Raw genomic sequence first — 46,269 nt, forward strand, 5'->3', positions numbered from 1 at the left:
AAGTTCCCTTATCTTCTGACTGAGCTTCACTTTATTCCTCCTAATCCAGTCGAATGCACCCAGTTTTCAGACGGATTTTTCTTTTTTATTACCTTAGTCCTAATACCACCTGCATTAAAACTGAACCACGCTCTTTGCCTAAAACAATTTTAATCTATTTGTAGATTCTACTAAGAAACAAACTATTAAATTCATATTTCTCAAGACCTTATCATTTTCTAGAAGGAAGGATTTTAGAAGCTACTTTGTGCCCGATTAACACGACTATAATCGTCAACAAGCCGTATGGAGCATTGGTAAAGATATCCCTAAAACCAATAACTCGTGCTTGTAAAAGCCGATAAAATAGATATAGAGTATACGGAATGATTATTAAGACAGCCGTTCCTACACCTAATGCATAGGTTCGAAAATAAAGGGACTGCCCAATGTGAGTGAAGACATGCAAAAATAAGATAACATTGAATCCAACTAAGAAAGCAAATGTTTGCTGTTCAACTGCTAAATAGGCTGCAATGATATACATTATTAGTTGCATGACAACAGGGATAGAGAATTTAGCTGCAGTTGTATGCGAAAATTCTTCAAAAAAGCCTCTAGCCCTTCTTGGTACTCGACCAAATACTTTTACATATTTTTTCTCAAACCATGCTTCTACAAAGATGATTTCTTCAAAATCATGCAGTAGGAAGGCTAGAGGAAATAACCATATAACGGTCGCTATACTTAGATTCGTATTCAACCACTCCAACATAACTCTCATCCCCACTTTGCATCATTAAAACTATCGTTTCTTAATATATTCGATAACCTGTTGAATATCCCCTTTTGTTCCCACTGGTCCATGTCCAGGTATGGCTGTTGCTATATCCATCTCCTCAATCTGTCTTAAAATCTGGATCCAGTTCTCAGGATTCGATTCATCAAAAAAAGTAGGGGGTGTCCCCACGAATAATAGATCCCCCATGAAAGCGACTTTGTCCTCTGGAATATACAAAACGGCATCACAGTAGGAATGCCCGCCACCCAATGTAAATAGTTGCGCGCTCCTTTTGCTCCCTTGAAACATCATTTCATTTGAAAAGGTTTGTTGAGGTAATACTAACTCTAATGTTGGCAGAGAAAGTTCCATTTCGCTCAAGAAATGAATCTGCTGTTGCACCTTTTCATCATATCTCTCGCTGATTTTCTGCTTTAGTGACTCGATGTAATTATTCAACCCTTGGACATCGCCCTTCTGCTTTTCAATCCGGGCAGGATGGAATTCCTTCATTTTTTCAAAGGTGGTTTGACTTGAAACGATCGTACTTTCCTTGAAAACCTGATTCCCTCGGATATGGTCTCCATGCCAATGACTATTAACTACCCATCTGACGGGCCGCTTCGTTACTTGAATAGCCATCCTGTTTAAGTCTTCCGCCGCTTGTTGGGTATTAAAGGTATCAAACACAAGGGTCTGACTTCCTAAATCTACGAACCCAGCGTTACCGACTGCACCGCCGCCCTCTTTTGCGATGGCCGCATATATTCCGTCACGGACTTTTTCGAGTGTAAAGTGTTTGCTATGAAATTTTTCTATCATATCTTTCTTACTTCTCCTTCATTAAGTTATTGTTAACCTATAAGCTTTTCTTACATTATTTTTTAATATTGGTGAAAAATAATGGAGGAAAGTGTATTTTAATAAGTATGTAAATATTCTGTCGCAGACAATTAATAGGGAAGTGTAATAGTGCAGTCTTTGAATCATCTCATTGAACATTATGGATATTTTGGTATCATTATTGCCTTAATTGGTGGGATTGTAGGACTACCCATACCGGATGAAGTTCTGCTTACTTACGTTGGCTATAATGTTTTTCAGGAGAAAATGTCTTATTTCCCCTCCCTTTTATGTGCTTTTATCGGTGCATTCGGCGGGATTACGCTAAGTTATCTTTTAGGGATTAAATTAGGTCTCCCATTCTTACAAAGGTTTGGACCAAAGTTTCATATAACGGAAGAAAGAGTGAATAAAACAAGGAAATTATTTATGAAGTTTGGACCCTTTCTGCTGATCATCGGCTACTTTATTCCTGGTGTAAGGCATGTGACGGCCTATCTTGCTGGAATAAATAATTATTCTTATAAGAAGTTTGCCCTATTTGCCTATTTCGGTGCCATGACCTGGTGTTTTACCTTTATTACACTTGGAAGAGTGCTAGGAGAAAATTGGATTCATGTCGGCTCGTACTTTTCTAGATATAGTCTCTATTTACTCTTTGTACTCCTTCTTGGTTGCATTTTATTTTTTACCTTCCGAAGAAAAAAAAGAGTTCTGAGCTAAATCGACCCTATTTGTTTTTTTTAAAAATGGTCCTCCTGTATAGACAACTTTTAATCAAACGTTTGATTAGTTTTTCAAATGTCTTTCTTCTGTATAGACAATCTTTAATCAAACGTTTGATTAGTTTTTCAAATGTCTTTCTTCTGTATAGACATCTTTAATCAAACGTTTGATTAGTTTTTCAAAAGTCGGCCTTTTGTATAGACAAGTTTTAATCAAACGTTTGATTAGTTTTTCAAAAGTCGGCCTTTTGTATAGACAAGTTTTAATCAAACGTTTGATTAGTTTTTTAAATGTCGCCTTTTGTATAGACAAGTTTCAATCAAACGTTTGATTAGTTTTCAAAATTCAATCCTAAATTGCCTTTCACTTTCCTCTCCATTAGAAAAAACTCTTTCCACGTATTCCAAGTCCTCTTCGGACATTAACAATACCGTTGAACTCCTAGTTCCATAATGATCACTTTCAATAAACAGAGGTGAAAGCATTCTTTCCCACTCTAACGAAACACCCGTTGTAGGAAGCTGCTCGTCCGGGGCAGGGTCCGTATTTTGCAACAGAATCATTAGCTTTTCTACAAGATTCTCCGATTCCCCATGGATGATTTGCGACAAGCCATCCTTTCCACTCTTCACCTTTGGCCATTCAGTATTTAATAAATGATTGCTAACACCATAGATACCAGGCTCCAATTTTTGGAGCTGCTGTCCAATATTCGAATAATAATAGAGCTCTTTCGTATCACCCGCTAATAAATTATAGCCTGGATACTGCTGATTCCGACTAACCAACCCCTGCATGTACTTCTTCATATCCCCTTCGAAATTTAAAGCATCTTCCACTAACTCCCCACGGGATTGCTTACCTGTGGTTACTTCCTTTGGGTTGCGATAATTGGTTAACGCCGCAAACCTTCCTGCCGAGGTAACCCCCATCCACGTACCCATCTTCTCCAAATCACGACCTGCAAGGATAGCCGGATTATCCTCCCAATAATGAATCGGAGCTGTGGGACGTTGATAAAATTCATCACGGTTGGCAGCTACGATGAGTTTATATTTTGGATGGACTTTGTAGGCGAATAATATTAAACACATAGACTTTCACAGCCTTTTTATAAAGTATTGGAGTCCCGCGAATGGCTAGTCTTGGGCCACTTCTAGATCATTGATTCTTTTTGCTTACGAATCATTTTTTTAATCAAGCGTATTTGACCTCTATGGCTCAACTCATCTTCAAACACATGAAACCATTTAAAGTAATTATTAGCGGGACGGTCCCACCAAAACGGAGCTTGCTCAAATAACCATTCGTCTGGCAGCGTTTTAAACGTTTCAATCGTCTCCCTTCTTACTAGGTCTAATTTCTCTTTATAATATTCAAGTGTGTTCCCTTTAATCTGCTCTCTTGCGTTCTTTCCTAAATCTAAAGCAGGATTTAGTGCTTTCTCCTCTTCATCTGTTAGGTCACGATTTTCAAAAGTTACTATTTGATACGTTTTTTCAACCGAAGCCATGTGTGCTAATAGCATCCCAATTGAATTAGCTTCTTCGTCAAAGAGAAAATCTAAGTCTTCTACCGTTAAGTCTTTTACTTCATCTAAAGTGGTTTGCCTTGTGTATTCCATCATCGAAACCAATTTGCTGAATTCTAATCCCAATCCTTCTTTCTGATCTATTACATATAATGTTTGATTATTAGTTTTCAATTCTACACCCCTTTACTTGGAAAAATAATACAGTATTACTATTCAACATTTTCTCAATAAACCCTTTAATTACAGTGTAATTATGTATTCACAGAGAATTGTGTTAAACTAACCCACGACTTGTATTTAATTTTATAAAATAATGGAGTGGTTTATATATGAGTAAAGCAAAAGCAAAAAGTGGAACGGGAAGAGGCACCGGTAAGAAAGGCTGGAACCGTTGGCAGGCTGGCGCGAATAAAGCAAAAAGTGCGAAGCCCTATGTAAGCAAAGGGGTTAAACGAGCAGCTGATACAAAAAATGCAGATCAATCTTCCGATAAGTAGTCTCTTTCCTTATGTGTGGATTCAAACTAATTATTTTCTTTAGAATTGTTGATGATTACTCACTATGTTGGAAAAGATAATGAACGACACGACCAACATAGGAGGTATATGTAATGTCACAACTAGAGCCATTGGAATACGAAACAGGAACCGCCATTCGTGATTATGACATTATTGATATTACATCAACGGCAGCGGGTTATGAGGTACTGCTCGATATTAACTTAGATAGTGGGTATTCTTTATCGAGAACCAAATTAGAAATTACTCATGAGGATTTACAAGGATACGAAACAAACGAAGTTGAGGAAGGCATTAAATATGCCTTAGGCTTTTTTGAACAATAGTTTTGTTTCCGGCACATAAACTATTCATACGTGACCGATTCGGCTTACTTTTTACCGGTTCGGTCACGTAGACCCCTTCTACGTTACCGGTTACCCTTTCTTTTTACCAGTTGGGGCACGTAGACCCTTTCTACGTTACCTTTTTCCCTTTCTTTTATCCGGTTCGGTCACTTAGACCCTTCCTACGTTACAGGTTCCCCTTTCCTTTTACCAGTTGGGGCACGTAGACCCTTTCTACGAACCGTTCACAACATTACTCTTTAACCGAATTTTTTTTTTGTAAATCTTTACACGCTCTTAACATGAGGTTAAGAAAACCCCTCTTTATTTTTAATACAATAAAGTAAAAGGGGGCGGAAAAATGACTAGAGAACTACTGGAATTCTTTTATGGCTTTGATTGTCGAGTGCTGCAGAAGGTTAATAACCATTTTGATAAAAAGCTATTAAATCTCTTTTTTCGCTTGATTACACGTTTAGGAGGAGCAGATCTTACAATTGCTTCAACGTTAATTCTCATTCTCTTATCTTCAGGGGCGGCTAAACTAACCGCTATTAGCAGCGCACTCGCTTTATCAGCAAGTCATATACCTGTCCATATTTTGAAAGAGGTGCTTCCTCGTAGAAGACCCTATGTAAAGATTGAAAAAACAAAAACTCATGAAAATCCATTACGAGATCCTTCTTTTCCTTCGGGGCATACAACAGCCATCTTTTCCGTTGTAATTCCCTACATCCTATATGTTCCGCACCTGTCGTTTTTCTTAATACCTCTAGCGATCTCCGTAGGCCTATCAAGAATTTACCTAGGCCTGCACTACCCATCAGACGTACTAGCTGGTGCCCTCCTCGGAACACTAACTGGAGTTATCACCTTTTGCATTCTATGTATCTGAGAAATACAATTTACGGTGTCAGGCACCAAGAAAGTACATTTGTCCTCACACAACGGACACTTGTGGTGCCTGACACCTTCTTATTTTTATGCTTCTACGATGTTTGGTTGTTGGTAGGTTTCTTGGTCAAATTCGCCTGTTGCTTTGCTTGTTAGTACGCCTGCGGTCATGGCTCCGCTCACGTTAAGTGCTGTCCGGCCCATGTCAATAAGTGGCTCTACTGAGATGAGCAAACCGACAATAGCAATTGGCAGGTTCATAATAGAAAGGACGATGAGGGCTGCAAAGGTAGCACCGCCGCCTACACCAGCAACACCAAAGGAGCTAATTGCTACGACCAAAATGAGCGTAAGAATAAAGGAGAGACTGGTTGGATCTACCCCTGCTGCAGGGGCAACCATAACGGCTAGCATAGCTGGGTAAATCCCCGCACAGCCGTTTTGACCAATGGAAAGTCCGAATGACCCTGCAAAGTTCGCTATCCCCTCAGAAACTCCAAAGTCTTTTGTCTGTGTTTTGATCGTCATTGGTAACGTTCCCGCACTTGTACGTGAGGTAAAGGCAAAGGTTAAGGTAGGAAGTCCCTTTTTTACATAATTCCTCGGGTTTAGTTTAACAAACGATAACAGTAATAAATGGACAATAAACATAACGATTAGCGCCACATAGGAAGCAACGACAAACTTTCCTAATTTAGCAATAGCTTCATAATCACTTGTGGCGGTTACCCTTGTAATAATTGCTAAAATGCCATACGGTGTGAGTCGAAGAATCAATGTTACTACCCTCATGACAATTGAATACGCCGTATCTATGATCCGAGCGAAAAACTCGCCGTGCTCAGATTCCTTCCGTTTGACTCCAAGATAAGCAATCCCAATAAAGACAGAGAAGATAACAACGGCAATCGTAGAAGTTGGTCGTGCTCCTGTTAAATCCTGAAATGGATTACTCGGAATTAACTCGATAATTTGCTGAGGAAGTGTCATGTTTTCCACTCCGGCTACTCTTTCCTCAAGCTGAGAATTCCTAGCTTTCTCCGCATCACCCTCGTTTAACTGAATCCCGTCAAGGCCAAACCCTAAGGCAGATCCAATACCAACGGCTGCAGAAATAGCTGTCGTACCAAGCAAAATTCCAATCACAAGAAAGCTAATCTTCCCAATATTTTTGGTTAATTTCAACCTAGTAAAAGCGGCAACGATACTAATGAAAACCAGGGGCATAACTACCATTTGTAATAGTTTTACATAACCATACCCGACAATGTTGAACCAATCAATCGAACCTGTCGTCACCTCATGTGTGGTGCCATAAATCAGATGGATGATAAAACCAAAAATAATACCTAAGCCTAATGCTGTAAAAACACGTTTAGAAAAAGAGACATGTTTTTTTTGCATCATGAACAAACCAAACATAAGCGCAAATAAAACGAGGATATTAACGATGATAAGAAGGGCGTTCATTTTACTCCTCCTTTATATTTGTAAATTTTTCCAACACATACATTCCAATGAGTCAAGTCGGAATTACAAATGAACGAACCACAAAAATTTAATGCTATCAAACGTTTGATATTACATACATATGTAAAGTCGGAACATTAAATACCATCTACGAAAAAAAGGTGTCAGGCACCGTCCGTGGACATTTGTCCACTAGCGGTGCCTGACACCCAACTATTTTATCTCGTATGTTTTGCATTTTTCGTAGAAGCTGGTTTTCCCTATTTCCAGGAGTTTGGCGGCTTCTTGCTTATTTCCGTTGGTTACATCGAGCGCATTTAGAATGGCTTTCTTTTCTGCCTGAGCTAGTGTTTCTTTTAAAGGAACAACCGGTATGGGATTTTCCCCCAAAGGCTGATTGCTTTCCGTACAGCCTCCAATTTCAGAGGGGTTCTCCGGTTCCAAATCACGTAAATATAATGGCAGGTGAACCAATTCAATAGTTTTCCCATCTAGAACATTGATTGTTCGCTCCAACACATTCTCAAGCTCGCGAATGTTTCCCGGCCAAAAATGCTGCATCAATCTTTCTTTTACCTCAGTGGAAAACTCTATCCCTTTACGATAAAATTTCTTCTCCAGTTTTTTCAATAAATTGATGGAGATTGGTGGGATATCCTCTTTTCTTTTTCTAAGAGGGGGTATTTCAATTTTTATGACATTCAATCGGTAATATAAGTCCTGACGAAATTTCCCTTCCTCCACCAGCTTCTCTAAATCCCGATGGGTTGCCGCAATGATTCGAACATCAACAAGAATGGAATTTTGAGCTCCTACACGCTGCACCTCTTTTTCCTGTAAGACTCGCAAAAGCTTGCTTTGCATCGAGAGGGGCATGTCCCCAATTTCATCTAGAAAAAGGGTCCCATTATTGGCAATTTCAAACTGTCCCTTCTTCCCCCCTTTTTTTGCTCCTGTAAAGGCACCTTCTTCATACCCAAACAACTCAGATTCCAGTAAATGCTCAGGGATTGAAGCGCAGTTGATAGCAACAAAAGGCAATGATTCTCGCATACTATTATTATGTATAGCGTGGGCAAATAGCTCTTTACCCGTCCCAGATTCCCCTATCAATAAGACCGATGAGTTGCTCTCAGATATTCTTTCTGCTAGTTTTTTCGCTGCTAAAAAAGCCGGGCTATCCCCAATTAAATCGGAGAATTGGTACTTACTTTTCAATTCTTTTTCAACTTTTGTTTTATAATATTTCAGTTCTTCTACAAGTCTTTGTATTTTCGTTTTATACATCCGCCATTCCTCTGGTGTACGGAACATGACGGTCCCCAGGGCTCCAACTCTTTCTCCATCCACGATGAGAGGGTACCGGTTAGCAATCATTTCACTACCATTGATGGGGTGTAGAGAAGCAAGCTCTTTTTGTCCTGTATTGGCAACGATATGCATGCGGGTATTTTCAATTACCTCTTCCACATGCCGGTTAATGGCGTCCTCCACTGTCGTTCCCAAAAACTCGCAATAAGCCTCATTAATATAAAGAATAATACCCTCTCGATCGACCACTACAATTCGTTCCGCTAATAGATTAATAATTTGCTCATGCCAATTATAGGGGATATTCTCAAATCCTCGGTACATTCTTTTCCCACCCTTACCACACTAGATATATTAATTATACCAAATATACTGACAAAGGGGTCAGACCCCACAAACATGTGGTTCCTGACCCCTTTAATACCTTATTGGGCTGTATAGCCACCATCCAGGATGACTGCCTGACCGGTAATTCCTCTTCCTTTATCACTTGCTAAAAAGACAGCATAATCAGCAATTTCCGAAACAGACAGAAGTCTTCTTTGCGGAACAAGCGGGTAAATTACATCTTCTAGCACACGATCTAAGCTGACATTCCTAGTTTTCGCCAAATCCCCCAGTTGGTTTCTCACTAGTGGGGTATCTACGTAGCCAGGACATAATGCATTTACTGTAATCCCATCCGCTGCGCCTTCTAGTGCTGCCACCTTCGTTAAACCAATGACCCCGTGTTTCGCACTGTTGTAGGCAGCCTTCCCGGCAAAGCCGATGACACCATTAATGGAGGCCATATTGATGACTCTTCCGAAACCTTGTTTTTTCATGAGTGGAAAAACATGTTTGATGCCAACAAATGGCGCCGTTAACATGATTTTGACAAGTAATTCGAATTTTTCAGTTGGGAACTCTTCTATTGGAGACACATACTGCATTCCGGCATTATTGACTAAAATATCAAGGCTTCCAAATGTCTGGTAGGCTAGCTCTAGGCTATTTTTAAAAGCTTCTTCATCTGTTACATCACAGGGAGCAGCTAGTGCTTCAAATCCTTGCTCTCTTAACTCAGCGGCCACTTCTTCGCTCTTGACCGCGTTTAAGTCTGAAATAACTACCTTTGCGCCTTCCTGGGCAAAAGTCTTTGCGAGTTCTAATCCAATTCCACTTGCAGATCCAGTAATAAATGCTGTTTTTCCTTCTAATGACTGTTTCATACGAGATCCTCCTTTAAATCTAGTACACTATGAATCATTAAATGATGTTAAACATAGAGTAAATCGCAATGACAAAGAATACGGCTACTGTCTTAATCACTGTTACAGCGAAAATGTCACGGTATGACTGCTTGTGAGTCAAGCCCGTAACTGCAAGCAGAGTAATAACCGCTCCATTGTGCGGCAGTGTATCCATACCACCGGATGCCATCGCTACCACACGGTGCATAACTTCAGGCGGGATATTCGCTGCAGCAATGGCTTGATTGTATTTATCTGCCATGGCGCCTAGCGCAATTCCCATTCCTCCAGATGCCGATCCTGTAATACCAGCAAGGGAACTTGTTGTTACAGCACCATTAACAAGCGGGTTGGTAAACGTACTAGAAATCGCATCACTGATTTTCGTAAACCCTGGAAGAGATGAAATAACCCCTCCAAAACCGTATTCTGCACCGGTATTCATGGTCGCAAGCAACGCTCCAGCAATACTTAGGTTTAAACCTTCTTTAAAGTTCACGGTTACACGTTTCCAATCAAAGGCAAGCGACGTGACAATCCCGACTACCAACGCCAGCTCAACCGCCCAAATAGCAGCAACTGCTGGTACATCTACCGTATATGCTTTTAAGCCGATAGCAGTAAAATCAAACCCATTTGGATACCATTTTGGTATATAGGTAATGAATAATTTATTTGTCACTCCAACAAGCACTAGAGGCACAAACGCCATGATTTGTCTTAAAACAGAATGTTGAGACGTTAAATCAGGCACCATTTCTTTTTCCTCTGATTTGGCCAGTTCCAAAGCGGATGCATTTTCTGCGCCGAAGCCATAGTAGCCTTCGCCAGCTTTTTCGGCTTTTTTTCTTCTAGTTTCTAGATAGAGAAGACCAAGTCCTAAGACAAAGATAGCACCTATAATCCCCAATGTTGGTGCAGCGTAGATATCTGTTTTAAAGAAGTTTATTGGGATAACGTTTTGGATTTGTGGTGTACCTGGTAATGCATCCATTGTGAAGGTAAAAGCACCGAGAGCGATGGTTCCAGGAATCAAACGTTTTGGAATGTTTGCTTCTCTAAACATCTGAGCGGCAAATGGATAAATGGCAAATACAGCTACGAATAAGCTTACGCCGCTATAGGTTAAAATAGCACCTAGCAAAATGATAGTGAGCATGGCACGTTTCGCACCGACCCAACGGACAATTGTTTTTGCAATTGATTCTGCGATGCCAGACATTTCAACTACTTTTCCAAAAATTGCTCCTAATAAAAAGACGGGAAAGTAAGATTTAATGAATCCGACCATTTTTTCCATAAATACACCGGAGAAAAACGGTAAAACATGGCTTGGATCAACAAGTAAAACGGCTAATAGTGCGCATAGAGGAGCAAATAAAATGACAGAGAAACCACGGTACGCAACGAACATTAATAGCCCAAGCGACAAAAGAATAATAAATAATTGCATGTAAATCCCCCTTTGGATAATTTAGATAAGCTTCTGTCTCTTGTTAGGTAAGCGTTTTCAATTTGAAGCTCGTTTATATATTTGCAAGTTTTGTGCCAAAATTATAAATTTTTAAATAATTTAATTTATTTCCTTTGGTTTCTCACTTTATCATGTTATTAATAACATAAAAGAACCCTTTCTCTCAAACTGATTTCCGGGATTACGGAATATTTACTAGATTAAGATTCCGTAATTGCGGAATTTTCCGTTTTTACGGAATCTTGTCCGTTGAATCTTTTGAAAAATTACTATAAAATCACTTATATTTATCGAATTTAATAATTAATAGTGGATCCAATTCCTTTATCAGCGAATTTTGTATACTTATCAGCGAATATACAAATATATCAGCGGATTTGCGAGTTTATCAGCGAATCGGGGGCATTTATCAACGCATTGCTTTTTCATTAAATGGCAAAGGCGTTAGCGACTCGGACTAGTCGCCCCAAGCAAAAAAAAGGTGTCAGGCACCGTCCGTGGACATTTGTCCACGAGTGGTGCCTGACACCAAAAGATGACCCCACAAAAAGAGCAGTCCCCAAAAGGACCGCCCTTTAAATCTCTCTTATTTCTTCTTCGCGTGCTTTCTCATGTCAAAGGCAACCGCTACGACGATGATTAGGCCTTTAACGATGAACTGGATGTATGGGCTAACTCCAAGGAAAGCTAGGCCGTAGTTGATGATTTGGAATATAAGAACACCAGTCACTACGCCTGGTACCGTTCCAATACCACCTGATAAAGATACTCCACCGACCACGCAGGCTGCGATGGCATCTAATTCGTACATATTACCTGTGTTGTTTGTCGCACTCCCTACACGACCCGCTTCAAGAGTACCAGAGAATCCATATAAAAGACCTGCGATCATGTAGATGATAATTAGATTTCTTGCTACGTTAACACCGGAAACCTTTGCTGCTTCCGGATTTCCCCCGATAGCATACATATTCTTACCAAGCTGAGTCTTATTCCAAATCACCCAAATAACGACAGTAGCAATAATGGCATAAATAACAAGATACGGAATTTCATAAGAACCAACTGGAATTCCACGTTGAGCAAAAGTGGTAAACTTTTCGCTTAATCCACCAATTGGCTGTGCGCCATATGGAGGACGGTCAAAATAGATGGAAGTAATACCATAAACACCGATCATCATCCCTAACGTCGCGATGAAAGGAGGAACATGTAATTTTGCAACAATCACACCATTTAATGTAGCAATAAAGCCTGTTGCAAGCATGGCGATTATAATAGGAACAATCAGAGGTAACTCCGGTAAATTAGGATACATTTTATAAGCATAATCCCCTGCTTGCAGCATGGATGCAGAGACAACCGCTGCAAGTCCAACCATTCGTCCAGCGGACAAGTCTGTACCAGCTGTAATCAGGATTCCTGCCATCCCAAGTGCAATGATAATACGGGAGGAGGATTGACTTAAAATATTAATTAAGTTTGTAACTGAAAGGAAGTCAGGAGAAGCGACCACGATTCCAATAACAAGTAAGATTAAGAAAACATAAATCACATTATCAAATAGCAGTTTGGTAATACTGCTTTTTTGTGTAGCTGAATTTTTCATTTGCATCTCCTCCTAATACAAAGCTGCTAATCGCATGATTTCTTCCTGCGACGTTTTAGCTGTTTCAACGATTCCTGCTGCTTTACCATTACTCATAACTAAAATTCGATCGGTCACACCTAAAAGCTCTGGCATTTCAGAAGAAATCATAATAATTCCCTTGCCTTCAGCTGCTAATTCATTAATTAACTGGTAGATTTCAAACTTTGCCCCTACGTCGATTCCTCTCGTCGGTTCATCCAGTAATAAGATATCAGGTTTGGTCAATAGCCAACGTCCGATAATAACCTTTTGCTGGTTACCGCCTGAAAGACTGCCAATGGATGTTTTTTGTGACGGCGTTTTTACCTTCATTGAATCAATCACCCATTGGGTATCGTCTGTGACTTTGCGGTCAGACAGGAACCCGCTTTTCGTTTTATATTGCTTCATGTTAGAAATGATAGAGTTAAAGCTAATACTTAATTCAGGGAAAATCCCCGTTGATCTTCTTTCTTCCGTTACGAGTGCAAAGCCGTTTTTGATGGCGTGCTGCGGTGAATGGTTTTGAACCACCTTGCCGTGTAACTCTATCGTCCCAGAAGAGATTCCGCGAATTCCAAATAAAGCCTCAACAACCTCTGTCCGCTTTGACCCTACTAATCCAGCAATCCCTAAGATTTCACCCTTACGAAGCTCGAAGTTAATATTTGAAAAAGAAGGCTGTGTTTCTGCTGTAAAATCAGAAACCTTTAAAATCTTCTCTCCCGGCTGGTTCACTTTAGCCGGAAACCGCTGTGATAAGTCACGTCCAACCATCAGCTTGATGATTTCATCTGTTGTTAATTCTTTCGCGCTCTTTGTCGCAATGTACTGACCGTCACGCATGATTGTCACTTCATCGGAAATCTTCAAGATTTCCTCCATTTTGTGAGAAATATAGATGATTGCTACATTCTCACTCTGGAGCTTCCGGATAATTCTGAAGAGATGATTTACCTCTGTCTCTGTTAAAGAGGAGGTCGGTTCGTCCATTACAATGATTTTTGAATGGTAAGAAACGGCTTTCGCAATTTCCACCATTTGCATTTCCGAAACGGATAACGTGCTCACCTTGCTACGCGGGTCGATATTTATATCCAGACTTTTGAAAATAGCTGCTGTATCCTCGTACATTTTCTTTTCATCCACGAAAATACCTTTTTTCGGATAACGGCCCAGCCATAAATTATCCATAACATTTTGCTGGCGTACCTGGTTTAGTTCTTGATGCACCATGGAAACGCCGTTTTCAAGTGCCTGCTTTGAATTGGCAAAGGAAACCTCTTTTCCATCAAACAGAATTTTACCTTCATCCATCGAGTAAATGCCGAATAGGCATTTCATTAATGTGGATTTTCCTGCACCATTTTCGCCCATCAAGGCATGTACGGAGCCAGTCTTCACTTTCAAGGAAACGTTGTCCAGTGCAAGTACCCCAGGGAATCTTTTTGTTATATTAAGCATTTCTAGTAGATTGGTAGTACTGGATTCTGACATGAGCGAACCTCCTTACTAACTATTTAAAAATAAGAGAAGCACCTGCGTTGTGCGTCCCATTTTTGATAAAAAATTTAGATCCTACGGTGTCCCGCTCCAAATCGTTAAAGCAATACCCCGAACGAAAGAAAAGAAGATTCCTTTCCTTCGTTCGAAGAGCGCCGGGGCTGACCTACGTCAGCCCTGGACAGGCGCTTCGACTTCATTCTAATTCTTACTTATAAGCATCCTTACCAACTTGGATGTTGTCTTTTGTTACTTCAACGTAAGGAACACGAACCGCTTTCTTGTCGTCAAGCTTCCACTCTGTTCCGTCTAAAACGTCTTTACCGTTTGCTGCATTTGTAGCAAGTTCAATGGTTGCTTTACCTTGGTTTTTCGCGTCATTTAAAACAGTACCAACCATCTTGCCTTTTTCAATCATTTCTAATGCTTCAGGAATCGCGTCCACACCTACAACTGGCATAAACTTGTCACCAGAGAAGTATCCACCCTTTTCAAGTGATGCAATTGCACCTAATGCCATACCATCGTTGTTAGCGATGACGAATTCAATTTTGTCATTGTATTTAGCTAACCAAGCATCCATTTTTTCCGTTGCTTTTGTTGCATCCCACATAGCTGTATCCATTGCTAATTCTTCTACTTGGATGCCTTTTTCTTTTAAAGTATCAACTGCAAACTTTGTACGTGCTTCAGCATCTGGGTGTCCTGGCTCACCTTTTAATAGAACGTATTGAAGTTTGCCGTCTCCATTTTTGTCCCACTTATCTTTGTTCGCTTCCCAAGCCTTCGCAATCAATTCACCCTGAATTACACCTGATTCAGAAGAAGTTGTTCCAACATAGTAAGCTTTATCATAGCCTGCAAGTACACCTGCATCTGGCTCTTTGTTGAAGAAGATAACTGGAATATTTTTTGGTTTTGCTTTATCGATAATTGTTTGAGCTGCTTTTGGATCTACTAGGTTAATAGCTAGAGATTTTGCACCCTTTGCAATCAATGTATCTACTTGCTCAATTTGTTTTGCTTGGTCGTTTTGGGAGTCATTCAACATAAGCTTTACTTTTCCTTTTGCTGCATCTTCCATTGAACGACGTACATAGGACATGAAGTTATCATCAAATTTGTAGATAGTTGCACCAACAGCTGGAAGACCGCCGTCCTTACCTTTGCCAGAATCAGAACCGCTTGTTGAGCTGCTGCATCCTGCTGCTAATAGAATACTAGATGCAATTGTTAAAGATAGAACCAACCCTTTTTTCTTCTTAAGCATGTGATCATTCTCCTTTTTCCTTTTGATAAAGACTAACGGTGCTTAACTAGCCTGCGTGTAAGCCCTTACACATATGTTAGCATCAGGAGAATCACGGCAATAGTTCCAATCTATAGCACATTTTTGTGAATACCTAGACATTTTTGCAAACGATTCCAATTGTCTGATAATAATCTCCTATTCTTTTAAAAAATGGCTCTCTAAACTTGCCTGTTGATTCAACAGTATTCTTTAACACAGACTAAAAAAATGAGAGGCGGACTCCTTTGCTTGGAGTCCGCCTCTCATTCAAATTTTATTGACTTACAGTTGCTTTTCGGAACTCGGATGGGGATAAACCTGTTTGCTTTTTGAAGACACGGCTGAAGTAATTAGGGTCTTTATAGCCGACGGAGTAGCATATTTCCTTTAAGCTTTTTCCCGGATCGACAATCGCCGTTTTCGCATGCTGGATTCTTATTTCTGTTAAATAATCAATAAATGTCATCCCAAAGCGGTCTTTAAATAGCTTGCTTAAATAGTACGGACTTAGCTCCACAAATTCGGCCACAGATTCTAATGTAATCGAATCGGCATAATTCTGTTCGATATATTCCTTTGCCTTATGCAACATACCCTTAGCATGATTATTTCTCCAGACCTGAACTTGATGGACCACTGCTAATAAATGTGACTTCCCTTTTTCAAAAATCACCTTACTATCTTCAGACTCATCGATTGCCGGGGTTCGTTCATAGCTTATTCCTAAATCATGAAGCATTCGTGAGATGAGAATAAACAATTCCTCGAAGGACTTTTTCACCAGTGCTGTCTTAACGTTCTTATTGTCTGCATGCTTGGCTACAAATGTATCAAAAATGTATAAAACCTGATTCACGTCCCCCTGACGAACCGCCTCTAGTAATTTTTTCTCCACCTCTAGCACACCAGATTCCATGGATTCTGGGGATGACCCTTGTTTGACACCAATAATGTATCTGCGATTCGGTGTTTTTAACAGTTGCTTTAGGGCTAATACTGCTTCATGATAGGATTGATTTAGCTCATGAGCTTGATTGTAGGGAAGGCCCACCCCCATTCGCAACTCGGCAGAAAAAGTCTCTCTTTGAAAAAGACTGTGCACCGTGTCAATGATTACCTGTGCACTCGTTTTAAAGTTGGTTTTTTCCTCTGTCTTTTTACATAAAAATAAAACCGGCACTTGGGAATCCGTTAGAGGACCAATGATCATCTCTTCATTTTTTACTACTACTTTCTGAATCTCCTTCAACCAACGATACCAATTCTGTTTGTCGCTGGCTGACAGTTCGGCATGTCCCTTTGGTTGCAGAGAGAGAAGCATAATATATCCAGAGGTAATTTCCACCCCTAATAATTGTCCCCATTCATCAAAGGTAATATCTTGAACAGAATTAACTAATAGAGAAGATACCCACTCTTTTTGTGCGATAGATACCGCTCGCTCTAGGTTTTCTCTTAAGCTCTGCTGCTCTTCTTTAAGTATCCGTTCCGCTAAAATTTCACTGGAGACACGTTCCACTGCTTCCAGGATATCTTGTTTACTGCTTGGTTTTAGGATGTATTCTTTCACACCCTGCTGCATTACTTCTTTGGCGTATTCAAAGGTATTAAAAGCAGACACCATGATAAAGCGAATCCCAGGGTCCGTTTTTCTAATCTCTTTTACCGCTTGAACTCCATCCACACCAGGCATTTTAATATCCATAAAAATGATATCAGGCCTAAGCTCCTTTGCCATTTCTATCGCTTTCCTGCCATTAGGAGCCTCCCCAATTACCACGACGTTCTTCAAGGAGCTATTAATGATTTTCGTTAAGGCCTTGCGCTCAATGACTTCATCATCCACTATAAGAATGTTCAACAAGCTCGCTTCCCCCTTTCGCCGCTATAGGAATGATCAGTCTAAAATTGGTGCCCTTCATAGGTTCTGATTCAATTTCAACCACGTCATTTCTCTGATAAAAAAGCTGTAGTCTTCTTATGACGTTTTTTACACCAATTCCATTTGAGTACTCTTTTGGCTTTTCATGCAGTTCTTCTGACGCCACAGCCCCATCCACAAATTGGAGCAATCTTTTTTTGACGGTCGCGTCCATCCCATCCCCGTTATCAATCACCTCTACGTGAACTTGATCATGATGACGATAAATATGTAGACGAATTTCACCATTTGCTTCATAGGCTTCTACACCATGGTTAAAGGCATTTTCGATGATTGGCTGGAGGATTAAGCTTGGAATTTCAATATTTAAGCAAGCTTCATCAATCTCTGTGACAAATTGAATCCGTTCTCCAAATCTTGTTTGTTGAATATAGAAGTACTCTTTTACAATTCGTACTTCATCTCTTAAAGTTGAGGCTTTATCGAAATCACTTAAGTTGTAGCGAAGAATAGCAGCAACGGCCTCTATCAAGCGTGAAGTATGCTCTGCCTCCTCTAAATAGGCCATCTTTGAAACCGTATTCAAAGTATTGAATAAGAAGTGAGGATTGATCTGGTTTTGAAGACTCCTTAACTCCAATTCTTTTAACAGCTTATCTAATTCACCCTTCTGTTTAATTTCTGTTACTAGTTGTCTTAGGTTCGCCCGCATCTGGTTGAACGTTTCAGTTAACAGCTTTAACTCATCATTGGTTTTGATTTTAATATCTTCTCCGTACAAATTTCCTTTTGAAATTTGCTTAGCCGCTTGCGATAACAAACTAATCGGTTTGGTGATCCCGCCCGATATCCATAACGCTAACAAGGTGCTTAGGAAAAATGCTGCCGCGAAAAGAGAAAGCGACATTAACTTATAATAATGGTTTTGCCTTTCCATCTGACTATAGAATTCTTGATAATCAGTGAGTTTATTGTTCAACAACCCGAGTGTACTTTCTTGTAAAAAGGATGCAATTTTCATGACTTCATTAAAATGATAGGAGTACTGGTTAATATCGTCCTTTTGGAAGGCTATAATAGTCGCATCACTTTCTTCCAAAAAACTATCAATCATATTTTTATAGTTAATGAGTTTGATATCATTTGTATCTAGTTCTTCATAAAGAATACCTTGATCCTTGAGAAGCTTGGTCTTTTCTCTCTGATAGTCTTTTAAATAAGATACTTCCTTATCTAAAATATACGCATGCAGTTTTTCTGCCACTAAGTTCGTCCTTTTGGAGATATCATTGAGAAGAAGAAAACGTTCAAAGCTATCATCGTATTCGACAACGAGATTTTCGCTGCTTTTATAAAAAAAGAAGCCGACTGACGATAGCAAAACGACCAATACGATAAAATAAAGAAGCAATTTGGACCGAATTCGAAATAACATTAGTGGTTGTCCTCCTTGTTGCGCATACCGCTTACGGGTAAATCTCCTATTCTCATAATTCTTGTTTCTGTATGGACAACCTGTGAGACTGTTTTTCCTTCGATTATGTCAATCATCATTTTCACTGCTCTGTAACCCATTTCGTAGGGCTGTTGGACAACGGTTGCCTTGATCGTTCCTCTTCGAATATAGTCCAGGGTTTCGGGCAGTGTATCAAATCCAATCACGTACACTTCTCTTTGTTTTTTATATTTCTCAATGACCTGTGCAATTCCTATCCCATCGAGGGCACTGGTTCCATAAAATGCATTGATTTCGGGATGATCTTTTAGGAGTTGATTGGCTTTTTCTGCCGCTTTTACTGTGCTGATTTCGGATTGCTGGATGTCGATAATATGGATTCCAGGTTCGTCTTTTACCGCGTCCTGAAAACCCTTCACGCGTTGCTGCTGATGGTTTGCATAAAAGGTTCCGGTAATAATGGCGACATTAGCTCTACCGTTTGTATCAGTAATCAATGCTTTTCCGGCCAAAAATCCTGAGTAATAGTTGTCTGTCCCAATATAGGCTAATCGGAGGCTGTTTGCGGCATCTGTATCTACTGTAATCACGGGAATTCCGTCTGCGATGACTCGGTTAATTAACGGCGTAAATTGTTCGTCACTTAATCCCTGTGTTAAAATTCCATCTACTTTAGAAGCTGCGGACATTTCAATGGTCTTTAAATGGTCGTCAATATTTGCCTGCTTCGGCCCTGAGTATTCCAGCAGCACACCATATTTTTTGGCAGCCGCCTTTGCTCCGCTTTCTACGAGTCTCCAATACTCGTTATCTAGCTCTTCTGGAACCAGGACAAAGTGATATTTATAAGGTTCAGGCACCTTCTTCTCGACTGGCAAATGATGGGTAACCACCTTATAGCCATAAAAAACCGCCATTGAGCAACTCACAATAAAAAACAAAATACCAAATGTATACGCTACCACAGAAAACCGGCTCATCCAATCTCCCCACTCTCGATGCCACTCTCGATGCCACTCTCGATGCCACTCTAACTAACGCTATTATACGGAACATTCCAAAAATCGACAATGGAAAGAATATGGTGTCAGGCCCCACTATAAGAGACTCTACGAATTTAGACAACTCTTTGCTCTTTCACGATTGGTCTGTCCGAGTTTCCTTGCCTTCTGACTATGTTACTGACTTTTTCGCTGACTCTGTCAGAAGTTTGCTTGCCTTCTGACAGTGTTGCTCGCTTTTCCTTCGACTCTGTCAGAAGTTGCCTTACCTTCTGACTATGTTGCTCGCTTTTCTTCTGACTCTGTCCGAAGTTGCCTTACCTTCTGACTGTGTTGCTGACTTTTCCTACAACTCTGTCAGAAGTTGCTTTACCTTCTGACTATGTTGTTGGCTTTTCTGCCGACTCTGTCAGAAGTTCCCTTACCTTCTGACTATGTTGCTCGCTTTTCCTTCGACTCTGTCAGAAGTTCCCTTGCCTTCTGACTATGTTGCTCGTTTTTCCTCCGACTCTGTCAGAAGTTCCCTTATCTTCTGACAGTGTTGCTGGGTTTTCCTTCGACTCTGTCAGAAGTTCCCTTATCTTCTGACTATGTTGCTGACTTTTCCTTCGACTCTGTCAGAAGTTCCCTTGCCTTCTGACTATGTTGCTGGCTTTTCCGCTAACTCTGTCAGAAGTTGCCTTACCTTCTGACAATGTTTCGTCTTTTCCTTCCTACTCTGTCAGAAGTTGCCCACGCTCGGACTAGTCTTTTTTATTATTATCTCAATCTGTCCATAAGCCCGATGGATTCCGGCCATTAATAACCTATAAACATCATCATAAAAACAAAAAACCCACCACTACCATGGTGAGTTTCATTTAGAAGCTGCTATTACGTAGGATGAGCTTAGTCCCAATGTAAATTTTTTTAGCAATTTTTCTACCTTCAATTCTTTCAAGCAGCGTGTCAACAGCTGTTTCACCCATGAGCTCCGTGTATACCTTCACCGTGCTTAAAGAAGGAAACACATACTTCGAGACGCTGATATCGTTGACCCCAATAATGTTCACTCGCTCCGGGACAGCAATTCCTTCCTCTAACAACGCTCGCAATGCACCAACAGCAATCGAATCATTCGCTGCAAAAAAGGCAGTTGGCAGTCGGTCCCCATGTTCCTCAATCGCCTTCCTCATCAGCCTATTGCCATCTTCGACCGAAAAAGAGCCATTGTACATGAACTCTTCCTTTAATAATCCTATTGCCACCAAGTACTGCTTGAACGTCTTTTCCCTTGCATCTTCAATTGCGGAAGTCTTATCCTTAAACACTTCTCTTCCGCCAATATAGCCAATCTCTCTATGCCCTTTATCAATTAAATGATCCAGCACCTTTTTAGTCGCCTTTTCAAAATCAATCACAACCGAATCAAAGCGTTCCTCATCAGGAGATGTATCTACAAAAACAAGATTCTTTGTTCGTTTTTCCAATTCACTCACTTGCTTGCTACTGAACTTTCCAATCGCAATAAGCCCTTGCATGTCCTCTGCTTCCGTTAAATCCTCAATATTGTCCTGGAAGTACTTTTCCACCTTAATCCCGTGATGGATGCAGCGGTTTTCGACGCCCAGACGAATGGACATATAATACAGGTCTTCGAGTTCCTCTTTTTCCGTGTACCATTGCAGAAGCGCAATTTTCCCTGACTCCTGTTTTCGAATGGTCTTCTTTTTATAGGAAAGCTCCTCTGCTACTTCAAAAATTCGCTTCTTCGTTTCATCACTGACAGAAAGCGAGGTGTCGTAATTCAGTACTCGTGACACGGTAGCAATCGAAACCCCCGCCAGTTGTGCTATATCTTTAATGGTTGCCATAATCAAACTCCTAATGTATTAGCAAAAAATCGATACGTCGTTGTAGAATAGTATAAATCCTTCGGCTCCAAGATGACAGTTGGAAATGCTGGATGATGAATGGCATCAGGAAATCCTTGTGTCTCTAGGCAAACGCCTAAATAATTTCTAGCACGGACACCTGATATGGAATACGGTCCCTCTAAATGGTTTGCTGTGTAAACAACGACACACGGCTGATTCGTCGTCACAAGCAATGAGCGTCCACTTTCCTCATCACTTAACATAATCGTATTCTCGCCCTCTTTTGTAAAAACAAGCGGATGGTCGTAGCCTTTTCCAACAAGGACATTTTGTGGATGAGAGGATTGGATCCCCGAACTCAATCTCCGGCCATGCTGAAAGTCAAATGGTGTATTTCGAGAAGCGAGTAAGCTCCCGGTCGGAATCAAATCAACCCCTAACTCCAAGAAGCGGTCACTTTCTAACTGGAGAATGTGCTCAGAACAATCCCTTTTCAGATTTCCGCTTAAATTAAAATAGGTATGATTGTTTAAATTAACTAACGTTTTTTGGTCCGTTTTCCCTTCGAAAATCATACTCAGCTCATTTTTATTATTTAGAAGATAAGTAACTGTTGTTTCGAGGTTTCCGGGGTACCCCTCATCTCCATCAGGACTTAAATAGAAAAATCTCAGACCAATTGCATGTTCTTCCACGATTTTTTCCGCTTTCCAAATTACAGAATTAAAGCCCTTCTTCCCCCCATGTAAATGGTTAGGGGGCTGATTTTCTGCCAGCTGGTATTCATGGCCATCCAGTTCAAACCGAGCCCCTTGAATACGCCCCGCAACTCGGCCGACAACCGCCCCAAAGTACGGCGATAAGTCCAAATAATCCTCAAATTCCTCAAAACCGAGCACTACATTCTCTAACTTCCCCTTACGGTCATGAACCATGATTTTCGTAATCACACATCCAAAATCCAAGCAGGAGACCGTCATGCCTGAATCGTTCATAAGGGTATACTCCCTAACCATATCATCCTCATATTGCCCAAACCATCTTTCTAGTATTTCCATTGCCTCTCACTCACCACTCTATAAAGATTGGATAAATCGCTTGAATCCTTCCGTTCCCTCTTCATCTCGCTTAAAGACGCCTGCATCTTCTAATGCTTTTAAAAACTTCTTCCCTACTGCTTCTTTAACCAGAGATTCCACATTGTCTTCACTCGCTACTCCTTCATAACGCTCCTTTAATTCTTCCGCCCAGCTTTGATGGTATTCCGCAACCTCGCCGTCTTTACCGAGAATAAATCGTTCGACTTCTACAAGCTCATCTTTTAATCGTGCTGGTAAAACCGCGAGCCCCATGACTTCAATCAGACCAATGTTTTCTTTCTTAATATGGTGGACATCTGCATGTGGATGGAAAATCCCCATTGGATGCTCGTCATTCGTCCGATTGTTTCGAAGGACCAAATCGAGTTCATAGATATCACCTTTTTTACGAGCAATCGGCGTAATGGTATTGTGCGAAGTTTCACCCGTCCATGCCAAAATTCCGACCTGCTCATCACTGTACTTTTTCCATTTGGCTAAAACATAAGCTCCTGCCTCTACAAGCTCGCAAATTTGTGCAGACCGCAGACGGATGACCGACATGGGCCATTTCACAATGGAGCCCGCCACTTGTGGAAACCCAGCCATCTCAAATGCCCAATCATCTTCTGCCTTTGCCATCGCAAATTCATAATAACCGCCTTGATAGTGATCATGCGACAAAATGGAACCACCAACAATGGGAATATCTGCATTGGAACCGACAAAATAATGCGGAAATTGCTCAACAAAGGCTAATAAACGTAAAAAGGTCTCCCGACTGATTTTCATATCTGTATGGGTTTCAGATAGCACGATACAATGTTCGTTGTAATACACATACGGTGAATACTGTAAATACCAGGTCTTGTCGAGAAGCTTTAAGCGGATCATGCGATGATTCGAGCGTGCCGGATGGCCAATCCTGCCCGCATAGCCTTCGTTTTCCACACAAAGCAGGCATTTCGGATAGTCCGCTTTTTTCACTGTTCTCTCAAGCTCGATGCTGCGCGGGTCCTTTTCCGGCTTGGATAAATTGATTGTAATATCAATTTCACCGTAATCCGTTGCGGCCTTATACTCCACGTTGTTTCGAATTCGCTTCATTTGGATGTAGTTACTATTCTTACTTAACTCATAAAAATACTCTGTTGCATCCTTTGGGTCTTGTTTATATTTTTCAAAAAAGATCTGATTAACGGTTGATGGACGGTCGGTCAAGCAATTCATGACTTTACTCGAGAAAATTTCCTTCGCATCAAACATATCTTCTATGATTTCTTGTTGGCAGGCATAATCCACGATTGCATCGAGTAAATCTGGAATTGCCAAGCTGTTTTCATCTGCAAAATCCTCTATTTTAAATTCCGTTAAACCTAACAAGGAAAGAATTTGATTTCGTGCATAGATTTCGTCTTCCCGCTCGATTAATTGGACTGCCAGCGCTTGGTCGATTAAATGTTGAACTAGTTGATAAATCATTTTTTTCACCTCTATTTTTGATAGCATTTAGGTCGCCGAAAATGTTCCCCCTAACACAAAAATGCTCACTTAAATCGACTCCTCCATTTCAATTTCCTTTGCCCCATCGCCGATACTAGCTACATAGAAATCTGCCTGATAGCCGACTTTGTCCGCATAGGCTGCACCAACATTTGCAATAAAGTTGTCAACCTCTTCATTAGCAACAATCGCTATGGCACAGCCACCAAAGCCAGCACCTGTCATTCGTGCGCCAAGGACTCCGGGTTGCTTCCAAGCAGCTTCTACTAAACGATCAAGCTCCATACCTGTCACTTCATATTCATCCCGTAATGACACATGCGATTGGTTCATCAACTGCCCAAATGCTTCCAGGTTTCCGCTCTTTAACTCCTCCAGCGCCCTCAAAGTTCTACGATTCTCATAGACCGCATGTTTCGCACGTTTGCGAACGATCTCATTAGTAATTAAGAATTGATTCTCATCAAACTCCGCTTCTGAAAGCTGTCCAAGTGCCTCTATTGGGAGTCTTTCCTGAAGCTGTGCCAACGCCTCTTCACATTCTCCTCTACGCTCGTTATACTTCGAGTCCGCTAATTCTCGGCGCTTGTTTGTATTCATGATAATAATTTTCTGATTTTCAAGCTGTATAGGCGCGTACTCATATTGAAGTGTCTGACAATCTAGCAAAATTCCAGCATTCGCCTTGCCCATTCCAATCGCAAATTGATCCATAATTCCGCTGTTCACACCAATAAATTCGTTCTCCACCCGCTTGCCAAGCTTAATTAATTCGAGACGAGAGATTTCTAATCCGAACAGTCCATTCACTAATACGCCTGTTAACAATTCAATGGATGCGGAGGATGATAGCCCAGCTCCATTAGGAATATTTCCATTAATCGCACACTCGAATCCTGATGGGATTTCGTACCCTGCTTCCACGATGTATCGAATCATCCCTTTTGGATAGTTCGCCCAGTTATGTTGTTTATCGTAATCTAGTTGTTTCAAATCAAATTCAATGATTCCTTTATCAGGAAAATTAGCCGAGTACAGGCGTATCAATTGGTCTTCACGCTTTCTTGCCACAGCATAGGTCCCGTATGTGATTGCACATGGAAAAACATGACCGCCATTATAGTCCGTGTGTTCGCCAATTAAATTGATCCTGCCAGGAGCAAAAAATGCCTGTCTAGGCAAGCCATGAAATAAGTCTAAGAATGTTTTATTCAGCGTTGTGACGTTCATTTTAAAAGTCCCTCCAACTATGTTTGCAAATTCCGTCTTTGTAACCCTTTTCATCTCTATGATAATTTTACTCTTTTTAGTAAAATTCTTCAAATTTTTTTACTAAAAATTTTACTAAAAATAAATAAAAAGGACGAATGTACATCCATTCGTCCTTTTCACTCTTATAATCTTTGAATTTTAAACTCGAATTCCAGCTCCTGATTTGCAGGTATAAGATGCTCCTCTTGAACAGGTGCACCCCAACTGTCATCACCGCCAACACCCATCTGCTGGCCAGCTACAGTTACCACCGTATAGTGAACCTTCGGCAGCGCATAATGATGATTGGCATTCTCCAGTTCAAATGCCGTATATGGTGAAACATTGCATTCAACCGGCTCGGATGTAGATGATATTCTGATTCCCTGACCACGGTCATTCATTACATCTAGACGGCGTACTCCTGTACGGTTCCCCGATTCTTGCGGAACGACATAGCCCGATACATTATCGGACACTTGGTTTCTAAATACACCCAGTCTTGCGCCCATTTTCCTGTCAGAGTAGTTCTCTTCCGGTCCCATGGCGTACCATTCGAGTTGGTCGTAATCCGCTGGAACCTTAAAGGATACGGCAAATATCGGCAGTTGCGGTAGATTTTCTGCTCCATGATAGGCAGACTTCACCATCAAACTACCATCCGCCAAAACTGTAAATCTATTACTTACTTCTACATCGTTATGAATCGATAGTTTATAGGTAAAACCGACCGTTACTTGGTCTGTTTCTTCTACAAGGTCAACTGCCACACATTTTCGTGCTAGGCTTGCTACATACCAAAGCCCGGAGTAGAAGCCCTGAGCAAAGCCTCTATCATTATCCGTTGTGGCTCTCCAAAACAGTGGTGCAGGTGGCAGCTCAATCATTTCTTTCCCTGCGTAGTTCAACGACACCAAGCTTCCTACCGCTTTTGAAAAAATGACTTTGAAATCCTGTCCGTGGACACCAATATTGACATCCCCATTCACAACTCGTAGATTACCTCTCATACCTTTTGATTCCTCAGCGCCTTCTACCTTAAACACATATTGTCCAAATGCCATCTCATAACCAGCATCTGCCCAACGATTACTTTCCTTCAGCTTAAAAGAGGTATGAATACAATACTCACCGGCCTCTTCCTCCATTCCAGGAGGCCACTCAAATTCAACTCGCCCCTCGCTTTGAGGAGCTACAACCACATAATGCTGCTCCCGATGCAGTTCCTTACCCTCCAGGTGCAGAATACATTCCAAAACATAATCGGAAGTATCTGAGAAAAGACTTTCGTTTTTAATGGTTACACCATTCTCATCAGGAAGAAGCTTAAAGTTTTGATATAAAAATTTGACTTCTTGCATCTTTGGTGACAGTTCTCGATTGGCATACACAATTCCATTCGTACAGAAACCGTAATCCGTCGGACGGTCGCCGAAATCACCGCCGTATGCTAAAAACTCTTCTCCATACCTGTTCTTTTTTATAAGGGCCTGATCAATGTAATCCCAAATAAAGCCCCCCTGATACATTGGGTATTTCTGCTCTAAATCTGTATATTTGTACATGCCGCCAAGCGAATTTCCCATGGCATGCATATATTCACAGCTAATATATGGTTTCTCTGGATTTTCACTCAAATACTTTTCAATATCAGCCGGCTTTGCGTACATCCGGCTTTCCATATCGCTCGTGTCATTATACTCCCTGTTATGGAAAACCCCTTCGTAATGCACGAGTCGGCTCGGGTCGACTTTCTTAAAATATTTTGAAACATTCAGTATGACTTCACCAGCATAGGATTCATTTCCGCAGGACCAAATCAGAATTGACGGATGATTCTTGTCACGCTCATACATGGACACCGCCCGGTCCATGACAATTTTTTCCCATTCCGGTTTATTCCCTGGAATGTTCCAAGAAGGATCAACCGTCATCATTTTTTGCCACGATCCATGTGTTTCCAAATTCATTTCATCAATCAAATAGATCCCGTATTCATCACAAAGCTCATACCAATAGCTTTGATTCGGGTAATGCGAGGTACGGACGGCATTCATGTTATTTCGCTTTAAGGTTTGAATATCCCACAGCATGTCTTCCTTTGTAATCGCACGGCCTGTCCGGCAGTTAAATTCATGGCGGTTGACACCCTTGAACACAATCCGTTCCCCATTTAGGCGCATGATTTTATCCACCAGCTCGAACCTTCTAAAGCCAACTTTCTGTGGAACCACCTCTACTAATCTACCTTCTTCGTTAAACACTTGGATATAAAGCTTGTATAAGTATGGGTTCTCTGCACTCCATAGGGTAGGTCCATCGACTTCAAGCGTTAGGGTCCAATCTCCGTCCTTTTCCACGGCATTTTTGGTAGCTACTAGATTGCTATTTTTGTCGTATAAATCGGCCGTTATTTTTGAAGCACTCTTAGTAGCCAAGGATTGCAGCTTAAGGTCAGCTAGCAGAGTACCTTTTTTAAAATTAGCCTCTAATTCTGCTCTTATAGAAGCATCGTATACATGAATTTCCGGTACCGTATAAAGATATACATCGCGAAAAATGCCGGACATACGCCAGAAATCCTGATCCTCCAGCCAGCTCCCCGTGCTTCTCTGGTACACCTCAACGGCCAACTTATTCTCTCCTTCTGTTAAAAAGGGGGTAAGCTCAAATTCCGCAGGTGTGAAAGTGTCCTCACTATACCCAACGAATTTTCCATTTAGCCACACATAGAAGGCGGACTCCACTCCCTGAAAGGATATGTACAGCGGTTTATTTTGCATGTGGGCGGGTACGGTAAACATTTTCACATAGCTTCCTACTGGATTATCGTCCATAGGGATTTCAGGAGGACGGATGTCGTTGTGACCATCCCATGGGTACATGGTGTTCACATATTGTGGTTTCCCATAACCTTGAAGCTGAATGTGTCCAGGTACTGTAATGTCACCCCAGCTTGTGGTATGAACGTCAGGCTGGTAGAAGGATTTGGGGCGGGATTCAGGGTTTATGCTATAGGTAAATTTCCAATTACCATTTAAACTATGACGAAGTTTCATTGGAGCAGCACTTCTTGCTTCCTCCAGTGTCTCATAATAATAGTGGTCTGAATGAGCGGGAAGTCGGTTGACAGCAAACACTTGAAGATCTGAGAGCCAATTTATCTCTGGATTGATAGTCATCGTTAGTGATATCCTCTCTTTTAATAAAATTTTACTTAAATCATACACCATTCTCACTGAAAGCGGTTTTATTTTTTTAGTAAATATTTTACTTATTGGGAATTCGAACGGTGAAGGTGCTTCCTTTTCCTACGTCGCTGGATACATGAATAGTCCCTTTATGCATGTCCACAATCCATTTCGCAATAGAAAGGCCCAATCCATGTCCCCCCATCTGCCGAGAGCGAGACTTTTCGGCACGGTAAAACCGATCAAAGATTCGTTGATAATCCTCTTTTTTAATCCCAATACCAGTATCCTGAACAGTCATACAAAACTGATTCCCTTCGTTGGATAGGGCAACTCGGACCTCCCCTTTTTCAGGAGTGTATTTTATCGCATTGTCTAAAATAATATATACTAGCTGGGAACATCGATGAAAATCACCCACTACCATTTGTGGAGCAAGTGCATTGAAATTGAGTGATATTTGTTTAGAAAGGGAAAGCGGTCGGACGGATTCTATTGTTTTTTCAATAAGCTGTGTCCAATCAAATTTTTCTAGTTTGAGCTCTACTGCATTTGAATCTGACCGGGCCAAGGTTAACAAATCACTAACCAAATGAGTCATCCGCTTTACTTCCTCTTTCATGTTCGTGAGCATTTTCCAAACAGGGTCCTCTTTTGCAGGTTCAACTGTCATTTCTAACGCTTCAACGGACGATAACAGGACACTTAATGGTGTACGTAACTCATGCGAAGCATCTGCTACAAATTCCCGTTGTCTCTTAAAAGCAAGTCTAATAGGCCCCATAGCTCTTTTCGACATGGCTGAACTCATATAGAGTGCTACTCCAAAAAATACGATTCCTATAGCAATGAAAATGAATAGAAGCCAATGGAACAATTGGTAGGCAAAGGAGATGTCCTTTCCGATATACAACTGGCCAATATATTTCCCTTTAAAATAGATGGACTTATTAGCAATCATGAGACGGAGATCTTTTTCAGCCTCAGGCTCACGAAATTCCCCTCGATTTCCCCGTCCTTTTGGATTTCCTGCAATATGAAGCGTTGCCTTTTGGATTTCTCCGTCATAAGAAACTTGTTTACTCACGAGCCGTTGTAATTCAGGACGGAGCCGGCTGTCTGTTTCATTGCCCATCAGAATTCCCCGACTTGGGCTTACTACATAATAAAAAAACTGATTGACTCCAGCAAAAATAACCTCTTGACCTGATAAGTCCTGCAGGTCACTTTGGTCATTTCTCAATAAATAATTTTCAATGATTCCAGCTTCTTGTTGAACAAATGTTTGGAGCTCTTGCTCCTGATTTTTTAGAATGACTACATAGAGAACGGAATACACAATCAAAATAAAAAGGGCTAGAAATACCATAAGGAGTCCACTATAAATCCGCGTCAATCGACCTTGTGTATTTGTAAAAACATCCTTCTCGCTATGGCCGGTCAAGAAACGAGGGAAGAAGCGAGGATTAGCATTCACACTTATATCCCACCCCTCTGATACTTTGAAGCAAGTCTTGTTTCCCTAAAACATCTAATTTTTTTCTAATCAGCTTAATGGTAGCATCGATCGTTTTAAGAGACACATCCGAGTCTAAGCCCCAAATCCGTTCTAGGATGATTTCTCGCGGCAGGACCTGCCCCTTATTTTGGACTAACAAGTTCAATAGTTGAAACTCTCGTGGACTTAATTGGATTTCATGTCGGCCAGAGCGGACCAAATGGCTCATCCGATTGAGTACCATCTGGTGAATTTCGATTTCTTCCTCCAAAATTGGCGCATAGTTTCGCCGAGAAAGCGCACGAAGCCTTGCTAACAACTCTTCAATTTCAAATGGTTTGACAAGATAATCATCCGCTCCGGAATCCAGTCCTTCAATCCGATCCTGAACGGAATCTTTGGCCGTTAGCATGAGAATGGCGCCGGAATATCCGTGTTTCCTGAGGCGTTGACAGATTGTCACTCCGTCGCCGTTGGGCATCATCCAATCCATAATAATCACATCATAATGTACGGATGTTGCATAATAGTAGGCGTCCTCCCCTTCCGTAACCCATTCAACATGGAAGCCGCCCTTCTTTTTTAACATATATACTATTAACTCCCCGAGCTTTTCATCGTCTTCGGCTAACAAGATATTCATAGTCATTGCTCCTTTGCATACTTGAGATTCAAAAACACGACAACTATATCTCGAATCCTATCAACACAACCTTAAGGATTACTTAAGAAACAGTTTGGAAAGAAACTAATTTATATTCGGCTGTTGGAACTCCAAGCAAACCACCCAAAAAAGACCATCAGGTTCTAGTTTAGAAAAAAGAACTGTATTATTCGGAATCATTACTTATCAAAAAATATAGTAAAAAGGCATGATCCATTCTATGTAAGAATAGACCATGCCTTTTTACTACGCTTAAATACTAGTAACCCCACGTTACTCTATTAAAATATAATTAAAGAATATAAAACAACTACAAATATTTCCCAATACTCTATTTCCATATTCCTGTTATTATTTACGAAAAGGGAGGAATTAAATGGAAAATACTTAAAGTAGAAAGACATCTATTTAGGAAATATTGGGGAGTAAAGGTCATTTAAGAAACATTAGCAGTTATTATTTTGTTGTCTAGGGGAAGGAGAAAAAATAATGAAGGGTATTATGAGTAATAATAAGAAGTTATTATTTTTAATGGTAGTTATTTTATTTTTTTCAATACCAACTTTAGGAGCTAAAGCCTATGTTCTCAATGGAAGCAAGTTCCAAAACCCAAAACAATTACGTTATTACATTTCCGACGCGGTTGTAAATGCAGGATACTGGGCTGATGCAAAGCATGCTACTACTGCTTGGGGATATGCGGCTGAAATTGAATTTACTGGTGAAATTGTTCAAAAAGTTTATGCTGAAATAAGATTCGATAGAAGTACTATCGATACAGGAGATTTTGCAAGTGCATCCAATGATTGTTATTGTACATACAGTGATTATTCAAATATCACCCTTTGGAAAGATTTTGATTCCTTGAAAACTGACGCCTTACAAAAGGAGACTACAGTACATGAGGTAGGTCATTCCCTTGGTCTAGCACATGAAAATGATAATATCGGGACCTCTATAATGTTAGATGGTGACCACGGATTCATTGGGGCAATCTATCCTCAGTCAGATGATTGGAAAGGGATAGCCGCTAGGTATTGATATTAAGGGGGAGAATATGGATGAACTTTAAAAAAATCATGATAGCTACTACATTATTATTAGGAGTTACTTATGGCAGTACATTCGCATATAACTATAGTCAACCTGTAAAACAATTTAATGGTCACGGAAAACGAGAACAAGTTAAGTCTCTTGATGATATGGAAAATAAAGCCTCTTTAATTGTTATTGGACAGAAACTAGATGGTGAAAAAGCAACTGTACTTGACGATGGAGATAGGGGAATACTAGCAGCTTGGACAGTTTCAGATTTTAAAATCAAGAAAATAATTAAAAACTCTACCAGTAATGAATATACGAAAAATGATGTTATTCAAGTTCATGAAAATGCTGCAGAGGATATGTCCATTCTAGGTAAAAAAATGGAATACTCATTGGATGGATATGAAAAGATGAATAAAGGCAAAAAGTATGTTCTATTCTTAAGAGAAAGTCGAGGATCTAACAAAGATAACCTAATACCTATTTCTGCAATTTACGGCAAAGTCCCTCTTGATGCTAAAGATGGAGCACTAGAGTATCACGGCGAATCAGAAGTTCTTAAACAAATAACTAAAGATGGCATCAAAAAATATAAGAAGGAATTGGATGCGATAGACTAAGCAAATAGCAAAGGTCAATTCTTATTAGTACTGACCTTTGCTATTTAGGTTATAAGAAACATCCTAATCGAGAGGTATCCTACTTATTTACCTTATTTCCCCATTAAACTAGTGCTACCTTTTCATTTCTCAGCTTTTCAAGTTCCTTATTTAATTCGTCTTCGTCCACAAACTGATTAGCTGCTGCATCAAATTGAGCTAGAGGAGTGGAAAATTGATTACCTGCTTGTACTTCAGCCTCCATCATTAAAATTTGCTCTTCTGCCCGAACTACACCTCTAGCAATTGTATCTGTTTGGAAGGATACAGTTGCCTTTTGAATTTGCTTCGTGGATAAAGCTACATTTGCTCGAGAAGCTAAGAGAATTTTTTTATGCTGCATTTGGTTATAGGTTTCTTCCAAGTGTTCTATTTTTTCATTTAGAAGTTGTGTCTGTGTTTTAATCGCTTCAGCCTGTTCATGATAGAGGTGAAGCTGTTTTTCAAGGACTAGCTTTTCCCGTACAGCTAATTTTGCCATTGCATCCTCACCATGCTCAATAGCAAGCTTTGCCTGGCGGTTTCTTTTGTCTACAAAAGCTTGAGTTTCAGAAATGAGAGCCGCCTGTTTTTTCTCTACAAAAATTTGCCGTGCTAATGCTTTTTGTCCTTTTACAATTTCCTGTTCCATTTCTCGTGAATATTCATTCAACATAGCAATCGGATCTTCGATTCCATCTAATAGTCCATTCATTTCTGCCATTGTAATAGTCTTTATTCTTTTAAAAATACCCATTTTTATCTTTCTCCTTTTTAGTCATTATTGTTTTTTCCCACTGATCTAATAATTGGCTATTTTGGTTAGCCGCTGGTGTATGTGAACCCATTAATGGTGTATCAATAAACTGTTGCATGGAAGAAGCCTTTGCTTTTTTTCTAAACCATCTGACAAGGAAGAATAACAGAGCTAGTCCTATTAAAAGCAATAACCATGGAAATCCTCCTCCGTGATGAGGGCCATTCATGAATGACTGAGAGTCGAATCCTCCTCGTGCTCCCATACCACCTGGTCTATGCCCGTGTCCATGTGGTCCATCAGCAAGGGTGCGGTCTCCTCCTAGAAGAAAGTGAAGGACGTTAAATGCCACTATCACAACAGCAATCATCACACCCCAAAACACTCCTTTTTTCATTTTCTTATTCATTTTTCTTTCCTCCTTTCAACTTGATACTTGAAGTCTATTAGAGAACGGTGAAAACTTGGTGAAAGACTATCTTTTTTTAAAATATTTTTTAAAAGAAAGGTTTTGTTAAACTTGGATGTTTATTTCCGCTCCAGGTGCTTCGCTTTCCGAGGGCGTGCCGGGGAGCCTCCTCGTCGCTTCGCTCCAATCAACTCATGTGTTTCAAATCCACATAAGGCTTTTACAAATACATAGAAAAAAGACCCTTCCACTGGGAGCGAAAAGGTCTATTTCTACCTCTATTAATTAAAGTGAGACGATTCTCTTAACTAGCTAATGGCAGTGTAATCTCTACCAGTGTTCCTTCATTCATTTTACTCTTATATGAAATGCTGCCATGGTGCTGCTTAAGGATTTTATGACAAATCATGATTCCTAGTCCTGTTCCCTTTTCCTTCAAGCTATAGAATGGCTCCCCTAGACGAGGAAGAAGTTCTTCAGGGATACCGCAACCTTGGTCTTGAACAGCAATAAGGCACTCTCCCTCTGCACTCTTTCGAAGGTCAATGCTAATTTCTCCGCCATCCTTCATGGCCTCCATCGCATTTTTTAAGATATTGAGGAATACCTGCTTAACTTGATTCCTTTCGCAAGTAATAAAGAAATCAGTATCCTCCATCTGTAATTTCAACTGAATATTATTCATCAACGCTTCTGGGGCCAATAATTCCAGTGTATCTTCTAGTAATTTACGTAAATCCATGCGAGTTAATTGAATAGCCTGCGGTTTTCCCAGTGATAACAATTCACTAGTAATTCCCTCAATTCTCTCTAATTCAGTAAGCAGCAAGCGGTCAATGTCGGTATTCTCACCTCGGTAGAGCTGCAGGAAGCCCTTAATGGTTGTTAAAGGGTTTCGGATTTCATGAGCAACTCCCGCAGCAAGTTCTCCGACAATAGAAAGCTTCTCCGATTGAAGAAGAATTTCCTCTGCCTTTTTCCGTTCAGAAATATCCCGGCTGATAATAACAATATGCTCAACCGATTGTCCTTCTCCTTTGACAGGCATACAACGGGATTCAAATTCTATATAATAACCTTCTTTGTGTTTCAAACAGAATTCTAACGCTTGAGATTCTTTCTTCTCAAACATGGTCTTGACTGTATTTTTAAAATCACAGACATCTTCTGGATGAATAAACGTACATAATTCAAATTTTTCTAATTCGCTAGCTCGAAATCCTAAAACCACTTCATGTGAAGGGGAGAAGTAACTGATCGAATGATCCTTATTCATCACCATAATCAGGTCCGAGGTATTTTCTGCAATGATCCTATATTTCGATTCGCTTTCACCTAACATTTTATACATGTCAGACAAACGATTATTTAATCTATGTAACTTCACATAAGATTCGATAAGCAGGCAGCCAATCGTTACACCTAACATCACAAATACGAGATATTGAAGATGAAACAAAGGCTTGTCTCTAAATACATTAAATAAAATTGGGACGGTAAGAACATAAATGACTAGGTATGCACCAGAGAGAATGGCACTCCTTTTAATTGCGGAGAGTTTCGAAATATACAAATGAATAATGGAAAAAGTAATCATAATAATCGACCAGCCAATGATTGCCGGCATCCATTGACCACTAGAATAAAGCCTCATAAGTAATGAGAAAATACCGGTAATAATTCCTGAAAGTGGTCCGAGATAGGCGAAAACCAGGATGACAGGGGCGTACCGAATATCGTAGGAATAGCCCTCTTGGTGAATGGATAGCAGGACAAGAATGATTGAAACGATTCCCCCATACAATCCACACCATAGTGTAATCCTCTTTAAGGGTTTATGTTTGATGAACGAGCGGATCACCAGTGGTGTACTAACCATTAGTGAAAAAATTGCGAGATTCATAATATAGTCTAAAAGAATCAACTGAATCCACCTATCTTATGTTAAATTCTTACTATTTACTCTTATCTTAAACTAGATATATCACTATTTCCATAAGGAAAATATATATTAAGTTGGTATTTTCATCCAAAAATAAAAGACCTTTCCGCCGAAGCGAAAAAGTCTTTGAGATTTTATTGTCCTATTTGGATAATAAAGAAAGCACGGTATCCAAGATAACATTGACCCCTTTTTCACAGTCTTCCCAAGAAGTCAGTTCTACTTCACAATGGCTCTTTCCATTGATACTTGGCACAAACAACATAGCGGTCGGAACATAGCTGGCAATAAATTGGGCATCATGCCCTGCACCGCTGACCATTCGTTTGTGGGTGTATCCAAGCGAATGGGCAGATTGCTCGAAAAGCTCGCAGATTTCTGGCTCAAACCAAACCGTATCCCGCTCCCATAGTTTAGTAGTCTGGATCTCACAGCCTTCATTTTCTGCGAATTGAGGAAGCCCGTGAATGAAATCTTTGACGGAATTGACGATTTCCATATCCTTATGTCTTGCTTCAAGAGTAAAAATCACTTTATTCGGAATAACAGTGTGAATACTCGGATAAACGTTCACTCGACCGATTGTAAATACTAGCTCTTCATCCAAGCTGCCTAAATGTTGACGGATTTCATTAATGAGGTTGTTCGTTGCAAATAGGGCATCCTTTCTCATATTCATTGGTGTAGTACCTGCATGGTCGGATTCTCCTGTTACTTCTATTTCATAACAGCACATCCCTACCACACACTCGACAACACCAATGGTGAGTGCCTCTTTTTCTAAAATAGGCCCTTGTTCAATATGCAGCTCTAAAAAGGCAGTCGCTTCTTTGAGACGATTGTCTACCTCACCCTCATAACCGATAGCTTTTAAGGCCTCACCAAATGAGGTACCCTCTGCATCTTTCTTTTGCAGCATGACCGATTTATCAAATTTCCCAGATAGGACACCGGAAGCCATCATAGAAGGCTCGAATCTTGCCCCTTCTTCATTTGTAAAATTAACAATGGTAATTGGAATTTTTGGTTTGATGTTATTTTCCACTAGTGTTCTAACCACTTCTAAGCCGGTAACTACGCCTAAAACACCGTCGAAGCGCCCGCCTTTTTTCACTGTATCCAAATGGGAACCAATTAAAATAGGCGGTTTATTTTCGGTCCCTTCAAGTGTAGCGTACATACATCCCATATCATCAACCTTGACCGACATACCTAACTCTTCGCAGCAGGAACGGAAGTAATCTCTGACACGGCGGTCTTCCTCTGATAAGGACAATCTTGTAACCCCATTGTTTTCTGTCCGACCATAGTCTGCAAATCGTTCCAGTTCCTTCATCAGTCTTTCCCCATTAATCAATAGCTTTTGTTTTTGCATACTGAACACTCCCCTTTTTTAATAATGAGATTACGTCTGTTTCCATTATTGTTTTATTGAATCTCAGGAGGTTAAAAGCTTAGGATGGTTTAGTTGAAGCCGATGGAAATGGATTGTGTTACCTATTTAATTATGTAAAAATTCAGTCAATAAGTTTATTATACAATACTCCCAGCCACAGTCATTAGACAAAACATCAAATCTTTCCAATCAATTGTTTTATAGTTTGTATGATTTCACATTTTTCTTTCACTAAATTAGAAGTTATTGTATCTTTGAAGGAAATATATAGATAAGAAACGTGAGGCACATTGTATGTGGAGAAACAGAAATGTTTGGATTTTACTGTCTGGGGAGTTTATTGCGGGCCTGGGGTTGTGGCTTGGCATTATTGGGAACTTAGAGTTTATGCAGGCAAAGCTACCTTCAGATTTCTTAAAGTCATTACTTTTAGCAGGAGGGTTACTTGCAGGGATTGCTGTCGGACCATATGCTGGCCGGCTAACCGATCAAGCCAGTAAGAAAAGAGTCATGTTGATAGCTGGTTTCGTACGTGCTATTAGCGTAATTTTTATGCTTATTGCAATCCATACCGGCTCCATTTGGTGGATGGCCGTGTTTTTAGTTTTACTGCAAATATCAGCTGCGTTTTATTTTCCAGCACTTCAGGCGGCACTTCCACTTATTGTTGCAGATAAAGATTTGCTTCAGTTAAACGGGGTTCATATGAACGTGTCTACCCTGTCTCGGATTATTGGAACCGCACTGGCTGGAGTATTGCTAGTGGTTCTCCCCTTATCTATGCTTTATGTAGGTTCGCTTGTAGGATATGTGGCGCTATTTATCCTTACCTGGTTCTTGAATTTTGATGAACGACAACTAGATAAAACAGAAAAGATGAAGAACAAGTCTTTAGAGAATACTAGTTTTAAAGATGTATTTCCCATCATTAAAAATCTCCCAATTGTCTATATGACACTTATTATGACACTGGTACCGGTGCTTTTTCTCGGCGGGTTTAACCTGTTAGTCATTAATATCAGTGAACTTCAGCATAGTTCAGCGATTAAAGGGTGGATTTATACGGCTGAAGGAATCTCATTTATGCTTGGTGCGTTTTTTATCAAGTTAATCAGTGACAGGAGTTCGCCTTATATTATTTTGTTCGCCTGTTCCTTTATGATTGGCGGCTCACAGCTGCTTCTTTATTTAGCGGATGTTCCTTTGTTAAGTGTATTGGCATTTTCCTTATTTGGCTTTTCCGTAGGATGCTTTTTTCCGACAGCCGCTACCATTTTCCAAACAAAAGTGCCAAAGGAGTACCACGGACGGTTCTTCTCCTTCCGTAATATGCTGGACCGAATTTCCTTTCAGATTGTCCTGCTGATCAGCGGCTTTCTCCTAGATTTAATCGGCCTGCAGCTCATGTGTGTTCTGTTTGGTGCAATATCCATTATCATGACCACCATTTTCTACGCTAGACACAAGCGGGTTCAAATGGTCGAACAAAAAAACTAAAGCAAAAAGGGTGTCCACCACTCATGTACAATTGTCCATTCGTGGTGCCTGACACCCTTTTTCTATGTTAGCCTATTTTTTTCTTTTGTGTTGCAGTAGTTGGTGCGCTTTCCCATGCTTCAAGGTTTTGTAAGCCTTCGATGTTTGAAGAATAGAAGACAGGGTTTTGGCCGTTTGCTTTTTGCTTCTTATAGTCAGCAAGAGCAGCAAAAGCAATTTTTCCTAATAGAATAATAGCAATCAAGTTAATAATAGCCATTAATCCCATGAATAAGTCAGCAAGACTCCAAACAAAGTTCAGTTCTGCTAATGATCCAAACGCTACCATGCCGACAACGGCAATACGGTACAGGTTTAGAACTAGCTTGTTATTTTTAATAAATTCAATATTCGATTCACCGTAATAGTAATTCCCCACTACAGAACTAAAGGCAAATAAAAATACGATAAAGGCAAGGAAAATACCCGCCCATGATCCTAAAGAACCTTCAAGGGCGCTTTGTGTTAAGATAATCCCGTTGCCCTCTTTAGAGGTATACAGCCCTGATAGAAGAATAATAAATGCCGTTGAGCTACAAATAACAAGCGTATCCACAAATACACCCAGCGCCTGAATTAAACCTTGTTTTACAGGATGACTGACATTTGCAGTGGCGGCTGCATTCGGTGCACTACCCATACCCGCTTCGTTTGAGAACAGTCCACGTTTGATCCCATTCATCATTGCCGCACCAATTGCTCCTCCAGCTACTTCTTTCATACCAAAAGCACTTTCAAAAATTAATGCAAACACGCCAGGAATTTCTGTTATATTCGTTACCATGATGTACAGGGCGAGTAGAATATACGCTCCGGCCATAACGGGAACCATCCACTCGGCCACCTTGGCTATGCGTTTTAGTCCACCAAAAATAATAAAAGCAGTGATAACCGATAAAACAACGGCAATGACTATTTTATTAATTCCAAATGAATTGTTCAAGGAGCTTGTAATTGTGTTTGCCTGAACAGAGTTAAAGGCAAGTCCAAAAGTTATTGAAATGAGAACAGCAAAGGTAATCCCCATCCAGCGAGCCTTCAATGCTTTTTCCATATAATAAGCGGGACCACCTCGGAAGGTGTCTCCGTCTTTAACTTTATAAATTTGTGCAAGTGTTGCTTCTATAAAAGCAGAAGCAGAACCAATCAATGCAATAAGCCACATCCAGAAAACAGCTCCTGGTCCACCGGTAGTGATGGCAATGGCTACTCCAGCAAGGTTTCCTGTTCCTACCCTTGATGCAGTACTGATACAAAAGGCTTGGAAAGATGAGATTCCTTTTTTATCGCCTTTGGTCCCTTCACCCATTAGGCGAAACATCTCTCCCACCATGCGGAATTGGACAAACTTTGTTCGAAAAGTGAAATAAAGACCTGATCCAATTAATAAAACGATAAGAATATAAGACCAGAGTAACGTATTGGACCCATTTACAAAATTTTCAATCATCTTCATCTAATCATCACCTTCTACCCCTTATTTTTTTATATACTGATATAATTTATCAAATTCAAAGAACTCTGACAATGTATGAAGTTTCCAGTTACTAGACACTGTAGAATCCCTCACTTTTCAAGGAACTTTTTTAAAAGTTTGGGATAATCGTAATATTGTAAAAAAATAGGTCGTTATATCTATTAAAATTATGTAAAATAGAGATAGGGTTATACTAACCTTACAAATTTTTACAAGAAAAACTAATTTAAGGGTGAACGTTATTGCAATTTTTCAGGAAGGAAACTAAACGATTATGCTAAAAGCTAGGCTGTATGACATATCCATCTTTCTTGCTGCCCTTGCCATAGCAATTAGCTCCAAACATATATTAATACCTACATCAGACTTTTTTAAGGCTTTAATTGTGTTTTGGGTATTCTCCAGTCTGTATTATCACCTTAGAGTTTTTTCAAAAAACGGAAATACAAATTTTGAATATGGTATTAGCTACTGCTTTTCCTTTGTTCTGTTTACCGGTCCACTTGGTTTATTTATATTTGAAACGATCTATCGGTTTACCGTGTATGCTTATAGAAAGTGGACAAAGACCGCTGACCCTAGTGAGTTTACGGACACTTTATATAATATCGGCGCCTTTGTTATTACCAACTCGATAGCCTACTTCTTGTACCTACAACTTTATTCCAGTTTTAATCAAATTCCTTATGGTTTTTGGATTTTGATGTTTTTGTTGACGTGCATCGCCTCCCTTCTTTCTGGTACTTTCTTAGTGACTGCTTTTTACATAATGGGTGACCTTAAAACCTTAAAAGAAGGTGTCGATTTTATTTTTAAGAGCAGAAGTATGCTTGACTTTGGGAAAGTAGCGATCACAAACGGTTTATTATTCATGTTTTTAAAAGAAGGAAGATGGCAAATCTTAATTAGTTTATTTATTTTAAACTACGTAGTAAGCCGCTCCTTTTTCTCGAAGGCTCAAAGTGTCCAACATAAGCTGGAAAGGGACAAGTTCGAGCAAATGGCCTATACAGACTTCCTGACTGGCGTGTATAACCGTACATTTATGGATAAAAAAATGGCAGAGCTTAATCAAACGGAAGAACATATCGGTATTGTCGTATGCGACATCGATAAGTTTAAACGAATCAATGACAACTACAATCACGCTGTAGGTGATAAAGTTATTCAGCACTTTGCTTCTACATTAAAAAGCTATCTTGATGAAGATGATTATTTGTTCCGAAGTGGTGGAGAGGAATTTACTCTTTGTCTCAGAAAGAGAGATTTTGATCAAACACGGAATCTGGTTAATGATATTCTGAGAGGCGTTGAAAATAACGCAGTAAATGTGGAGTATCTAGGGGAACATGTCTCCATTTCCTATACGGCTTCGTTTGGCCTTTATTTCTACAAGGTAAACGAACAGATTTCTATTGAAAAAGCCTATATTATGGCTGACCAGCTGTTGTTTCGTTCCAAGGATCTAGGAAAGAACAGAGCTTCCATGGTTAACGGTCTTTCAAAAGCAGTAGTCGTGTAACTAATCGTAAACCCAATAAAAAAGAAGCGGTAATCGCCGCTTCTTTTTATTTGGTGATAAATTTCCCATCCAAACCAATTTGCTGACCGAAGTTGCTCTAACTTCTGACTATCTTTCTCCCTTTTCTACCGACTCTGTCAGAAGTTGACCTGACTTCTGACTATCTTTCTCCCTTTTCTACCGACTCTGTCAGAAGTTGACCTGACTTCTGACTATCTCTCTTCTTTTTATGGCAACTCTGTCAGAAGTTGACCTGACTTCTGACTATCTCTCTTCTTTTTCTACCAACTCTGTCAGATGTTGCTCTAACTTCTGACTATCCTTCTCCCTTTTTCTACCAACTCTATCCGAAGTTCCTCCGACTTCTGACTATCTTTCTTCTTTTTCTACCAACTCTGTCAGAGGTTGCTCTAACTTCTGACTATCTTTCTTCTTTTTCTACCAACTCTGTCCGAAGTTGCTCCGACTTCTGACTATCTTTCTCCCTTTTCTACCGACTCTGTCAGAAGTTGACCTGACTTCTGACTATCTCTCTTCTTTTTATGGCAACTCTGTCAGAAGTTGACCTGACTTCTGACTATCTCTCTTCTTTTTCTACCAACTCTGTCAGATGTTGCTCTAACTTCTGACTATCCTTTTCCCTTTTTCTACCAACTCTATCCGAAGTTCCTCCGACTTCTGACTATCTTTCTTCTTTTTCTACCAACTCTGTCCGAAGTTCCTCCGACTTCTGACTATCTTTCTCCCTTTTCTACCGACTCTGTCAGAAGTTGACCTGACTTCTGACTATCTCTCTTCTTTTTCTACCAACTCTGTCAGATGTTGCTCCGACTTCTGACTATCTTTCTCCCTTTTCTACCGACTCTGTCAGAAGTTGACCTGACTTCTGACTATCTCTCTTCTTTTTCTACCAACTCTGTCAGAAGTTGCTCTAACTTCTGACTATCTTTCTCCCTTTTTCTACCAACTCTATCCGAAGTTCCTCCGACTTCTGACTATCTTTCTTCTTTTTCTACCAACTCTGTCAGATGTTCCTCCGACTTCTGACTATCTTTCCCCCTTTTCTACCGACTCTGTCAGAAGTTGACCTACCTTGCAAAACAGAAACAAAAATGTTAGATAACTACAAAGTTTACACAAAGAGCATTTTTTATTATTTCCAATTCCATCAAAAAAGGTGTCAGGCACCTTGCATGGACAACTGTCCACGAGTAGTGCCTGACACCCTAATTCGATTTATGAAACACGTTTTAGATGTTTGAATTGTCCTTTTGATAGAACGGTTGTTTCAAGGCGGTGTGCCATGATTGCTGCTAGAACAGATAGAACAATATCCTTTGGCAGCGGAGCTAGCATCCAGAACCAAGCCATTTTATAGGTGAAACCCTCAGGGGCAGCTGCCCAAAGCTTATACGCAAAGTACATCCAGTTGGTTCCGAAAACATAGTTTACTGCCATTCCGATTAAAGCAGCAATAATAAAAGTAGCCAGCCCTTTTTTCTTCTCTACTATTCTTCCGATAATATAGGCAGTGAAAATATAAGAAAGAATAAAGCCAAAGGTAGGTTTTATAATGATTGATAATCCTGCAGAAAAGTCAGCAAAAACAGGAACTCCTACCAAACCTACTAACATATAAACGGTCATTGCGATAGAGCCTAATCGGCTTCCCAAAATGGCTCCTGCTAGAATAGCAAAAAAAGTTTGAAGCGTAATCGGTACTCCACCAACATGTAAAAATGGAGCAATGGTACTGATATTTGCCCCAATGGCCATCAATGCCACAAACATGGCTGATAGTGTTAAATCAAGAGCTCTTAAATTTTTCATTTACGTTCTCTCCCACCCTACAATATAAATGTCTTAAATTTAAAATAAATGGTAACCAACCTTTTGTCAACCAAATTATAAAATTGGTTGACAAAAAAATTATCGCTTCTATATTAATAAAGGAAAACTCTTATTTAACTATTACATTTTTTGGATTCTCCTAAAACTCTATCAAATAGCATATATATTTGAATTAAATAAAATTTTCAAAAAACATTTTGACAAACTATCTTTTTAAAGGTATATTAAGATAACGAAATAATTATCTGAATTTTATAAAAGTATGTTCACATAGGGGGAAACATAGTATGGAAAAACGTCAACAGTGGGGGTCAAGATACGGATTTATCATGGCAGCAGTTGGTTCGGCAGTAGGTCTAGGGAATATTTGGAGATTTCCGGCCGTTGCCTATGAAAATGGAGGAGGAGCCTTCTTCCTACCTTATCTATTCGCCATTTTAACAGCAGGAATTCCAATATTAATTTTAGAATTCACAATTGGTCAAAAATACAGAGGTTCCTCACCACTATCATTGTTCCGTATGAATAAAAAAGCAGAATGGCTTGGTTGGTGGCAGGTATTAATCGCCTTTGTTATTTGTACTTACTACTCAGTCATCATTGCTTGGGCCATTAAATATACCATCTATTCATTTGGTACTCAGTGGGGATCTGATCCTAGTAAGTTCTTATTTGGTAAGGTTCTACAGTTATCTGATAAGCCTGGTGAAATTGGCGGACTTGTTTCCGGCATCGTCACTCCATTACTTTTTGTATGGGCCGTCACACTTTTTGTCCTATTTCGTGGAGTTTCTAAAGGAATTGAAAAGCTTAATAAGATTTTCCTTCCGACTCTTATAGTGATGTTCTTAGTAATTGTTGTTCGTGCTTTAACTCTTGACGGTGCAGCTAGTGGATTAAATGCCTTTTTCAAACCGAATTGGGATATGATTTTGAACGGAAAAGTTTGGATTGCCGCTTATGGACAAATCTTCTTCTCCTTATCTATTGGATTCGCCATTATGATTACGTACTCTAGCTATCTACCAAAGAAATCAGATATTAATAACAATGCTTTCATCACAGCTTTTGCCAACTCTGGATTTGAATTATTGGCTGGTATTGGAGTGTTTGCAGCACTTGGATTTATGGCAAAGCAACAGGGAGTACCAATTGATGAAGTGGTTAGCAGTGGGATTGGACTAGCTTTCGTTGTATTCCCAAGCATTATCAATGAGTTCCCTGGCTTAAATGGATTATTCGGCGTATTATTCTTCCTATCTTTGGTTTTTGCTGGAATGACGTCACTTATTTCCATCGTAGAAACATTTGTGGCTGCTGTTCAGGATAAATTCAATGTATCACGTACAAAAGCAGTCTTAACTGGAGGATTAACAGCAACGGTTATTTCTCTTCTTTTCGCAACACACGGCGGATTGTATTTACTAGATGTGGTTGATTATTTCATCAATAACTTTGGAATTGTCTTTGCAGGGCTGATTGAGGTAGTTTTAATTGCCTGGTTCTTCAAAGGATTAACTGGTTTACAAAAACATACAAATGAAATTTCTGACCTTCGTGTAGGTGCATGGTGGAAGGTATGTCTTGGTGTCATTACTCCATTGGTTCTTGGCTATATGATGTTTGACAATATTCGTCAAAACCTAAAGGAAAACTACGAGAAATATCCAACTGAACTGATTTTATATGCAGGGGTAATAGTAGTAGCCGTAACAATCATTGTGGCAGTCCTTCTTTCCCTTAAGGGTTGGAAAGCATCTGCCAATACAGAAGAAAATAGGGAGGTTGCTTAATATGTCAGGAAGCGCACTAACTATGATGATTGTTGGGATGGTCATTTTATGGGGCGGTCTAGCAGCCAGCATCCTCAATGTAGTCAGAGTTTCAAAAAAAGCAAAAGCCTAATACAAACACAAAGGATTGAGCAGTTCCGCTGCTCAATCCTTTTTTCATACTGATCAATATTTTTTTGGCCGGCAGTTTTTACAGACTTTGATGGTATGATTTGTTTCTGTCTTCTGTGTGTAAAGAAGCTTTACTCCAGTCCTACTGCACAATGGGCATGTCCCACGACCATTTGAAGGCAGATAGCTAATTGTTTTTCCCCTATTTCTTTTTGCCATTTTCCATCATCCTTATCTAGAAATCTCTTGTTTCTTTATCTAATGTTGGACTGGCACAAAGATTGATAGGCATATAATTGTTTTTAAGAAAAACTCTCGGTCGTTTTAGAGAAGTTTTCTACCCCTTCTCCTTCCCTCCAGTAGTCTATTCCTCCGTCAAAATAGAATCCCTATTTAACAGACTACGAACCTCGTCAGGTACTAACACCTTCCGCCTTGTTTGACGATTAATCGTTGTAAGAACTACTTCCGCAGCTACCATTCGCTCTTGCTGCTCATTCGTGATTGTTTGCTTCATTGTAAAACTTGTATTTCCTATCCGCTCCAGGGACGTTTGAATCCATAATCGATCATGATTGAAAACTTCTTTTTTATAATCGACCTCAATATGTACAACCACCGCTTCAACTCCGAGAGAGACACAATATCGGTACCACCACTTGCGCCCCTCATCTAAATACTCAAATAGCTTTACATTACTTACGTGACCCCGGTTGGCTTCTGCTACGATGAACAGCTCTGAATAGGCCAAACTTCCATTCCTCCCCTCCTCAATTAATAGGCTCTGTTAAACTTGCCTGTTGATTTCCGCTCCAGGCACTTCGCTTTCCGTGGGTGTTTCGGCGAGCCTCCTCGGCGCTTGCGCCTGCGGGGTCTCCCCTGAACCATACTCCCACAGGA

The 46,269-nt window shown here is 40.1% G+C and carries 38 protein-coding genes; 10 read left to right on the top strand and 28 right to left on the bottom strand.

All coding sequences use genetic code 11. The features are described 5' to 3' along the window. Positions 1-211: 211 nt before the first annotated feature. Positions 212-754 (bottom strand): HXXEE domain-containing protein, encoded by a 543-nt coding sequence (locus tag ABES03_RS09755; RefSeq protein ID WP_430117100.1) that lies wholly within the window; start codon positions 752-754, stop codon positions 212-214. 30 nt (positions 755-784) lie between these two features. Continuing rightward, positions 785-1,582, bottom strand: coding sequence for an MBL fold metallo-hydrolase (locus ABES03_RS09760; protein ID WP_430117101.1), 798 nt, complete (start codon positions 1,580-1,582; stop codon positions 785-787). Positions 1,583-1,729: 147 nt separating this feature from the next. Here ABES03_RS09760 and ABES03_RS09765 point away from each other — a divergent pair, with 147 nt between their 5' ends. Next, positions 1,730-2,326 carry a DedA family protein gene (locus tag ABES03_RS09765; RefSeq protein WP_430117135.1) on the top strand — a complete coding sequence of 199 codons (597 nt, stop codon included), beginning with the start codon at positions 1,730-1,732 and terminating at the stop codon, positions 2,324-2,326. 341 nt (positions 2,327-2,667) lie between these two features. Here the strand turns inward: ABES03_RS09765 and ABES03_RS09770 are convergent, their stop codons facing one another. Together ABES03_RS09770 and ABES03_RS09775 are read right to left on the bottom strand one after the other, a co-directional pair. Next, positions 2,668-3,423: an NRDE family protein gene (locus tag ABES03_RS09770; protein ID WP_430117102.1), complete on the bottom strand. Its 756-nt coding sequence runs from the start codon at positions 3,421-3,423 to the stop codon at positions 2,668-2,670. A gap of 62 nt (positions 3,424-3,485) precedes the next feature. Beyond that, entirely contained in the window at positions 3,486-3,956 is a 471-nt protein-coding gene (locus ABES03_RS09775; protein ID WP_430117136.1) for a DinB family protein, read from the bottom strand. Positions 3,957-4,192: 236 nt separating this feature from the next. On the opposite strand from ABES03_RS09775, the gene ABES03_RS09780 reads away from it, so the two are divergent. From ABES03_RS09780 to ABES03_RS09790, 3 genes are all read left to right on the top strand, one after another. Further along, positions 4,193-4,360 carry a DUF3934 family protein gene (locus ABES03_RS09780; protein ID WP_430117103.1) on the top strand — a complete coding sequence of 56 codons (168 nt, stop codon included), beginning with the start codon at positions 4,193-4,195 and terminating at the stop codon, positions 4,358-4,360. A 113-nt stretch (positions 4,361-4,473) separates the two neighbouring features. Next, a complete protein-coding gene (locus ABES03_RS09785) occupies positions 4,474-4,707 on the top strand; it encodes a hypothetical protein (protein ID WP_430117104.1) in 234 nt (77 codons plus the stop codon). 361 nt (positions 4,708-5,068) lie between these two features. After that, positions 5,069-5,602, top strand: coding sequence for a phosphatase PAP2 family protein (locus tag ABES03_RS09790; protein ID WP_430117105.1), 534 nt, complete (start codon positions 5,069-5,071; stop codon positions 5,600-5,602). An 86-nt stretch (positions 5,603-5,688) separates the two neighbouring features. Here the strand turns inward: ABES03_RS09790 and ABES03_RS09795 are convergent, their stop codons facing one another. The 17 genes from ABES03_RS09795 to ABES03_RS09875 all read right to left on the bottom strand — a co-directional run bounded on the left by ABES03_RS09795 (position 5,689) and on the right by ABES03_RS09875 (position 30,872). Then, on the bottom strand, positions 5,689-7,071 hold the full coding sequence (locus ABES03_RS09795) for an L-cystine transporter (protein ID WP_430117106.1): 1,383 nt from the start codon (positions 7,069-7,071) through the stop codon (positions 5,689-5,691). A gap of 213 nt (positions 7,072-7,284) precedes the next feature. Next, the gene (locus ABES03_RS09800) at positions 7,285-8,706 is read right to left on the bottom strand and encodes a sigma-54 interaction domain-containing protein (protein WP_430117107.1); all 1,422 of its coding nucleotides are present in this window, start codon (positions 8,704-8,706) and stop codon (positions 7,285-7,287) included. Between the two features lie 101 nt (positions 8,707-8,807). Next, positions 8,808-9,593, bottom strand: a complete 786-nt coding sequence (locus tag ABES03_RS09805; RefSeq protein WP_430117108.1) for a 3-hydroxybutyrate dehydrogenase — start codon at positions 9,591-9,593, stop codon at positions 8,808-8,810. Between the two features lie 37 nt (positions 9,594-9,630). Then, positions 9,631-11,067, bottom strand: a complete 1,437-nt coding sequence (locus ABES03_RS09810) for a GntP family permease (RefSeq protein WP_430117109.1) — start codon at positions 11,065-11,067, stop codon at positions 9,631-9,633. Between the two features lie 607 nt (positions 11,068-11,674). Continuing rightward, positions 11,675-12,697 (bottom strand): galactose/methyl galactoside ABC transporter permease MglC, encoded by a 1,023-nt coding sequence (gene mglC, locus ABES03_RS09815; protein WP_430117110.1) that lies wholly within the window; start codon positions 12,695-12,697, stop codon positions 11,675-11,677. Positions 12,698-12,709: 12 nt separating this feature from the next. Continuing rightward, positions 12,710-14,215 carry a galactose/methyl galactoside ABC transporter ATP-binding protein MglA gene (gene mglA, locus ABES03_RS09820; protein ID WP_430117111.1) on the bottom strand — a complete coding sequence of 502 codons (1,506 nt, stop codon included), beginning with the start codon at positions 14,213-14,215 and terminating at the stop codon, positions 12,710-12,712. A 214-nt stretch (positions 14,216-14,429) separates the two neighbouring features. Then, positions 14,430-15,491 (bottom strand): galactose/glucose ABC transporter substrate-binding protein MglB, encoded by a 1,062-nt coding sequence (mglB, locus tag ABES03_RS09825; RefSeq protein ID WP_430117112.1) that lies wholly within the window; start codon positions 15,489-15,491, stop codon positions 14,430-14,432. A 295-nt stretch (positions 15,492-15,786) separates the two neighbouring features. After that, positions 15,787-17,376 carry a response regulator gene (locus tag ABES03_RS09830; RefSeq protein ID WP_430117113.1) on the bottom strand — a complete coding sequence of 530 codons (1,590 nt, stop codon included), beginning with the start codon at positions 17,374-17,376 and terminating at the stop codon, positions 15,787-15,789. Further along, positions 17,351-18,829 (bottom strand): sensor histidine kinase, encoded by a 1,479-nt coding sequence (locus ABES03_RS09835; RefSeq protein WP_430117114.1) that lies wholly within the window; start codon positions 18,827-18,829, stop codon positions 17,351-17,353. The genes ABES03_RS09830 and ABES03_RS09835 overlap by 26 nt, the downstream gene beginning before the upstream one ends. Beyond that, positions 18,829-19,830: a sugar-binding protein gene (locus tag ABES03_RS09840; RefSeq protein ID WP_430117115.1), complete on the bottom strand. Its 1,002-nt coding sequence runs from the start codon at positions 19,828-19,830 to the stop codon at positions 18,829-18,831. Before ABES03_RS09840 ends, ABES03_RS09835 begins: the two co-directional genes overlap by 1 nt. An 881-nt stretch (positions 19,831-20,711) precedes the next feature. Next, positions 20,712-21,704 (bottom strand): LacI family DNA-binding transcriptional regulator, encoded by a 993-nt coding sequence (locus ABES03_RS09845; protein WP_430117116.1) that lies wholly within the window; start codon positions 21,702-21,704, stop codon positions 20,712-20,714. Between the two features lie 2 nt (positions 21,705-21,706). Then, the gene (locus ABES03_RS09850) at positions 21,707-22,765 is read right to left on the bottom strand and encodes an aldose epimerase family protein (protein ID WP_430117117.1); all 1,059 of its coding nucleotides are present in this window, start codon (positions 22,763-22,765) and stop codon (positions 21,707-21,709) included. Between the two features lie 18 nt (positions 22,766-22,783). Beyond that, positions 22,784-24,268 (bottom strand): UDP-glucose--hexose-1-phosphate uridylyltransferase, encoded by a 1,485-nt coding sequence (gene galT / locus ABES03_RS09855; protein ID WP_430117118.1) that lies wholly within the window; start codon positions 24,266-24,268, stop codon positions 22,784-22,786. Positions 24,269-24,337: 69 nt separating this feature from the next. After that, positions 24,338-25,519 carry a galactokinase gene (locus ABES03_RS09860; RefSeq protein WP_430117119.1) on the bottom strand — a complete coding sequence of 394 codons (1,182 nt, stop codon included), beginning with the start codon at positions 25,517-25,519 and terminating at the stop codon, positions 24,338-24,340. 164 nt (positions 25,520-25,683) lie between these two features. Continuing rightward, complete coding sequence (locus tag ABES03_RS09865) at positions 25,684-28,722, bottom strand: glycoside hydrolase family 2 TIM barrel-domain containing protein (RefSeq protein WP_430117120.1); 3,039 nt, start codon at positions 28,720-28,722, stop codon at positions 25,684-25,686. Between the two features lie 88 nt (positions 28,723-28,810). Next, the gene (locus tag ABES03_RS09870; RefSeq protein WP_430117121.1) at positions 28,811-30,208 is read right to left on the bottom strand and encodes a sensor histidine kinase; all 1,398 of its coding nucleotides are present in this window, start codon (positions 30,206-30,208) and stop codon (positions 28,811-28,813) included. Beyond that, positions 30,198-30,872, bottom strand: a complete 675-nt coding sequence (locus ABES03_RS09875) for a response regulator transcription factor (RefSeq protein ID WP_430117122.1) — start codon at positions 30,870-30,872, stop codon at positions 30,198-30,200. The genes ABES03_RS09870 and ABES03_RS09875 overlap by 11 nt, the downstream gene beginning before the upstream one ends. A 510-nt stretch (positions 30,873-31,382) precedes the next feature. Between ABES03_RS09875 and ABES03_RS09880 the strand changes: the two genes are divergently transcribed. Next, the gene (locus ABES03_RS09880) at positions 31,383-31,934 is read left to right on the top strand and encodes a hypothetical protein (RefSeq protein ID WP_430117123.1); all 552 of its coding nucleotides are present in this window, start codon (positions 31,383-31,385) and stop codon (positions 31,932-31,934) included. A 20-nt stretch (positions 31,935-31,954) separates the two neighbouring features. After that, positions 31,955-32,557: a hypothetical protein gene (locus ABES03_RS09885; RefSeq protein WP_430117124.1), complete on the top strand. Its 603-nt coding sequence runs from the start codon at positions 31,955-31,957 to the stop codon at positions 32,555-32,557. A 103-nt stretch (positions 32,558-32,660) separates the two neighbouring features. Here the strand turns inward: ABES03_RS09885 and ABES03_RS09890 are convergent, their stop codons facing one another. From ABES03_RS09890 to ABES03_RS09905, 4 genes are all read right to left on the bottom strand, one after another. Continuing rightward, positions 32,661-33,332: a PspA/IM30 family protein gene (locus ABES03_RS09890; protein WP_430117125.1), complete on the bottom strand. Its 672-nt coding sequence runs from the start codon at positions 33,330-33,332 to the stop codon at positions 32,661-32,663. Further along, positions 33,319-33,741 (bottom strand): hypothetical protein, encoded by a 423-nt coding sequence (locus ABES03_RS09895; RefSeq protein WP_430117126.1) that lies wholly within the window; start codon positions 33,739-33,741, stop codon positions 33,319-33,321. Before ABES03_RS09895 ends, ABES03_RS09890 begins: the two co-directional genes overlap by 14 nt. Before the next feature lie 304 nt (positions 33,742-34,045). Beyond that, positions 34,046-35,665 carry an ATP-binding protein gene (locus ABES03_RS09900; RefSeq protein WP_430117127.1) on the bottom strand — a complete coding sequence of 540 codons (1,620 nt, stop codon included), beginning with the start codon at positions 35,663-35,665 and terminating at the stop codon, positions 34,046-34,048. Between the two features lie 160 nt (positions 35,666-35,825). Beyond that, positions 35,826-37,058, bottom strand: a complete 1,233-nt coding sequence (locus ABES03_RS09905; protein ID WP_430117128.1) for a Zn-dependent hydrolase — start codon at positions 37,056-37,058, stop codon at positions 35,826-35,828. 315 nt (positions 37,059-37,373) lie between these two features. Here ABES03_RS09905 and ABES03_RS09910 point away from each other — a divergent pair, with 315 nt between their 5' ends. Further along, a complete protein-coding gene (locus ABES03_RS09910; RefSeq protein WP_430117129.1) occupies positions 37,374-38,576 on the top strand; it encodes an MFS transporter in 1,203 nt (400 codons plus the stop codon). Positions 38,577-38,643: 67 nt separating this feature from the next. On the opposite strand, the gene ABES03_RS09915 is transcribed toward ABES03_RS09910, so the two are convergent. Next, positions 38,644-40,071 (bottom strand): alanine/glycine:cation symporter family protein, encoded by a 1,428-nt coding sequence (locus ABES03_RS09915; protein ID WP_430117130.1) that lies wholly within the window; start codon positions 40,069-40,071, stop codon positions 38,644-38,646. A gap of 295 nt (positions 40,072-40,366) precedes the next feature. On the opposite strand from ABES03_RS09915, the gene ABES03_RS09920 reads away from it, so the two are divergent. Then, complete coding sequence (locus ABES03_RS09920; protein ID WP_430117131.1) at positions 40,367-41,614, top strand: GGDEF domain-containing protein; 1,248 nt, start codon at positions 40,367-40,369, stop codon at positions 41,612-41,614. Between the two features lie 1,236 nt (positions 41,615-42,850). Here the strand turns inward: ABES03_RS09920 and ABES03_RS09925 are convergent. Next, the gene (locus tag ABES03_RS09925) at positions 42,851-43,444 is read right to left on the bottom strand and encodes a biotin transporter BioY (protein ID WP_430117132.1); all 594 of its coding nucleotides are present in this window, start codon (positions 43,442-43,444) and stop codon (positions 42,851-42,853) included. A 308-nt stretch (positions 43,445-43,752) separates the two neighbouring features. On the opposite strand from ABES03_RS09925, the gene ABES03_RS09930 reads away from it, so the two are divergent. Together ABES03_RS09930 and ABES03_RS09935 are read left to right on the top strand one after the other, a co-directional pair. Continuing rightward, positions 43,753-45,258, top strand: coding sequence for a sodium-dependent transporter (locus tag ABES03_RS09930; protein ID WP_430117133.1), 1,506 nt, complete (start codon positions 43,753-43,755; stop codon positions 45,256-45,258). 1 nt (position 45,259) lies between these two features. Further along, complete coding sequence (locus ABES03_RS09935) at positions 45,260-45,370, top strand: methionine/alanine import family NSS transporter small subunit (protein ID WP_335544520.1); 111 nt, start codon at positions 45,260-45,262, stop codon at positions 45,368-45,370. Positions 45,371-45,733: 363 nt separating this feature from the next. Here the strand turns inward: ABES03_RS09935 and ABES03_RS09940 are convergent, their stop codons facing one another. Continuing rightward, positions 45,734-46,120, bottom strand: coding sequence for an acyl-CoA thioesterase (locus ABES03_RS09940; protein ID WP_430117134.1), 387 nt, complete (start codon positions 46,118-46,120; stop codon positions 45,734-45,736). Between the last annotated feature and the right edge of the window lie 149 nt (positions 46,121-46,269).

The organism is Neobacillus rhizosphaerae, from assembly GCF_050477885.1.
GTDB lineage: Bacteria > Bacillota > Bacilli > Bacillales > Cytobacillaceae > Neobacillus > Neobacillus rhizosphaerae_A.

What these genes read in the sequence shown, in the direction of transcription:
- ABES03_RS09755 (WP_430117100.1), bottom strand. Translation starts at nt 754, where the DNA reads ATGTTGGAGTGGTTGAATACGAATCTAAGTATAGCGACCGTTATATGG.
- ABES03_RS09760 (WP_430117101.1), bottom strand. Translation starts at nt 1,582, where the DNA reads ATGATAGAAAAATTTCATAGCAAACACTTTACACTCGAAAAAGTCCGT.
- ABES03_RS09770 (WP_430117102.1), bottom strand. Translation starts at nt 3,423, where the DNA reads ATGTGTTTAATATTATTCGCCTACAAAGTCCATCCAAAATATAAACTC.
- ABES03_RS09775 (WP_430117136.1), bottom strand. Translation starts at nt 3,956, where the DNA reads ATGATGGAATACACAAGGCAAACCACTTTAGATGAAGTAAAAGACTTA.
- ABES03_RS09780 (WP_430117103.1), top strand. Translation starts at nt 4,193, where the DNA reads ATGAGTAAAGCAAAAGCAAAAAGTGGAACGGGAAGAGGCACCGGTAAG.
- ABES03_RS09785 (WP_430117104.1), top strand. Translation starts at nt 4,474, where the DNA reads ATGTCACAACTAGAGCCATTGGAATACGAAACAGGAACCGCCATTCGT.
- ABES03_RS09790 (WP_430117105.1), top strand. Translation starts at nt 5,069, where the DNA reads ATGACTAGAGAACTACTGGAATTCTTTTATGGCTTTGATTGTCGAGTG.
- ABES03_RS09795 (WP_430117106.1), bottom strand. Translation starts at nt 7,071, where the DNA reads ATGAACGCCCTTCTTATCATCGTTAATATCCTCGTTTTATTTGCGCTT.
- ABES03_RS09800 (WP_430117107.1), bottom strand. Translation starts at nt 8,706, where the DNA reads ATGTACCGAGGATTTGAGAATATCCCCTATAATTGGCATGAGCAAATT.
- ABES03_RS09805 (WP_430117108.1), bottom strand. Translation starts at nt 9,593, where the DNA reads ATGAAACAGTCATTAGAAGGAAAAACAGCATTTATTACTGGATCTGCA.
- ABES03_RS09810 (WP_430117109.1), bottom strand. Translation starts at nt 11,067, where the DNA reads ATGCAATTATTTATTATTCTTTTGTCGCTTGGGCTATTAATGTTCGTT.
- mglC (WP_430117110.1), bottom strand. Translation starts at nt 12,697, where the DNA reads ATGAAAAATTCAGCTACACAAAAAAGCAGTATTACCAAACTGCTATTT.
- mglA (WP_430117111.1), bottom strand. Translation starts at nt 14,215, where the DNA reads ATGTCAGAATCCAGTACTACCAATCTACTAGAAATGCTTAATATAACA.
- mglB (WP_430117112.1), bottom strand. Translation starts at nt 15,491, where the DNA reads ATGCTTAAGAAGAAAAAAGGGTTGGTTCTATCTTTAACAATTGCATCT.
- ABES03_RS09835 (WP_430117114.1), bottom strand. Translation starts at nt 18,829, where the DNA reads ATGTTATTTCGAATTCGGTCCAAATTGCTTCTTTATTTTATCGTATTG.
- ABES03_RS09840 (WP_430117115.1), bottom strand. Translation starts at nt 19,830, where the DNA reads ATGAGCCGGTTTTCTGTGGTAGCGTATACATTTGGTATTTTGTTTTTT.
- ABES03_RS09845 (WP_430117116.1), bottom strand. Translation starts at nt 21,704, where the DNA reads ATGGCAACCATTAAAGATATAGCACAACTGGCGGGGGTTTCGATTGCT.
- ABES03_RS09850 (WP_430117117.1), bottom strand. Translation starts at nt 22,765, where the DNA reads ATGGAAATACTAGAAAGATGGTTTGGGCAATATGAGGATGATATGGTT.
- galT (WP_430117118.1), bottom strand. Translation starts at nt 24,268, where the DNA reads ATGATTTATCAACTAGTTCAACATTTAATCGACCAAGCGCTGGCAGTC.
- ABES03_RS09860 (WP_430117119.1), bottom strand. Translation starts at nt 25,519, where the DNA reads ATGAACGTCACAACGCTGAATAAAACATTCTTAGACTTATTTCATGGC.
- ABES03_RS09865 (WP_430117120.1), bottom strand. Translation starts at nt 28,722, where the DNA reads ATGACTATCAATCCAGAGATAAATTGGCTCTCAGATCTTCAAGTGTTT.
- ABES03_RS09875 (WP_430117122.1), bottom strand. Translation starts at nt 30,872, where the DNA reads ATGAATATCTTGTTAGCCGAAGACGATGAAAAGCTCGGGGAGTTAATA.
- ABES03_RS09880 (WP_430117123.1), top strand. Translation starts at nt 31,383, where the DNA reads ATGAAGGGTATTATGAGTAATAATAAGAAGTTATTATTTTTAATGGTA.
- ABES03_RS09885 (WP_430117124.1), top strand. Translation starts at nt 31,955, where the DNA reads ATGAACTTTAAAAAAATCATGATAGCTACTACATTATTATTAGGAGTT.
- ABES03_RS09890 (WP_430117125.1), bottom strand. Translation starts at nt 33,332, where the DNA reads ATGGGTATTTTTAAAAGAATAAAGACTATTACAATGGCAGAAATGAAT.
- ABES03_RS09895 (WP_430117126.1), bottom strand. Translation starts at nt 33,741, where the DNA reads ATGAATAAGAAAATGAAAAAAGGAGTGTTTTGGGGTGTGATGATTGCT.
- ABES03_RS09905 (WP_430117128.1), bottom strand. Translation starts at nt 37,058, where the DNA reads ATGCAAAAACAAAAGCTATTGATTAATGGGGAAAGACTGATGAAGGAA.
- ABES03_RS09910 (WP_430117129.1), top strand. Translation starts at nt 37,374, where the DNA reads ATGTGGAGAAACAGAAATGTTTGGATTTTACTGTCTGGGGAGTTTATT.
- ABES03_RS09915 (WP_430117130.1), bottom strand. Translation starts at nt 40,071, where the DNA reads ATGAAGATGATTGAAAATTTTGTAAATGGGTCCAATACGTTACTCTGG.
- ABES03_RS09920 (WP_430117131.1), top strand. Translation starts at nt 40,367, where the DNA reads ATGCTAAAAGCTAGGCTGTATGACATATCCATCTTTCTTGCTGCCCTT.
- ABES03_RS09925 (WP_430117132.1), bottom strand. Translation starts at nt 43,444, where the DNA reads ATGAAAAATTTAAGAGCTCTTGATTTAACACTATCAGCCATGTTTGTG.
- ABES03_RS09930 (WP_430117133.1), top strand. Translation starts at nt 43,753, where the DNA reads ATGGAAAAACGTCAACAGTGGGGGTCAAGATACGGATTTATCATGGCA.
- ABES03_RS09935 (WP_335544520.1), top strand. Translation starts at nt 45,260, where the DNA reads ATGTCAGGAAGCGCACTAACTATGATGATTGTTGGGATGGTCATTTTA.